This is a genomic window from Sinorhizobium sp. M4_45 (genome assembly GCF_002885915.1).
GTDB classification, from domain to species: domain Bacteria; phylum Pseudomonadota; class Alphaproteobacteria; order Rhizobiales; family Rhizobiaceae; genus Sinorhizobium; species Sinorhizobium meliloti_A.
Genome location: NZ_NWVE01000010.1, coordinates 112,284 through 166,967, shown reverse-complemented (window position 1 = coordinate 166,967; position 54,684 = coordinate 112,284). Strand labels below are relative to the sequence as shown.

General features: G+C 60.5%; 58 protein-coding genes, 5 pseudogenes and 1 riboswitch (1 of these 64 cut by a window edge). Of the genes and pseudogenes, 42 read left to right on the top strand and 21 right to left on the bottom strand.

The window, feature by feature from the left end; all coding sequences use genetic code 11:
* The 3 genes and pseudogenes from CN933_RS24895 to CN933_RS24885 all read left to right on the top strand — a co-directional run.
* A protein-coding gene (locus CN933_RS24895; RefSeq protein WP_102762740.1) for a heavy-metal-associated domain-containing protein crosses the window boundary here: on the top strand, positions 1-4 show its end. The gene continues 218 nt to the left of window position 1, outside the view; the window shows 4 of its 222 coding nt (coding positions 219-222); its start codon lies off the left edge, out of view; its stop codon occupies positions 2-4.
* Positions 5-319: 315 nt separating this feature from the next.
* A pseudogene (locus CN933_RS24890) lies at positions 320-516 on the top strand (hypothetical protein).
* Positions 517-652: 136 nt separating this feature from the next.
* Positions 653-1,042, top strand: coding sequence for a YbaN family protein (locus CN933_RS24885; protein ID WP_102762739.1), 390 nt, complete (start codon positions 653-655; stop codon positions 1,040-1,042).
* Positions 1,043-1,218: 176 nt separating this feature from the next.
* Here CN933_RS24885 and CN933_RS31715 read toward each other — a convergent pair whose 3' ends face one another.
* Positions 1,219-1,470, bottom strand: coding sequence for a hypothetical protein (locus CN933_RS31715; protein ID WP_210204021.1), 252 nt, complete (start codon positions 1,468-1,470; stop codon positions 1,219-1,221).
* Between the two features lie 508 nt (positions 1,471-1,978).
* Between CN933_RS31715 and CN933_RS24875 the strand changes: the two genes are divergently transcribed.
* Together CN933_RS24875 and CN933_RS32045 are read left to right on the top strand one after the other, a co-directional pair.
* Positions 1,979-2,218, top strand: a complete 240-nt coding sequence (locus tag CN933_RS24875; RefSeq protein WP_102762738.1) for a hypothetical protein — start codon at positions 1,979-1,981, stop codon at positions 2,216-2,218.
* 353 nt (positions 2,219-2,571) lie between these two features.
* Entirely contained in the window at positions 2,572-2,757 is a 186-nt protein-coding gene (locus tag CN933_RS32045) for an EsV-1-7 cysteine-rich motif-containing protein (protein WP_102762801.1), read from the top strand.
* A 1,048-nt stretch (positions 2,758-3,805) separates the two neighbouring features.
* Here the strand turns inward: CN933_RS32045 and CN933_RS24850 are convergent.
* A complete protein-coding gene (locus CN933_RS24850; protein WP_102762736.1) occupies positions 3,806-4,486 on the bottom strand; it encodes an energy-coupling factor ABC transporter permease in 681 nt (226 codons plus the stop codon).
* A gap of 48 nt (positions 4,487-4,534) precedes the next feature.
* A riboswitch (cobalamin riboswitch) is annotated at positions 4,535-4,751 on the bottom strand.
* Positions 4,752-5,269: 518 nt separating this feature from the next.
* Between CN933_RS24850 and CN933_RS24845 the strand changes: the two genes are divergently transcribed.
* Both CN933_RS24845 and CN933_RS24840 read left to right on the top strand, forming a co-directional pair.
* The gene (locus CN933_RS24845) at positions 5,270-5,491 is read left to right on the top strand and encodes a hypothetical protein (RefSeq protein ID WP_102762735.1); all 222 of its coding nucleotides are present in this window, start codon (positions 5,270-5,272) and stop codon (positions 5,489-5,491) included.
* Between the two features lie 505 nt (positions 5,492-5,996).
* Positions 5,997-6,188, top strand: coding sequence for a hypothetical protein (locus CN933_RS24840; protein WP_102762734.1), 192 nt, complete (start codon positions 5,997-5,999; stop codon positions 6,186-6,188).
* A 329-nt stretch (positions 6,189-6,517) separates the two neighbouring features.
* Here the strand turns inward: CN933_RS24840 and CN933_RS24835 are convergent, their stop codons facing one another.
* Positions 6,518-8,392: an adenylate/guanylate cyclase domain-containing protein gene (locus CN933_RS24835; RefSeq protein WP_102762733.1), complete on the bottom strand. Its 1,875-nt coding sequence runs from the start codon at positions 8,390-8,392 to the stop codon at positions 6,518-6,520.
* 257 nt (positions 8,393-8,649) lie between these two features.
* Here CN933_RS24835 and CN933_RS24830 point away from each other — a divergent pair, with 257 nt between their 5' ends.
* Positions 8,650-8,895 carry a DUF982 domain-containing protein gene (locus CN933_RS24830; protein WP_102762732.1) on the top strand — a complete coding sequence of 82 codons (246 nt, stop codon included), beginning with the start codon at positions 8,650-8,652 and terminating at the stop codon, positions 8,893-8,895.
* A gap of 444 nt (positions 8,896-9,339) precedes the next feature.
* Here CN933_RS24830 and CN933_RS24825 read toward each other — a convergent pair whose 3' ends face one another.
* Entirely contained in the window at positions 9,340-10,626 is a 1,287-nt protein-coding gene (locus tag CN933_RS24825) for an ABC transporter substrate-binding protein (RefSeq protein WP_102762731.1), read from the bottom strand.
* A gap of 147 nt (positions 10,627-10,773) precedes the next feature.
* Here CN933_RS24825 and CN933_RS24820 point away from each other — a divergent pair, with 147 nt between their 5' ends.
* The 5 genes from CN933_RS24820 (at position 10,774) to CN933_RS24800 (ending at position 16,274) form a co-directional block, all read left to right on the top strand.
* A complete protein-coding gene (locus tag CN933_RS24820) occupies positions 10,774-11,802 on the top strand; it encodes a LacI family DNA-binding transcriptional regulator (protein WP_102762730.1) in 1,029 nt (342 codons plus the stop codon).
* Entirely contained in the window at positions 11,799-13,652 is a 1,854-nt protein-coding gene (locus CN933_RS24815; RefSeq protein WP_102762729.1) for a DUF2264 domain-containing protein, read from the top strand. The genes CN933_RS24820 and CN933_RS24815 overlap by 4 nt, the downstream gene beginning before the upstream one ends.
* On the top strand, positions 13,649-14,659 hold the full coding sequence (locus CN933_RS24810; protein WP_102762728.1) for a hydroxyacid dehydrogenase: 1,011 nt from the start codon (positions 13,649-13,651) through the stop codon (positions 14,657-14,659). The genes CN933_RS24815 and CN933_RS24810 overlap by 4 nt, the downstream gene beginning before the upstream one ends.
* Positions 14,656-15,465, top strand: coding sequence for a sugar phosphate isomerase/epimerase family protein (locus tag CN933_RS24805; protein WP_102762727.1), 810 nt, complete (start codon positions 14,656-14,658; stop codon positions 15,463-15,465). The genes CN933_RS24810 and CN933_RS24805 overlap by 4 nt, the downstream gene beginning before the upstream one ends.
* Before the next feature lie 413 nt (positions 15,466-15,878).
* Positions 15,879-16,274 (top strand): response regulator, encoded by a 396-nt coding sequence (locus CN933_RS24800; RefSeq protein WP_026168991.1) that lies wholly within the window; start codon positions 15,879-15,881, stop codon positions 16,272-16,274.
* Positions 16,275-16,544: 270 nt separating this feature from the next.
* Here the strand turns inward: CN933_RS24800 and CN933_RS32440 are convergent, their stop codons facing one another.
* The gene (locus tag CN933_RS32440; RefSeq protein ID WP_348627620.1) at positions 16,545-16,730 is read right to left on the bottom strand and encodes a response regulator; all 186 of its coding nucleotides are present in this window, start codon (positions 16,728-16,730) and stop codon (positions 16,545-16,547) included.
* Between the two features lie 304 nt (positions 16,731-17,034).
* Complete coding sequence (locus CN933_RS32040; RefSeq protein WP_245425163.1) at positions 17,035-17,421, bottom strand: HWE histidine kinase domain-containing protein; 387 nt, start codon at positions 17,419-17,421, stop codon at positions 17,035-17,037.
* Positions 17,422-18,398: 977 nt separating this feature from the next.
* On the opposite strand from CN933_RS32040, the gene CN933_RS24785 reads away from it, so the two are divergent.
* Positions 18,399-18,659, top strand: a complete 261-nt coding sequence (locus CN933_RS24785; protein WP_180980801.1) for a DUF2934 domain-containing protein — start codon at positions 18,399-18,401, stop codon at positions 18,657-18,659.
* Between the two features lie 214 nt (positions 18,660-18,873).
* Here the strand turns inward: CN933_RS24785 and CN933_RS24780 are convergent, their stop codons facing one another.
* Both CN933_RS24780 and CN933_RS24775 read right to left on the bottom strand, forming a co-directional pair.
* On the bottom strand, positions 18,874-19,173 hold the full coding sequence (locus CN933_RS24780; protein WP_102762799.1) for a DUF982 domain-containing protein: 300 nt from the start codon (positions 19,171-19,173) through the stop codon (positions 18,874-18,876).
* Positions 19,174-19,267: 94 nt separating this feature from the next.
* Positions 19,268-19,615 carry a nuclear transport factor 2 family protein gene (locus CN933_RS24775; RefSeq protein ID WP_146032680.1) on the bottom strand — a complete coding sequence of 116 codons (348 nt, stop codon included), beginning with the start codon at positions 19,613-19,615 and terminating at the stop codon, positions 19,268-19,270.
* A 317-nt stretch (positions 19,616-19,932) separates the two neighbouring features.
* On the opposite strand from CN933_RS24775, the gene CN933_RS24770 reads away from it, so the two are divergent.
* Positions 19,933-20,142, top strand: a complete 210-nt coding sequence (locus CN933_RS24770; RefSeq protein WP_102762725.1) for a hypothetical protein — start codon at positions 19,933-19,935, stop codon at positions 20,140-20,142.
* 44 nt (positions 20,143-20,186) lie between these two features.
* Here CN933_RS24770 and CN933_RS24765 read toward each other — a convergent pair whose 3' ends face one another.
* Positions 20,187-20,417, bottom strand: a complete 231-nt coding sequence (locus tag CN933_RS24765; RefSeq protein ID WP_102762724.1) for a hypothetical protein — start codon at positions 20,415-20,417, stop codon at positions 20,187-20,189.
* A 126-nt stretch (positions 20,418-20,543) separates the two neighbouring features.
* Here CN933_RS24765 and CN933_RS24760 point away from each other — a divergent pair, with 126 nt between their 5' ends.
* Positions 20,544-21,134 (top strand): SOS response-associated peptidase, encoded by a 591-nt coding sequence (locus tag CN933_RS24760; protein WP_102762723.1) that lies wholly within the window; start codon positions 20,544-20,546, stop codon positions 21,132-21,134.
* 63 nt (positions 21,135-21,197) lie between these two features.
* Here the strand turns inward: CN933_RS24760 and CN933_RS24755 are convergent, their stop codons facing one another.
* Together CN933_RS24755 and CN933_RS24750 are read right to left on the bottom strand one after the other, a co-directional pair.
* Complete coding sequence (locus CN933_RS24755) at positions 21,198-21,623, bottom strand: VOC family protein (protein ID WP_102762722.1); 426 nt, start codon at positions 21,621-21,623, stop codon at positions 21,198-21,200.
* A gap of 430 nt (positions 21,624-22,053) precedes the next feature.
* Entirely contained in the window at positions 22,054-22,332 is a 279-nt protein-coding gene (locus tag CN933_RS24750; RefSeq protein WP_102762721.1) for a Y4lK-related protein, read from the bottom strand.
* Positions 22,333-22,516: 184 nt separating this feature from the next.
* On the opposite strand from CN933_RS24750, the gene ligD reads away from it, so the two are divergent.
* Positions 22,517-24,346, top strand: a complete 1,830-nt coding sequence (gene ligD / locus CN933_RS24745; RefSeq protein WP_180980800.1) for a DNA ligase D — start codon at positions 22,517-22,519, stop codon at positions 24,344-24,346.
* A 23-nt stretch (positions 24,347-24,369) separates the two neighbouring features.
* Here the strand turns inward: ligD and CN933_RS32035 are convergent, their stop codons facing one another.
* On the bottom strand, positions 24,370-24,645 hold the full coding sequence (locus tag CN933_RS32035; RefSeq protein WP_245425162.1) for a hypothetical protein: 276 nt from the start codon (positions 24,643-24,645) through the stop codon (positions 24,370-24,372).
* Between the two features lie 37 nt (positions 24,646-24,682).
* Entirely contained in the window at positions 24,683-26,107 is a 1,425-nt protein-coding gene (gene pdxR, locus CN933_RS24735) for a MocR-like pyridoxine biosynthesis transcription factor PdxR (protein WP_180980799.1), read from the bottom strand.
* 120 nt (positions 26,108-26,227) lie between these two features.
* On the opposite strand from pdxR, the gene CN933_RS24730 reads away from it, so the two are divergent.
* The 6 genes from CN933_RS24730 to CN933_RS24705 all read left to right on the top strand — a co-directional run bounded on the left by CN933_RS24730 (position 26,228) and on the right by CN933_RS24705 (position 30,164).
* A complete protein-coding gene (locus tag CN933_RS24730; protein WP_102762718.1) occupies positions 26,228-26,644 on the top strand; it encodes a cupin domain-containing protein in 417 nt (138 codons plus the stop codon).
* A 40-nt stretch (positions 26,645-26,684) separates the two neighbouring features.
* On the top strand, positions 26,685-27,140 hold the full coding sequence (locus CN933_RS24725) for a carboxymuconolactone decarboxylase family protein (protein ID WP_100674899.1): 456 nt from the start codon (positions 26,685-26,687) through the stop codon (positions 27,138-27,140).
* 33 nt (positions 27,141-27,173) lie between these two features.
* The gene (locus CN933_RS24720) at positions 27,174-28,085 is read left to right on the top strand and encodes an NAD-dependent epimerase/dehydratase family protein (protein WP_102762717.1); all 912 of its coding nucleotides are present in this window, start codon (positions 27,174-27,176) and stop codon (positions 28,083-28,085) included.
* Positions 28,082-28,282 (top strand): hypothetical protein, encoded by a 201-nt coding sequence (locus CN933_RS32435; protein WP_102762716.1) that lies wholly within the window; start codon positions 28,082-28,084, stop codon positions 28,280-28,282. Before CN933_RS24720 ends, CN933_RS32435 begins: the two co-directional genes overlap by 4 nt.
* 124 nt (positions 28,283-28,406) lie before the next feature.
* Positions 28,407-29,366 (top strand): YeeE/YedE thiosulfate transporter family protein, encoded by a 960-nt coding sequence (locus CN933_RS24710; protein WP_102762715.1) that lies wholly within the window; start codon positions 28,407-28,409, stop codon positions 29,364-29,366.
* Between the two features lie 69 nt (positions 29,367-29,435).
* Positions 29,436-30,164, top strand: a complete 729-nt coding sequence (locus CN933_RS24705) for a hypothetical protein (protein ID WP_164867033.1) — start codon at positions 29,436-29,438, stop codon at positions 30,162-30,164.
* A gap of 201 nt (positions 30,165-30,365) precedes the next feature.
* On the opposite strand, the gene CN933_RS24695 is transcribed toward CN933_RS24705, so the two are convergent.
* Complete coding sequence (locus CN933_RS24695) at positions 30,366-30,980, bottom strand: TetR/AcrR family transcriptional regulator (protein ID WP_018098567.1); 615 nt, start codon at positions 30,978-30,980, stop codon at positions 30,366-30,368.
* A gap of 285 nt (positions 30,981-31,265) precedes the next feature.
* On the opposite strand from CN933_RS24695, the gene CN933_RS24690 reads away from it, so the two are divergent.
* From CN933_RS24690 to CN933_RS24660, 7 genes and pseudogenes are all read left to right on the top strand, one after another.
* A complete protein-coding gene (locus CN933_RS24690; RefSeq protein WP_102762714.1) occupies positions 31,266-31,796 on the top strand; it encodes a YkgB family protein in 531 nt (176 codons plus the stop codon).
* Between the two features lie 109 nt (positions 31,797-31,905).
* Positions 31,906-32,061 (top strand): DUF1127 domain-containing protein, encoded by a 156-nt coding sequence (locus tag CN933_RS24685; protein ID WP_018098565.1) that lies wholly within the window; start codon positions 31,906-31,908, stop codon positions 32,059-32,061.
* Between the two features lie 57 nt (positions 32,062-32,118).
* Complete coding sequence (trxB, locus tag CN933_RS24680) at positions 32,119-33,117, top strand: thioredoxin-disulfide reductase (protein ID WP_102762713.1); 999 nt, start codon at positions 32,119-32,121, stop codon at positions 33,115-33,117.
* 206 nt (positions 33,118-33,323) lie between these two features.
* A complete protein-coding gene (locus CN933_RS24675) occupies positions 33,324-34,199 on the top strand; it encodes a LysR family transcriptional regulator (RefSeq protein WP_102762712.1) in 876 nt (291 codons plus the stop codon).
* A 108-nt stretch (positions 34,200-34,307) separates the two neighbouring features.
* Positions 34,308-34,751: a peptide-methionine (R)-S-oxide reductase MsrB gene (gene msrB, locus CN933_RS24670; RefSeq protein ID WP_102762711.1), complete on the top strand. Its 444-nt coding sequence runs from the start codon at positions 34,308-34,310 to the stop codon at positions 34,749-34,751.
* Positions 34,752-35,267, top strand: a complete 516-nt coding sequence (gene msrA, locus CN933_RS24665; protein ID WP_102762710.1) for a peptide-methionine (S)-S-oxide reductase MsrA — start codon at positions 34,752-34,754, stop codon at positions 35,265-35,267.
* Positions 35,268-35,475: 208 nt separating this feature from the next.
* A pseudogene (locus CN933_RS24660) lies at positions 35,476-36,647 on the top strand (bifunctional alpha/beta hydrolase/OsmC family protein).
* Between the two features lie 387 nt (positions 36,648-37,034).
* Here the strand turns inward: CN933_RS24660 and CN933_RS24655 are convergent.
* Complete coding sequence (locus tag CN933_RS24655) at positions 37,035-38,003, bottom strand: DMT family transporter (protein ID WP_102762709.1); 969 nt, start codon at positions 38,001-38,003, stop codon at positions 37,035-37,037.
* A 265-nt stretch (positions 38,004-38,268) separates the two neighbouring features.
* Between CN933_RS24655 and CN933_RS24650 the strand changes: the two genes are divergently transcribed.
* Entirely contained in the window at positions 38,269-39,183 is a 915-nt protein-coding gene (locus CN933_RS24650; protein ID WP_018098560.1) for a LysR family transcriptional regulator, read from the top strand.
* A 190-nt stretch (positions 39,184-39,373) separates the two neighbouring features.
* On the opposite strand, the gene CN933_RS31640 is transcribed toward CN933_RS24650, so the two are convergent.
* A complete protein-coding gene (locus tag CN933_RS31640; protein WP_018098558.1) occupies positions 39,374-39,511 on the bottom strand; it encodes a hypothetical protein in 138 nt (45 codons plus the stop codon).
* Positions 39,512-39,537: 26 nt separating this feature from the next.
* Positions 39,538-39,759, bottom strand: coding sequence for a DUF2798 domain-containing protein (locus tag CN933_RS24645; protein WP_100674911.1), 222 nt, complete (start codon positions 39,757-39,759; stop codon positions 39,538-39,540).
* A gap of 543 nt (positions 39,760-40,302) precedes the next feature.
* Here CN933_RS24645 and CN933_RS24640 point away from each other — a divergent pair.
* The 7 genes and pseudogenes from CN933_RS24640 to CN933_RS32005 form a co-directional block, all read left to right on the top strand.
* Positions 40,303-41,097, top strand: coding sequence for an SDR family NAD(P)-dependent oxidoreductase (locus CN933_RS24640; protein WP_018098556.1), 795 nt, complete (start codon positions 40,303-40,305; stop codon positions 41,095-41,097).
* 21 nt (positions 41,098-41,118) lie between these two features.
* Positions 41,119-41,526 (top strand): organic hydroperoxide resistance protein, encoded by a 408-nt coding sequence (locus CN933_RS24635; RefSeq protein ID WP_018098555.1) that lies wholly within the window; start codon positions 41,119-41,121, stop codon positions 41,524-41,526.
* Between the two features lie 93 nt (positions 41,527-41,619).
* On the top strand, positions 41,620-42,072 hold the full coding sequence (locus CN933_RS24630) for a DUF6130 family protein (protein ID WP_102762708.1): 453 nt from the start codon (positions 41,620-41,622) through the stop codon (positions 42,070-42,072).
* A gap of 331 nt (positions 42,073-42,403) precedes the next feature.
* Entirely contained in the window at positions 42,404-42,778 is a 375-nt protein-coding gene (locus CN933_RS32020; protein WP_245425160.1) for a hypothetical protein, read from the top strand.
* Entirely contained in the window at positions 42,754-42,921 is a 168-nt protein-coding gene (locus CN933_RS32015) for a hypothetical protein (protein ID WP_245425158.1), read from the top strand. The genes CN933_RS32020 and CN933_RS32015 overlap by 25 nt, the downstream gene beginning before the upstream one ends.
* Before the next feature lie 27 nt (positions 42,922-42,948).
* On the top strand, positions 42,949-43,116 hold the full coding sequence (locus CN933_RS32010) for a sulfatase-like hydrolase/transferase (RefSeq protein WP_245425156.1): 168 nt from the start codon (positions 42,949-42,951) through the stop codon (positions 43,114-43,116).
* Positions 43,117-43,645: 529 nt separating this feature from the next.
* Positions 43,646-43,815: pseudogene (locus CN933_RS32005) on the top strand (transcriptional regulator); the annotation flags it as partial.
* 218 nt (positions 43,816-44,033) lie between these two features.
* Here the strand turns inward: CN933_RS32005 and CN933_RS32285 are convergent.
* The 3 genes from CN933_RS32285 to CN933_RS32000 form a co-directional block, all read right to left on the bottom strand.
* A complete protein-coding gene (locus CN933_RS32285) occupies positions 44,034-44,159 on the bottom strand; it encodes a hypothetical protein (RefSeq protein ID WP_268815841.1) in 126 nt (41 codons plus the stop codon).
* A 101-nt stretch (positions 44,160-44,260) separates the two neighbouring features.
* A complete protein-coding gene (locus tag CN933_RS24615) occupies positions 44,261-44,989 on the bottom strand; it encodes a DUF6065 family protein (RefSeq protein ID WP_102762707.1) in 729 nt (242 codons plus the stop codon).
* A 9-nt stretch (positions 44,990-44,998) separates the two neighbouring features.
* Positions 44,999-47,629, bottom strand: a complete 2,631-nt coding sequence (locus CN933_RS32000) for an autotransporter family protein (protein ID WP_245425154.1) — start codon at positions 47,627-47,629, stop codon at positions 44,999-45,001.
* Between the two features lie 602 nt (positions 47,630-48,231).
* Here CN933_RS32000 and CN933_RS24605 point away from each other — a divergent pair.
* Positions 48,232-50,214: an alkyl/aryl-sulfatase gene (locus CN933_RS24605; RefSeq protein ID WP_102762706.1), complete on the top strand. Its 1,983-nt coding sequence runs from the start codon at positions 48,232-48,234 to the stop codon at positions 50,212-50,214.
* A 92-nt stretch (positions 50,215-50,306) separates the two neighbouring features.
* Positions 50,307-50,870: a hypothetical protein gene (locus CN933_RS24600; RefSeq protein WP_102762705.1), complete on the top strand. Its 564-nt coding sequence runs from the start codon at positions 50,307-50,309 to the stop codon at positions 50,868-50,870.
* Between the two features lie 596 nt (positions 50,871-51,466).
* Here the strand turns inward: CN933_RS24600 and CN933_RS24590 are convergent.
* Positions 51,467-52,361 (bottom strand): annotated as a pseudogene (locus CN933_RS24590) (LysR substrate-binding domain-containing protein).
* A 109-nt stretch (positions 52,362-52,470) separates the two neighbouring features.
* Between CN933_RS24590 and CN933_RS31630 the strand changes: the two are divergent.
* Together CN933_RS31630 and CN933_RS24580 are read left to right on the top strand one after the other, a co-directional pair.
* A pseudogene (locus CN933_RS31630) lies at positions 52,471-53,240 on the top strand (SulP family inorganic anion transporter); the annotation flags it as partial.
* A 25-nt stretch (positions 53,241-53,265) separates the two neighbouring features.
* Positions 53,266-54,501, top strand: coding sequence for an MFS transporter (locus tag CN933_RS24580; protein ID WP_102762703.1), 1,236 nt, complete (start codon positions 53,266-53,268; stop codon positions 54,499-54,501).
* The last annotated feature ends 183 nt before the right edge of the window (positions 54,502-54,684 follow it).

Sequence of the window (54,684 nt, the reverse complement as noted above, 5' to 3'; positions counted from 1 at the left end):
TTGATATACAGGCAACCGAAACAATCGAAACGCAGCTGTGACGGAATTCAAAGCACGCCCAGTCCGCGCGGAATTTGACTCGGCTGGACGAGAGCGAGAGGGCGGCAGACCCGGAGGAGATCGCTCCGACATGCTGCAAGGTTGCCGACTTCAACGTTCGCCATCCCTCTGGTCGAGAAGAGTTCCGTCAGAGTGCCCTGAGATAATTGCATGGAATCACGGAATCACGAGCGCGTGGAAGAAAAAGGCCCACAACGGGAGCCTTGTCATGTGATTGGATTTTCGGTTTGATCGACACCGGCAACACAGGGGCAGCTCGATGACTTACCTCGAAGAAGAATCAGAACGCGGAATTCAGCTCTTCATGGCTGAATACGCGGTTAACCGGGAAGATGCCCTTCGTCTCATCGTTCGAGACTGGCTAGGCAGTCACGGTTATCTCGCCTTAACTGAAGATGAATCAGAACTCGGCAAAGAACCGCGTTCGATGACACGGAGACGCTCGGCGGCGCCTAGAGCAGCGAGGCGCTTTTCTCCGTCACTCCTGTATGTTGAGAAATGAAGCAGCTTTCTCCCTCCAATCCGGATCTTTATTTTCGTCTCGGCGGGAAAACGCACTGCCGGCATTTGGCAGCTGACCGGAAGAAGGTAGATGAATCTTTCCATGCGACTTGCACTTCTCAGCCTCGCGTGGGTAATGGTCGGGCTCGGCATCGCCGGAATTTTCCTCCCGCTGCTACCGACGACGCCTTTCCTCCTCCTGGCGGTATGGTTGTTTTCACGCTCCTCGCCGCGCCTCGCGAAATGGCTCATGGACCATCCATTGCTAGGGCCGCCGCTACGTGACTGGCGGGAAGAAGGCGCAATCTCACGTCGTGCCAAGATATCTGCAATTTTGCTGATGAGCTTGGCGCTCCTCTACTTGTGGGTTGCGCTCGAACCACCGGCAACCGTTTTGCTCGTGGTTGCGGGGATCATGCTCACATGCGGTGCCTTCATCGTGTCCCGTCCCGAACCGCCAAACAAGCCAAACAAGCGATGAGCTCAGCAGCATGCCCCCGCACTACCTTTTTCGAAACGTCGTTTTGTGGGCAATGCGCGCCGGCCGGCAGTGATGAATGTGATCGCTCCTAAGGAACAAGTGCGGCAGCGCTATTGACCCCAGGAAAGAGGCGGCCCAATTCACTGGACGCCCTAACATAAGGCGTCGCGGAAAGGTCAGTCCGGGAATTCTTTGGACTTGGTGACCCGGTGTTGCATCTGCCGCTCCCCGAAAGAGACACGGTAATGAAGCGTTTTTACTGGGTTTAAGGTTGTCTTCTTGCTTGTGTGCAATCGCACAACAGGAGACCCGAAGGCCCGAATGACAGACTCGGAAATGCGCGCCATCGTCCAAGCCAGCTTCATGGTGCTCCAGAAGTTGATCGTCGAAGTTGCCGCAACGGTTCTGCTTGGATCGACGCCTTCCATGATGACCTCACCTCAGAAATGAAGAAGGTCGAGGAACGGCAGAAACACCGTGCAGATACCGAGCGCGCCGCAACATCACGGATGCTGATCGAAGGCGTACCGTTTCTCTGGGGCCCGGCGAGGCAATTCGCAAAGCGGCACCAAGACCGGGGGAGCTCGTTAATCCAGTCTGCCTGGCTGATCGAAGAAGAACGTCGCTCATCAAGCTCGCGCTTCGCCACCAGCGCCACCGGCATGAGAGCTGCCGGCGTTCGCTGGATCCCGGCCGTTGCCCCCAGCTGTTGTTGCCCCGGAGGCTCCGGGGATGGCCTCTTTGAAGCTGCTTTAGCCATGCAGCCAATAACGGACGAGATGTTGATCGGATCACTGCTTATGTTCATCCGTGCCGTTAATTTTCGCGACTCGCGATCGCCGTTCTTCGGTTTACAATGCTCTTGCGCCGCAGGATTTACCCGGGCGCCCTGCGGAGGAGCTTCCGCTATTGCGCCCCTAGAGAGGAGATCGGTTAATGACCTCTCAGTTCCATGCAATCGATCCCAGGATTCTCACTCCGAGCGATATCGAATTGTTGCAGAGCCTGTTCGACGAGGAGATCAAAGCCAGAAGAATGACCTATGATTGTCCTGAGGCGGCCGATCTGGCAGCCAGGCTGATAGAGCTTTATCAAAGGGGCGTCAGGAACAAGGCGAGCATACGCGAAATGCTCAAACCTGCAGCCTCGGGCGAATTGGGTTTCAAGCGCAGTTAGGCCGCCCCTCGGCGCGTGTCGCCCTCCGAAGGCGGCATGAACACGACGGCCATCCTTCTCGATCCACAGCGAGGACAGCGGAGGCGACTGGCGAGCATCGCCAGCGGAAAGTCCCTGCCCCGCGTCGCGACCAGCGTCAGCATGTCGAGATCATAAGTCCAAGTGCACTGGCGAACGGATTTCATGCCTTCGCGGTTACCGAATGCACATCGCGCTTTGAGTTGCCAACCGAGGCTGAATGCATCGCCAATTGTCTCGACCATGGCGATGAGATAATGTAAGAACAAAAGAAGAACAATCAACCGATGCTCGAACTCCCCAAATTCGGGGAGGCGACCACAGGAGGTCGTCCTTTGAGTGACGAACTGGGCGCGAAGCCTCACTACGATCTCGGGCCGTACGTCCACGACTGCGAGCATCCGGGCTGCACCAGATGGGGCAGCTTTGGCTTCGCCGTCGATCGGGCGGAGCCGCACTGGTTCTGCTCTGAGCATCAGCCGGAATGGAAGTCGCGCCATGAGGCACAGCCCCGGCGTTGACTTGGAACCCAACACCCGCTGGGCCTGTTCGGACGGTATCGGGTATCTGCGGCTCGCGGAGCGAAGAACAGATCCGCGGCGCAGCGCACGCTGCGCCGCGAGTGATTTTCGCATTTGGGTGAACCGAAGGGAAACGGCGGGCGGCCAGGTTCAGCAGCCAAAGCACCCTTGAGGAATTCCGGCCGAAGCTCAGATGTTCACGCTGTGGAAACAAGAGCAACAATGGTAGGGAGCTCGGCAGGCTTGACCGGATGTATAATCGGTACCGCATAGAAATGGAATTTGATGAGCTATGGCATGCGGCGCGCTCGCAAAGCGACATGACGAAGCGCGCAAGCCCGACAATGGAGGTGTTTCCGGACAAGCCTGGGCCGGTCATCCGCAACAACGCCTATGACCAGCGCGAACTGATGAACCCGACCGGGGGCATGCCCTCGCCGCCGACGGTTACGCCTGGGACGTGTAGTGTCGTTTCCGCCGCCATCGTCGTCGCCCGGCCACTATCCTTGCCAGCCTTCGCCGAGCGCCTCTTTCGGTTGCTGGCCGTCAAGGTGCCGATTCCGATGGCTTGCGGCCAAGTCCTTGCTCGCACTCCAAGCGATATCTCAGTATCTCGCGGAGACGCCGCATCTCCAGTCTCTCCACAGGCATCCCGTTCCTTCCTCGTCACGTCGAAGGAGAAACTTCACACCAGCAGAACACCCACGCCAGATGCTTTCCGGTGGGAGCGGCATCATCTTGGAATCAGGGGGCGACTATTTCTCGGAATCGGGGGGCGAGATCATTTCGGAATCAGGGGGCGGATTGCCTCGGAATTTGCATCATATCCGACAACCTCATATCCGAGCTGGGCTTGAGTCTGAGGTCTGCAATTTCCGTGCCCATGCCTGAAAATAGATCGGGTCAAAATCGAAATGCCCAATTGAATGACCGATTTTGCGAGCCAGGCGTAGCGGTGGTTACCGGCCCAGTCCGCCGCAGTTCGTGACGTACGGCGCAAGCGGTCCAGCCCGCTTGCGCCTAAAGATGCCTATGGCGTTGATCTTGTTCAGACCGCCTGATGCAATCTAATATTGAACATAGGACCGCGACTGTAGCGGTCGAGCGCCTTTGCACCGGCGAGAACACCCAGATCGATCAGAGGCTCCAGCAGGATAACGCCCATATAGGCAACACCGAAGGAGCTGACGGCCGCGAGGTTTTCGACGCTGAAGCCGTGGCCATACAGGGCCCAGAAGGCGACCCAAGCAACAATACCACTCTGATAGGCCGTGGAAAGCGCCAAAGCTTGCCCGTACTTCAGGTCCACATACGCGGTCCGGGCCGGAATGATCCGCTCGGCGAACAGACTGACCGCCCAAAGGGGCACCAGCAATGTTGTTACGTTCATGCCATATTGCGGCAAATCAAAGGGTGCAAAGAAAAGCCCTTGAAGAAGCAGCCCGGCTGCAAGGCCGATCGCGGCGGCGCCTGCACCAAACAGTAGAAGAAGGGTTGATCCGAGGATAAGGTGGACTTCCGAGACGCCTACAGGATGGTGCGGCAGAACTTCGAAAAAGCAGAAGACCAAAGCCGTTGTGACGATACTGCGTAACGCGAGCGCGCCCGCACCACCGTCGTTGCGAATACTGTCAGTCGCCAACTTGGCGGTGAGCCCGAAAGCCCCTGCGGCAGTGGCATAACTCAACATAATTTTGGCGCCGTCCACGACGCCTGGTTCGATATGCATGTGCTCTCCTTTCCGCACCCACCGTGCGGCATGGCAGTTGTTGAGGCGTATCGCCCGAATCTGATGGCAGGTCTCCTGGCTTGCGGGTCGTAGCTTGGTCCGCCTTATCAGCCGATCCACGGGCCAATGGCATCTCTGGACTTTGCTCGCCGCTCACAGTTGCGGGGGCAGCCACGGTTTTGGCCCCCTAGGGGTCGTCCTCACCGTATTCCCTTTTCATCCGCCTTCCCTCCAGTCGGGCGGAACCATCATCTGAACTGTTATGCTCGCGCCGGCCAAAACACAATGAAGAATGTTCGAAAGCCAGTGCTGTCAAAGGTCCCGCATTTGTCCGCTGGGCCATCCGTTCTCCACCTTGCGCCGAAAGATGATCACGCTCTGCTCAAGTCCGAAAAGAAGTGCAAGAGCCTAGAAGCGGCTGCAAAAGCCTAAGTGCGCGAGCATCAGAAATTCTCCGCCATCGTCTGAACATTTCAAATCACCGCGACTCGATTGCCGGCAGCTCTTCGACGCTCGGCTGCGGTCTCTCGCCGGCTACCACCTTCACCAGTTCGGCCTTGGAATAGGTCCACACGACCGAGCGCCAGGCGAAGAGCGCGTCTGGCGAGATCCGTGCAGATGCAAGCGGGCTAAGCCACACTGGTTAATGGCGGCCGGCGCTCGTCCAGCCTAAACTGACATCGGTCGCTCTAGCCCCTCGCAGGCGGCCGGGAGGCTCGTCACCGGCCGCAGCCCTTGACGAGCCTCGCCATCGATCCACATTGATGGAAATGGGACTGAGACATGGACGATAGCGAACCGAAATGCGCCGGCCGAAACGAGCCGGCTTCTGGCCTCTCAGATATCGCGGCGCACTGCGCGGCTTCAAATTTGATGGACTTTGCAGCGCAGCTCGCAGGCCTGGCCGAGGACCTCAAAGCCCTAGCAGCAAGGCCTATTAAGCCCATACCGGCATTTGCCGAGCCCGACGATCAGCATGAAGGCGAATTCCCCGGCATTATCTAAAAATCGAGCCCCAAGACAGTAACGCGGCAACAAGCACGTACATGGTAGCTCATCCCCTAACATGAGCTCAGCGGTTTCTATAGGCAACCTGTCATAGGGGTGCTGGGCTGGGGCCTGAAGTGACGAAGTAAGATTGGCGGGTACATCCAGTGTCACGCCATCGACGGCAAGACGCGGGTGGTGACGCCGAATTATCTTGTGTCCGATCATACTCGACCGAGGGCGAACGTATGTCGGCCGCGGTAACCACAAGCCGCCTGCACAACGGCATCACGTCGGTTTCGGAGTTGATAAGTTCACCATAAATCTCGATGGCAGCGTTTTCGGAGACAGCATCTTGGCCAAGAGACGTCGCCGCAACCACCTGGCCTCAACTTCACTGCAGATCTTCCGCGCCGGCCACTCATCAGCCATCACGATCAGGCAATAAGTATTACTTAGTTATTTCTTGCTTAATTAGACTTAAGTAGCATAGTCTGACCTCCTTCGCTTTGGGAGGAGCAAGATGGTAGAACGCGTTGAAGCCGAAAAGATTTCCAAGCAAACTTCTACTAAGGTATGGAACATTCACGTTTTTTGCCGGCGGGAACGCTTGCCTCAGGAGGAGGAAAAGCGCCTGACCAGCCTTTTTGGCGATTTCGCTGAGGCTTCGGAGTTGCTTCACAATGCCAAGCGCGCGCCGAGGTGGCGGTACTGAGATGTTGGTGACCACCCGGGGTGCACATCGTACACAGGAGTAGGTGGTAAGATAGGCGGGAATGGCCGACCGCTGCAGACAGTACGCTGTCAGCGTATTTGTGCCGGCAGGCGGCAAATCTCGACTGAGATGCCCACGACGAACCCCAAACAACTCGCAGATAAGCGCAGCACCAGATTAGTCGTCGGCGGGCTCGTTGCCCGTTGCGCGGCTAACCTTGTCCGTAGCGTTTGGATGTCTCAAGCCATCGCCCTAAATTAGTCTAAGTCTAGATCTCATTCGACCTGCCCTTCGCCTAAGGTGCCGAAAATCATTGCCGGGAGTTTCTCTCACCCGAGGAGCTCAAGTACCTCAGGGAAACGCGGGTGACTACGGATCGGGTCGAGATCCGAGTCGTATTTCACCCACCTCTTTGTTTCATGGGTGGCCCCCGGGAGAAGCTCGACTAGCAAGTCGATCGCCCGATCAGGTTCGCCCTGAAGCGCGTAAAAGCAAGCCACATTATATTTGGCCAAACGATCGTCGGGATCGATCGCCAAAGCTCGTCCCGCCCATTCCTTAGCGCGATCAATCTCGCCAAGTGCCGCAAGCCCCACAGCCCCCAAATAGGCGGGTCTTGGATTTTCCGGACGCATCATGAGCTCACGTTCGGCGCGTGCGACGCCTTCCCGCGCCGCGGTATTCATTTCCTGCTCGCGCCCGAGCGTACGGAGAACGTTAATGAGCACAAGTAAGGCCTGGTAATCGTCAGGTTTGATGTCTGCGGCGCGCTGGAAAAGCCTGGCCGCTTCGTCCAGTTTACCCTGGGTGAAGCAAGCGCGGGCATAGAAATAATGGGCCTCAAACAGATCGGGATCGAGGGCGATGGCCTGATCGAACTCCGCCATCGCTTCCGAATCTCGCTCGCGAAGCGACAGGGCGAGGCCAAGTGAAGCGTGCGCTTCTGCGAGACCGCTCTCAAGATCCAGCGCCTTTGCGCTAGTGGCCAAAATTCCGTCGATCGACACGTCAGCGTTGTAGTGAAGGAAGAGGAAAGAGTCGCAATCGGCAATTCCGGCGTAGGCCCGCGCATAAAGCGGGTCGAGTGCGACCGCCATGGCGAACATACGTTTCGCCAGAACGTAATGCGACTTTGAGTGCCAGTGCAGGAATTGCCGTCCTCTAAGGTAATACGCATAGGCCTCGAAGTTCGCGGTAGGCACTCGACCGATGTCCTTTTTCTCCTCCGGAAGCAGTTTGACCTTCAAGTGGTCCACGATGGTATGGGTGATCTCGTCTTGAAGGGCGAAGATTTCGGTGAGGTCCCAATCATAGCGATCGGCCCAGAGATGACCACCGGCCTTGCCCTCGACGAGTTGCGCAGTGACGCGCACACGCGAGCCGACCCTACGCACGCTTCCTTCTAGGATATAGCCAACCCTGAGATCTTGGCTCACCTGCTGCACCTTCACCGGCTTATTCTTGTAGGTATATACCGTATTGCGGGCGACAACGAACAGGCCGGAGATTTTCGAGAGGTCGGTGATGATGTCCTCCGTGATCCCATCGCTGAAATATTCTTGCTCAGGGTCACCGCTTATATTGTTGAAGGGCAGCACCGCGATGGACGGCTTCTCGATCTCCCAAGGGTCTTGGCTGCCTGTATCGGAGCCGACCGTTTTTTGAGCCGCCGGAAAATCCAGAGAAATGCTGTAGGCGCGCACTGGCCGGTCGATGTTCTTGAGCGCCTGCTCGCCCATGTCCTCAAATCGAAGATCCAGCCTGTTGCCAACGTTATCTCGCACGGCCGCAGATACGGCGATACCGCCCGGCGCCGCAATTTTTTCGAGGCGCACAGCCACGTTGACGCCGTCCCCGAAAATGTCGTCGCTTTCGACGATTACGTCGCCAAGATTGATGCCCATGCGAAGCTCGATGCGGCTTGGCCGCGGCACATCCGCATTGCGCTCTAGCATACACCGCTGGACCGTGGCAGCACAGGTGACTGCATTCACGACGCTTGGAAACTCCGCCAGGAATCCATCGCCGGTGAGCTTGACGATACGCCCCTCATACTCGGCGATCTTGGGGTCGATTAGGTCCTTTCGGTGCGATTTCCATGCCGCATGAGTACCTGCCTCATCCCGGGCCATGAGGCGGCTATAGGTCACTACGTCTGCGGCAAGGATGGCCGTCAGACGTCTGTGCACGGTCGGATCGTCCATGTGACCACCCAGTTTTCGTGTACTGCCACGCTCGGGGTGCCATGTCCCAGGCCAAAGGCGATTATACTCCAGCGGCTAGTGAATGTCTCTGTCGGGCGAGCCGAAAACGGTCGAACTTGCGCTTCAATTTAGCCAAGCCGCGCAACAGAAATGTCGTGCGCCTCTTATAGCTCTTCGCACCTCGTACGCATCGATAACGCGCTGGAACGATTGAGAGTGAACTCGGTTAGGGCCCCAAAAAGAACAGGAATATCAACATGGACGAGACATGGGATGAATGCGTGATCGTCGCGGTTCCCAATCTGGATGGTGTCCAGATCGTGTGGTCGCCCACGTTTGCAGCTCGCCTACTTAGCGAAAACTGGCCGAAGATGGACGGACGCACATACGCTGCTGCTTTGAACGCATGCACAGATGCGATGCTCGGCGCCGCCCCTGCCGCGCCGGCACGAGACGCTTTCCTAGCAGCGATTGAAGAGGCGAAGCTCAAGACCTTCAGCTGAGGTAACGCCGGTTCCAACCCTTTTGCAGAGAGCTGCGGCAGCACGACGCAGGCGAGAAAGCTTGTCTTTGGCCCTCGACCACGGCTCGAGCGCTCGATCTCGGATCGGTGGCTCGACCTTCACGCGCTCTCGGCTCCAGCCCCTCGATGATGGTGACGTCGCTTTATGCTGCCTCCTGCGCATCATGAGAGGGTCGCACTCTACGTCGCAATCACCCGTCTTCGCGGCTGCTGTGAACTCTCGAGCGAATGATCGATGTGCGCAGGCGCACCAATCGATCGGCACTGCCAGAACAGGCAAAGCCGAGCGGCCATAAGCCGCGCGGCTGCATCGGCAGCTTCCGAGGTCTCAATCACACGTCTGCCGATCGGATCGCTGACCCTGCCACGTGCACATCACATGCAAATGGCACGGCTTCTGCAGACTGGAATCTCGCTGACTGGATCAGTCGGCTCGGACCGTGGCCTTGCCTTCCTCTACCAGCCGTTTCGCCGCATCTTCAATCGTTATTCGTTCGAAGGCGAGTTCGTCGGCGATGGGGCGCAGCACGCGCTGGTCGAACTCGGTCGATCCGAGCGGCGCCGGCGACGGATAGCTGCCCACCTGATCCTTGAGGGCATTGATGTATTTCACCGTTTCCGTCTCCGTCGGGTTGAGCGAAGGCAGGATGGCTTCGCGAACCGTCGGCGACATGGGTACGCCGCGCTCGACGCCGAGGATCTTGCCGGCCTCGACATCATTGACGAAGAAGTTGATGAATTTGGCGGCCGCTTCCCCGTTTTCCGTCGACGCGCCGATGCTCCAGATCAGCGCCGGGCGATAGTAATGGCCGGAGGGGCCGCCCTTCTCGGCACGTGGCAGCATGCCGATACCGAGCTTGCTTTTCATGATGAGCTGATAGCCGACCATCTGGTTGGAATAGGCCATGCCCATGGCCGAGTAGCCGAGCGCCAGGCAATTGGTGTCGATCGTGTTCTGGTCGAGCGTCTGGATATCGGCGCCGACGGTGCCGCCGCGCTTGCGCAGTTCCTCCCAATAGGCATACCACTCCTTCGCCTCCTCGGCGCCGAATCCAAGGCCGGTATCGGTGTAGAGGCTGCTGCCACGCTGGCGGAGCCAGGCGTCGAAAACATAGGCATAGCGGGCTCCATAGGGTCCGCCCCGGACATTCTTCTTGCCGGCCGCCTTGGTCATCTCGACGGCGATGTCGGCATATTCCGCCCAGGTGGTGTCGATCCCGGGCGGCGTGATGCCGGCTTTGGCGAAGGCATCGGCGTCGTAGAACAGCGCGAAGGAATTGAGGCCGAGGCCGATACCCCAGAGCTTTCCGTCCACCGTGGTCAGCTTCAGCACGTCCTTGCCAAAGGCGTCGACTTCGAGCGCCGAAGGGATGAAGGGGTCGAGCGCCATGCAGGCGCCGCGCTTTGAATAATCGGAAATCGTGCTGGGCTCGAGCTGGAAGATATCGGCAATGGCGCGGCCGGCCATCTGGGTGGCGAGCTTCGTCCAATACCCGTCTCCGCTCAAGCTCTCGCCGATGATCCGGATATCCGGGTTCTTCTCCTCGAAAAGCTTGGCGACCGCCAATGTCCGTTTCGAGCGGTCGTTCGATCCCCACCACATCGCGCGCAACTGCACGCTTTCGGCGGCAAAGCCGGAGCGGGAACCGAGGGCGATACCCGTCGCCGCGCCAGCCGCGCCGACCATGAAACCGCGTCTGTTGAGTAGCATGCCAGTTCTCCCCTGTGCTGCCCTGCCCGGCGCTCTCCTCCGGCGCCTGCAGGTTTCAATCAGCGCAAGAGATTATGCAAAAATCGTCTATGCGCAATATTTCTTTTCGATCTTGCAAATTTGCGTTGATTGCGCAATGTTTGCACCATGATCGAAAGACCCTCCAGAAGACTCCGTCAAGCCGACATTGCCGCACAAGCAGGCGTTTCCGTCTCCACCGTCTCACGCGTCCTCGCGAATGAGCCCGGCATCAGCGAGGATGTCCGAGTACAGATCCTCAAAGTCGCCAACGACCTCGGCTACCCTCTCAAAGTCAGTGCGGCGGCAGGCCCTCGCACCCTGGCGCTGATCGCAAGCAACGGCGTCACGGGTAATCTGAGCGCATTTTACCAGGGCGTTGTCGATGGCCTGCGCTCCGAGGCTGCCGAGCAGGGCATGTCATTCGACATCCGCCTCGTGAACGAGGCGAAGGCGACGCCGCAAGCCGTTGGTGGACATATGCAATCGGTCGGTGCGCAAGGGCTTTTCCTGGTCGGCATAGATCCCTGCGAGGCTCTTGCGGAATGGCTCGTGGAAAGCCATACCCCCATCGTCCTCGTCAACGGCGTCGATCCGGAATTCCGATTCGACGGTGTCTCGCCGCCGAACTTCTTCGGCGCCTTCGCGGCGACGCGGATGCTCCTGGACGCCGGCCACCGGCGTATCCTCCATCTGACCGGATCGCATCGGCATACGATCCGCGAGCGCGTGCGCGGCTTCGAAGCGGCCGTCGCCTCCGTGGATGGCGGCGATGTCCGTGTCGTCCGCCTGCCGTTCGCGAACAACTCCAGCGCCGAAGCCCATGCGGCAACGCTCGCCACTCTTGCCGAGGACGAGGGTTTCACCGCGGCTTTCTGCATGAACGACTTCATCGCCGTCGGCGTTCTCGAAGCGGTGACCGAACTCGGCCGGCGCGTACCGGACGATTTCGCGATCATTGGTTTCGACGACCTGCCCTGCGCCGACATGGCCAATCCGCGCCTTTCGACTATGCGTGTCGATCGCGCAGCACTCGGCCGCGAAGCGGTCGCCATGATGCAGTTTCGCTTCCGCCATCCGGACGTGCCCGCCCGGCATGTCACTCACGCCGTCGTCCCGGTGCCCGGCGGCACAATTGCCACGAAAGACAATCCATGACCTATGATCCCGCCAGCGCCAACCCGCTTGCCGGAAATCCGCTCGAGACACGCGGCGAAATGCAGCGCGCGCTGCTTGATCTCTTCGATCCGCTGGTCCCCTTTTTCTCCAGAGGAAATGCGCGGGTCCGTCTCGACGCCGCCGCGGCTCATTTCGACCGGGCCGCTGCCGATCTGGAAGGCTTTGCGCGGCCTCTCTGGGGTCTTGCTCCCTTTGCCGCAGGCGGCGGAAGTTTCGCGCATTGGGACCGTTATGCGGACGGGATCGCCAACGGCACCGACCCTGAACATCCGGAATATTGGGGACAAGTGAACGGCCGGGACCAGCGCATGGTGGAACTTGCCGCCCTCGGCTTCGCCCTGGCGCTGGCGCCGGAGAAACTGTGGGATCCCTTGAGCGGGCGTGCAAGAGACAATCTCGTCTCTTATCTCCTCCATGCCCGCAAGTTCGACTACGCCGACAATAACTGGAAGTTCTTTCGCGTTTTCGTCGACATCGCTCTCGATCGCCTTGGCATCGAGCACGATCGCAGCCTGACAAAGGCCTATATCGCGGAACTGGACGGCTTTTATATCGGGGACGGCTGGTATCGCGACGGCAATGTGCGGCGCGTCGACCACTACATCGCCTTTGCCATGCACTTCTACGGGCTGATCTATGCGCGCCTCGTCGAAGACGACCATGCGAAACGGTATCGCGAGCGGGCGGTCGCCTTCGCCCAGGATTTCCGCCACTGGTTCGCCGAAGACGGAGCGACCCTCCCCTTCGGCCGTAGTCTCACCTATCGCTTTGCCTGCGCCGGCTTCTGGGCAGCACTGGCCTTTGCCGACCTCGAGGCGCTGCCCTGGGGCGAGATCAAGGGGCTCTGCCTCCGCCACCTCAGATGGTGGGCAGACAAGCCGATAGCGGATCGGGACGGCGTTCTCTCCATCGGCTACGGCTATCCGAACCTCCTGATGTCGGAAAACTACAATTCGGCCGGTTCGCCCTATTGGGCCTTCAAGGCTTTCCTGCCGCTTGGCGTCGGCGAAGAACATCCCTTCTGGACGAGCGCGGAAGAAGCGCTGCGGCCGCTGACCGAACCGGTTGCCCTTCGCCATCCGGGCATGGTCATGATGCAGGTCGGAGGGGACGTGGTGGCGCTTTCCTCCGGCCAAGAAAACCGCCAGATGCGTTTCGGCTCGGAGAAATATGCGAAATTCGCCTATTCGACGCGCTACGCCTTCAGCGTCGAGAGCGACGAACGGGCATTTGCCGGCGGCGCCTTCGATTCGATGCTGGCATTCAGCGACGACGGCGTTCATTACCGGGTGCGCGAGGCCAATGAGGTGGTACGGCTTGCGGATGATGTGCTGTTTTCCAAATGGTCACCGTGGCCGGACGTCGTTGTCGAGACGTGGCTTGTTCCCGCTTCGCCCTGGCACGTGCGCGTGCACCGGATCACGACGCCCCGGCCTTTTCAGACCGCTGAAGGTGGCTTCGCCATTCCCCGACGGGATTTCGAGGCCGACACGTTGGTCGCCGCGGAAGGGACGGCCCACGCAATCGGCGCGGAAGATTTCAGCGGGATCCGCGATCTCGGCTCGACCGTCCGGCGCGAAGGCCTCGTCCAGAAGGCGTCGCCTAACACCAATCTGATTGCCGCAAAGACACTGGTGCCGCAGTTGCGGGCCAAAATCCCCACGGGGGAAACAATACTCGCCTGCGCCGTGCTCGCCGGCCGCAACACTTCTGCCGCTGCCGAAGACTGGTCCAACCCGCCGTCGATGCCCGATATGGAGGCGCTCGACGCGCTCAGGGCGGAAGGCTTGACCGTCAGCGCCATGCAAGCGCCCGGATCAATGCCATGACCCTCCCGACCGTCGTCTTTGCAATGCAGCCGGAAAGGACCCGTTATGTTCTGACGCCGGAACTTTTCGCGCGGCTCGGCGCCTTTGCCCGAATACCGGATCAGCGCCCGGTGACGGAGTTCGCCGATGAGCGGTCGCAGCAATTGCTGGCGGAGGCAGAGGTCCTGGTGACCGGCTGGGGCGCGCCGTTCATCGATGCAGCCGTCCTCGCCCGGGCGCGGCGCCTACGCCTCATCGTTCATGCCGCCGGCACGATCAAGGGACTCGTCGGCGAGAGCGTGTTCGATGCGGGGGTCAAGGTCAGCCACGCGGCGGAGGCTAATGCCGTGCCAGTCGCCGAGTTTACCCTCGCAGCGATTATTTTCGCGGGCAAGCAGGTGTTCCGCTTCCGCGATGTCTATGCGGCCGACCACGGGCGCGAGCGCACCCAGATTCTTCAGGGCGAAGCGATCGGAAATCATCGCCGTACCGTGGGGATCGTCGGGGCATCGCGGATCGGGCGCCGCGTGATCGAGCTGCTGCGTCTACTCGACTATCGATTGCTGCTCTATGATCCGCTGGTCAGCGACGGCGAAGCCATGGCTCTCAAGGCAGAGAAGGTCGATCTCGATACGTTGATGGCCCGGTCCGATATCGTGTCGCTGCACGCGCCGCTGCTGCCCGAAACCCGGCACATGATCGACAACCGCCAACTCGCCCTCATGAAGGACGGCGCGACGCTGATCAACACGGCGCGCGGCGCGTTGGTGGATGAGGCGGCACTCATCGAAAAACTGCAGTCGGGCGCGATCAATGCCGTGATCGACGTTACCGACCCCGAAATCCCCGACGAAAGCTCACCGCTTTACGCCCTGCCGAACGTATTTCTGACGCCGCATATTGCGGGCGCCATCGGTTTGGAACGCACGCGCCTCGGGGAAATGGCGGTCGATGAAGTGGCGCGGTTCCTCGAAGGCAGGCCGCTCCTGTTCGAGGTTCACAAGCGGGATCTGGGGCGCATGGCATGAACGCTTTCGAACCGGCCCTCTGCACGGTCACCTTCCGCAAGCTGCCCGCCGACGAAATCGTCGCGCTGGCAGCGAAGGCGAGGCTCGCCGCTATCGAATGGGCGGGAGACGCCCATGTTCCTCCGGGCGACGCGTCCACCGCCCGCACTGTCGGGTACCTGTGCGAACGCGCGGGTCTGAAGACCTCCTATGGCTCCTATATCGCTCCGCCGACCGACGATCTTTCCGCCCTCGCGCCCGCCCTGGCAACGGCGGTCGCACTTGGTGCCTCCAACCTCCGCATCTGGCCCGGCACGCGGCAGCGCGATTCCAGAGTATACAGCCCCGAAGAACGGCGGACCGTGGCGAATGTGATCCGCGACATGGCCGCGGAAGCCGCCCGGCACGGCGTCACGGTCTCGCTGGAATATCACCCACAGACCCTGACGGACGAGACCGGGTCGGCGCTCAGCCTGATCGAGGCGGTCGCGCACCCGAATGTCTATCTCTACTGGCAGCCGCGGCCTGGGCTCCCGCTCGATGAGGCCCTCGTGGAGATCGCTCGCATCGGCGAGCACATTTCGCATCTCCATGTCTTCGCCTGGGATGGCGACCGCAACCGCTTACCCCTGGCATCCGCCGCCGACTACTGGCGAGCCGTGCTGGCCGCCATCCCGTCGTCGCGCTGGACCGGCCGGCGTTTTGCCATGCTTGAATTCGTGGCTGGAGACGATCCGGGGGCCTTTCTGGCTGATGCGGCGACGCTGAGAAAAATCCTAGAGGCGGAGTTTCCGCCAGGCGCCTCTGCCATTGCAGGCGGAGATTGACTGCTTTTTGCTCTTTGGGATCAGCGCCGCCACCACTGCCTTTTTCTATATGGTTGTCCTACTTGCGCCACGTGCTTAGTGAATTGCCACAGCGCGCAACAGATACTGACATCACCGATCTCTTGCCCTTCAACTTCACCAAAGCAGCCGCTGCCTGATCCAATGCAGCCGTCGCACAGCGACCCGGTCAAACGGGCCGCGTCAACGCGCATGGAAATGAGCGCTTACAAACAAAGTGCGGCACCTATGGACGCAAGTCGGTAAGTCACGAACGTGATTGGTCGCAGGCTGCTGCGCGAACACCGGTCTCGCCTGACCAGGAAACCTGAGCAAGGCGCCGAATCCAGTCACATTTGAGGGAACAGTTTGCCAAACTGCGCGTTCACGGGAACCATATTTCCGGGGGACATGCGTTGGAGTCGGTTACCATATTGCTCGCAGAAGATGAAACTCTCCTGCTATTGGACTTCGAAGACGCTCTTAAAGAGGCCGGGTTCATGGTCTTGACGGTGACGAGCGGCAAGAAGGCAATCGAGCACTTGAAAGCCGCAGAGTCTTCCATCGCCGGAATAGTCACGGACATCCGCTTCGCTGAATCCCCTAGCGGTTGGGATGTCGCCCGCATTGCAAGGGAGATCGACCCGGAGATGCCGGTAGTCTACATCAGCGGGGACAGTGCTCCCGATTGGGCTTCTCAAGGCGTTCCCAAGAGTATCATGATCGAAAAGCCTTTCGTCATGACACAATTGATCGTTGCAATTTCGCAGTTGCTAAACGACAGGACTGCAGGAGCTGCAACTTTGGAATGACCTGGAGGTAACCCCCTCGCGCCGGGGCTGAGTGCTTTCGTTGGGTGGTCTTGACGCATGCAAAGAAACCGCTTCGTGGTGACGACTTCCTCAGTGGACCTGTAACTCAGGAGCGGACCAGTTCATCCAATCCGCCAGTAGGCGACGCTCTTCGGTCGGCTTACCGAGGTGCTCCGGCCAGGATTTCTCCGCCGATAGGCTCCGGGCTACTATAGGCGCTTGCCAGTACGAACGGTATGTTCCGCTCGCGCAGAGCCTCGGCCAGCCGTGTTACGGAACCGTCCCAGAGGTGATGTCAAGAATTGCCACAGCCGGCAATTCGCGAGCCAAAAATTCAAACGCCTCCTTCACGGTTGCGGCAGTTCCGAGCACGCACCAGCCGTGTCGCTCGAGCAGCAGCTGTAAATCCATCGCGATGAGGAACTCTTCGTTCACGACAAGCACGGTCTTATGCATGTGACCAGCCTCGATTTATGAGACCGATCCTAACGGTGAGAGGATCTCGACGATCAAACCGTAAGGTGCACAGTCAGTTCCACCCGTCCTGCCAATTCGCGGCTGACAGCGAACTCGATAAGCTGCGTGCCGAAACCGGAGGAGGACGGCGGAGTTACCGAAGGGCCGCCGCTCTCTTGCTACACCAGCCGGACACTTGGAGCACTCGCTTCTTCAACCTCCCAGCGGACGCGAACCTGTCCGGAGGGTGTTGAAAGCGCGCCATATTTGATCGCATTGGTCGCGAGCTCGTGAACAATCAGGCTTAGCGGCATGATTTGCTTCGACGCAAGCGATACGCTCTGCCCCGGCTCGACGAGAACTCCGAGCGGTCCTTCTGAATAGGGCTCGAGCGTTCGCTGAAGCACCTTTTGGTGGTCGGCCTCCCTTCTTGCGAGTATGCGGCATCATGGGCCTGCACGAGCGCATTGAACCGCGTCGCGGTATCCTCGCCCGTTCGATCCGAGGCCTTGGTCTGGCGTGCAATGGCCCGCACCAAGCCGAGCAGGTTCTTCATGCGATGCCGGAGCTCACCCAAGAGCACATTCTTCTCGGCCTCAAGCTGGCGTCGCTCCGTGGCGTCCACGATCGAGAGTAGCAAGGTGCGGCTGTTGTTGTCGGGATGGAACAACCGGTGCGCACTGACGAGCATCGTTCTCCGGCCAGCTCGGAAAGTCATGCTCGACCTCATAGTCTACGACCGCCGTGCTTTTCGGGATCACCTCTTCGAGCAGACGGCGCAGCTCAGGAATGTCCCACCCGTCGCCCAGTTAGAGGTGCTGCCCGATTGTCTTGTCACGGTCGACGTTGAAAGTCGCAAAAATGCCCGGCTGGCGGATCCGACGCACATGTTCCGGTCAGCACAAGTAGAGGATCAGGGACCGTGTCGATAATTCCTTGCGCTTTGATATGATCGTTTCGCAAAGCCGGTAAAGGTCTTCAAGGTTCAAGCTTCTGCCCCTCGCGCTGCGCCGTCTCGGAAAGATACTATGGCTCGTAATGCGCGCGCAAAGGGGCCTTGTTCCTGAGGGAGAGTCGATGGGATTGGCGACTTGTCCCCGACCGACACAGTTCGCCTCCGTTCAAGGGAATGGACGCAGACCGCCGGCAATGAACTACAAAGCGAAACGAGAATGCCTGTCTTCTCGACAGCGGCCGCCAGCCGAGTGTTCCTGCAAATCGTTCCGGCCCCCGCTCGCGCTGGAAACCTCAGGAAGGCAACTGCGTCGTTTCCGACCTGGGGTGAGGTCGGGCGGCCGCTGCGGCACATCAGTGGCTGGGAGCCGGCGACGATGTGATCGACCTCGCCGCCCACCGCCTGATTGAAGACCCGCGCCCTCGGAAAGTGCATGCGTCAGCACGCCGCGGATGCCCTAGATTTCTGCGGCATTGAGCAGGCGCAAACCTGCGTCGCGAAATGGCGCTCTGCCGAACCGCGTTGCTGAAGGGCCCATCGCTGGCTGGGCAGCCAAGCACCGCAACCACAATTGAATCGGGCATGTTGCGCCGAAAGAGACCAGGTGCTTCCGGCTGCTTCACCGCGCCGGAAACGAGTGCACAATAAGCGATGAGGCAGTTCCCTTCTCTAGCCAATGCCCTACATCCACTCGTCGTACAAGGGAGGAAATGATGGCTAACAGAAAGAAGCAGAACGAAGATCCGGTCGAAGGGTCGAGGGAAACGATCGAACGAGAACTGGAGAGAGAAGACCAGAACCGCACGGAACCACCGGATCGGATCACAGAAGACGATGAAGATCGGATTCGGGCACGCGCTTATGAGATCGGGGAACGCGAGGGGCGGCCTGACGGCGGCCATGAGCGGCATTGGCACCAGGCTCAAAAAGAGCTTGAAGAGGAAGGACGGATCTCGCCGCATACGGGAGAGTAGCACAGCTGATTGAGACGGACTGCTGATCTCACCAACGAGACTTGAGTCCACCCAAATCCTTCGGAGACCCGTCGACGTTGATGTGTGACGGGCCCGATTTTGATCACAAGGCGCTGATCATCTGTATGAGATTGCTGTACCAATGATTTCAGTTAGCACTCGTGGAAAGTTTTGCGCCCGCCGCTCACGGGAGTGTAGCCGTACCTGGCAGCGATCAGTGTTGCGGTGCCGCGGCGGAATTCCCCGACAACTCGGTCGCACAACCGGTGTGCCCGTCGCTGCACGCCAAGGATGCCTCGGCGCAGGCGGTGGTGAATGAGGCTCTTGCGACCTCGGTACTTAAGATCCCGGACAGTGCGGCACGACAGTCGCGTACCGCGCGGTGGTACCGCTTCCCGTGACATGGCCACTCGTATTCCAGGAAATCAAGAGCCTCATAGGGGCCGGTGAACCGGCGAGACATGCCGTTTTGCAGGGTGACCGACAGAGGTACGCGCCAAAGAATTTCCTTCATCTGGGACCTCCTGACGTATTTCCTTTGCGATAACCGGCAAAAGCTCATCCGGGTTCCAAATTCCAGCCCTTTCCTTCGCCTACATCGGCCGCCGCTAACCCGCCACCAGCCTGTAGTGAATCGATTGGGAAACGATCTTTCCAGCTTTGATGACGAAACTGTCCGCACCCTTGACGGCATCGAAGCGCTGACTTGTCGCCCTCCAGATCATTAATGCGTGCGGCCCGTTCACCTGCTTAGCGACGAACTCAAACTTCGCCCCTGGGGGCTGCTCTCGCAGCCGAGCGGCCGATGCACGGATTGCGTCATGCCCGCTCATGTTCGAGTTTACCGTCAATAGCACCACTTTCTCCGAGTAGTTCCCAACGAGATCCCGTCCCAGATCGCCGTCAATTCGCAGGTTCAGGTGGCTGTCGAAAACCTCACTGGTGGATCGGGGCACGGAGCTCTCTGTCTTGGTGGCGGAAATAGCGTGAACAACCCCGACGAGAAACTTTGCTTGCGGTATTCCGCGTCCAACGCGTGAAGTGGAACCGCCCATCCCAACCGGGAGTACCAAGAAGGGCGGCTATCATGCCGGGTGCGAGACATCGAGAGCGGACGTAGGAAGCGCCCCTCGGCGGTCGTTGAGTCAGGCTGCGGTTCGCCAAGAAGGATGCAAATCTGCCCGGAAAGCGTATACGTGCCCTTCATCGACTTTGATGTGAGCCGGTTGCGACCGGAGTCGAAATTCTCCGACGCCACGTCTGGAGTTGCGCCATGGAACGCCGCAGCTACGAATCTGGAGCGATCAGTCCTGACGACGTCGAGATGCTGGGTAGTTTCTTCGACCAGATCTTGGATGAATATCAGATCCCAAGAGAGGGAGAAGAAGCTGAGGAGCTCGCCGCCAGGCTGATCTCAATTTATCAAACGGGTGTGCGCGACGTGGCGATGCTGAAACACCTCGCTATACGTCCGCAAGGCTGACTCGTTAAGTCGCCCGAGGGACCTAAGCATCTGGCGAGTTCGTCCTAGAACTCTCGGCGCCAACCTGGCGCAAGCATCAGAGCATAGGCCACTGTTCCGACCAAAGCCTCCGCCCTCGGCCGTTCGACAAGTCGAACAACGATCCTGGCGGCAGACTCGGGCGAATAGACCGGGATAATCGCGCGGGCGGTTCTGCCGAAATAATTGCCGGCAGACCGATAGATCGGCGTGCCGAGCGCCGCTGGCAATACGGTGCAGACGTGAATTTCCGGCATATCGGCGCACTCCTGCGCAAGCGGGTGCTCAGGCCCCTGATGGCATTGGAAAACGGTCGGACTCGTCATTGATAGAACATATCAGGAACAGACTTGAGAGGCAACCAGACCTGAGACGGAGGAAGCATGTGCAATGATTATCGGCTGATGGTGGATGTCGCCTCGATCGTCGAGGACTTCGCCGACCTCAAGATCGAGATCCGTTTCGGCGAAGGCGCGCCGAATCTTGAACCGCGCGAAGACATCAAGATCACCGATGTCGGCCCCATCGTCCGGACAGTCGGCGGGACCCGGAACGAGGCCGAGCTCGTGCAGCGGCGCTGGAGCTGGCCCGGGCCGAACAAGCGGCCGGTCTATAATTTCCGATCGGAGGGTCGCGAGTTCACTTCCAATCGCTGCCTGATCGTCGCCGACGGCTTTTACGAGTTCACAGAACCCACAGATCCGAAGAAGAAGCGCAAAGACAAATGGCTGTTCACCAAGAAGGGCGAGCCGATCTTCTGCATTGCCGGGATCTGGCGCGAAACGCCGGAGGTAGGCCAAGCCTTCACCATGCTAACAATGGAGCCGGGGCCGGACATCGCTCCATACCACGACCGACAGATCGTCATCCTGGAGCGGAACGCCTGGGCTGATTGGCTGGATCCGACCGTTTCTGCCAAATCGCTGATCAAACCGCTACCGGCAGGCACTTTAGCCGTCGATCAAGTGGGTTAACGGCAAACAATCGGCAGCGTCGCTCTTTGCGGAACCCTCAGCTTCACGGAAGCTCGGCTCAAGTCAGTCGCCCTCCGGCAAATTGGCCGGATTCCACACGACCTCCCACAGGTGACCATCGGGATCGGTGAAGTAGCCCGCATATCCCCCATAAAATGTCTCTTGGGCGGGCTTCACGATGGCCGCGCCCGCTTCGCGTGCCTGTTCCATGACGTCATCCACCTCGCTTCGTTGCGAGACGTTGTGGCCGATCGAGAACGATGTGCTGCTGGCGGGCGCTTTCGTCAGGCCGCTATCGTGAGCCAGATCGTCCTGGTTCCAGATCGCAAGTTTGACCCCGTTCGAAAGATCAAAGAACGCGACGGCGCCATGCTCGAATTCGCGACCCACGATCCCTGGGGTCTGCAGTCCGAGTCCATCACGATAAAACGCGAGAGACCGTTCCAGATCTGCGACACCAAGCGTTAGTACAGAAATCCGGGGCTTCATGAGCAATCCTCCCGTTAAATTGTGCCCTGGCCCACCCAGTTTCGCGCTGTCTTTGCGTCCACCAGCATTGTCGCAGAAGCGCAGACCGTGAGCAGACCGACTATCACCAAGAGTTGTTTTTTGTAGGGCCTTGGAGCCGCCAAAGACGTGCGCACTCTCGAGCGAAGGTGGCGAGTACCGCACTTTCGAAATGGAAGCCGAGTGAGGCGCCCGACATCGCCCGAAGGAATCCGATGCCGATGATGTGATCCGGATGTCGAAGGGTGCTTGACCGGAGAAAGCAAGAAGCGTTTAGAAGGCGCGCACCTGATCAAACGGCAGAATAGAGTCTCTGGGTAGCTGCATCTCTTGGCTACGTCCCCGTTTCCAACGAAGGCAACAGGATGCGGGATTTGCCCCGCCATAGTGGCGGGGCTTTTTGCTGGCCTTCCTACTCAGCCCCATCCTCGCCGAGGTCGACATGCCGACCAATCGAGCGAAGGTAAGCAACGATTTCCAACTTGAGGAAATCACGATCGCCGTAAGTATCCTCGATTTTCTTCAGCCTGCGCTTTGTTTTCTCATAATCACCCGGCGACAGGTCTGCGTCTCCAACCACGTATTTGTCGTAACCGACGGCGCAGATGTTACAGCCGATTTTGATCACCTCCTCGACGAAGGCAGGGATATCGCTCGCCTTCATCAGCTTTTGCTTGGTACTCTGCGCCATGTAGACTAGTCCGTTGGGGTCGACCGGGCCGCAGCCAGCGCTGTCGTTTCGTCGACAACTACGCAAGGCCCACCCACTAAACTCGCTCAAGTGCGAAACCGTTGCATCCGTCGGAACGAAGCAGTCTCGGGAACGTTCTCGGGTGTAAGGATTGAACGCTCGGTTCAGAACATGGAGGCATGTCTTGGATCGGCGTGCCAAGAAACCGCGGCCACAAGCCGCCAAACAAGCGGCCTCTCAGCGTCGTCTGGCCAATATGGGCGCGAAGAAGGCCACCCGCCCCGCCTTCATTGAGCCTTGTCATCCAACGCTGAAGAAACGACCGCCCGACGGTCCAGAATGGTTGCATGAAATCAAGTTTGATGGGTATCGGGCGCAGCTACACATCCACAAGAGCGAGATCACCGTCTACTCGCGAACCGGGCTTGACTGGACGAAGGAGTTCAAACCGATCGCAACAGCTGCGGAGGCACTCGCGGGTCACGACGTGATCATGGATGGCGAGGCCACCGTCTTCGGCAAGACCGGCCTTCCCGACTTTCAAGCACTTCGGCGCGAGCTCGCGAAACCCGCATCGCCTCACCTGACGTTTCAGGCGTTCGACCTGCTCTATTTGGACGGATACGACCTCAGACGCATGCCCCTGGTCGAGCGCAAGCGCGTGCTGCACGAGCTCATAGGCGACCGCGGCGGCGCCATCGCCTATGTCGACCATCTCGACATCCATGAAGGAGCGGAGGTCTATGAGCACGCCTGCATAATGGGTCTGGAAGGAATCGTGTCCAAGCGCAAGGACGCGCCATACCGATCGGGACGGCAGGAACTTTGGACAAAGACGAAGTGCACGAAGCGCGCGGCGTTTCCCATCATCGCCTTCGTCGAAAAGCTTGGTGCGCATCCTCGCCGGATCGCTTCGCTCTATCTCGGGCGTTCGGAGGGCGCCCGCCTTGTCTATGCCGGCAAGGCTCAAACAGGCTACACGCTTGCGGCCGCGCGCGAGGTGCGGGAGCGGCTCGATCCGCTGATCATCGGCAAGAGCCCCCTCTCCCATCCGATCAACAAGCCAAAGGCGACGTGGGTCGAGCCACGGGTCTACGCTGAGGTCGACTACAGCGGCGTGACCGACGACGGCCTGTTGCGCGAGCCGGTCTTCAAGGGCCTGCAGAAAACCTCCAGGGATGCGCCGAAAAAGTTAGCGAGCGTCACCCCGACCTCCGGCCCGGTTCCCCGCGAAAACATTTTGCAGTTACTGCCGGACGCGGTTGTGCCCTCGAAAGAGGAGCTTGCGGCCTATTGGACGCGCGTGGCCGATCGCGCCCTTCATTTCCTCGGCGGCCGTCCGCTGAAGCTCGTGCGGCACCTCCATGGCACCACCTTCTACCACAAGGGACCCTTGCCGCCGATCCCGCCAGAGGTCCATCAGCTCCGCATTGAGAAACGCGAGGGCGGCGAAGGTGTGCGGCTCTGGGTCGATGATCTCGCCGGTTTGCTGGGCCTTGTCGAAATCGGCGCGGTCGAACTGCATCCCTGGGCGGCGACGGTCGACGATATCGAGCACGCCGACACGCTGATATTCGACCTGGATCCCGGCGAAGGCGTGGCGTGGGAGTTCGTCGTCGAGACCGCGTTGCGGCTACGAGAGCTTCTTCAGGCGGAGGGCCTTCAGAACTGGCCGAAGCTCACCGGCGGCAAAGGCGTTCATCTGATGGCCCCTCTTCCGGAAAAGATGGCCCACAATGCTGTGCACGCATATGCCAAACGCCTGGCGCAACAGTTCGCCAGCAGCGATCCCGACCGCTACCTCACGTCGGCACAGCTTTCGCACCGGCCGGGCAAACTTTTCCTCGATTACCTGAGGAATGGCCGCGGCACCACCGCCGTCGGCACCTATTCGCCCAGAGCTCGTCCGGGCTTTCCCGTCGCGGCACCTGCGACCTGGGAAGAAATCGAGCGCAGGATAAAGCCGGACGCATTCACAATGACCCGTCCGCCTAAACGACGTCGCGGCATGTGAACTTTAACCCGAAAATTCCTGGATTAGAGCATCGGTCCGTAGACGTCGTCCTCGATGATGACGAGGTCGTAGCGCTCCACGACCTCGACGAGCGCTCGCCGGCGCTTTGCGCTCATCGTCGTCACCGTAGAATTGTGCATAGAGGGCGTGGTGAAGACCGCCTCCACCTGCTCGCGCCCGCAAGCTCGCTGACGTCGAGACCTTCCTCGCGAACGTGCCACCACGAAAGCACTCCAGCGCGAATCGTCGAGAATTCGCCTGCGCGATCTGAAGAAGGCGCGCGATGCAATCTGTCCCATCGCCGGGGATCTCGCCCTTGACTCAGCGTCGGCCCTTTCACGCTACTCCCCAGCCCTCACGTGAGGCGCCTATGAGTCCAAGCAAGCGGTCGCAGGATCTCTCGAGTTGCCTTTGTGGCGCTGTTGCGAGCCCCAAGAGCAAGCCGGACTTTGCGGAATTCGGCGACGCATACCAGACGGAGAGCGGTGCCGGGGCCATCCCGAATGCGAGCGTCTCCCGTGCGATGGCAACGTCCGGCGCGCCGTCTGGCAGGCGCAGCAGCACGGCCAAACCGGCGACAGCCGCCTCCCCGGCATTCGGCGGAAGACATTTCAGCAAGGCGTCCCGTTGGGCTGAGTAGACGCGCTTCGTGCGCCTCAAATGCCGCATGTAGTGGCCCTCGCGCATGAATTCGGCGGTTGCGAGCTGCACCGCCGGCCCCGGAGGCGGCGCAAGACAGGCCGCGACCTCCGCAAAACGCGATGCCAGCGCAGGCGGCGCGACGAGAAAGCCGAGCCGCAACGCCGGGCTGATGGTCTTGCTGAAGGAGCCGATGTGGACAACGCGCCCGGCGCGATCAAGCGAGGCAAGCGCCGGTGCCGCCCGGCCATTGAGCTGCAATTCACTGAGATAGTCGTCCTCTATGACCCAGGCTTGGGTCTGGGCTGCCCAGTCGAGCAGGCGCAGTCTGCGTGCCAACGACAGGGTACGCCCCAGCGGCGCCTGCTGCCCCGCTGTCACGACGACCAGCGCTGCATCCGGGGCATGGTGGAAGCCATGGCCGACATCGATTCCATCGGCGTCTACGGGAATCGGCGTGAGCGACAATCGCGCGAGCTCCAGGCCGCGCCGGGTGAACGGGAACCCGGGATCCTCCATCCAGGCTTTCCGCCCCTCAAGCCCGAGTACGCGCAGTGCCAGTCCGAGCCCGCTGGCGAATCCGGCGGTGATCATAACCTCGGATGGGGAACACTCGATGCCCCGCGCGACGGCAAGATAGCTGGCGATCTCCCACCGCAGGTCCAATTCGCCGCGCGGGTCGGGATAGATCGCCGGGGCGTTCGATTCCGCGCGGACGGCCTGTGAGCGGATCCTGGCAAAGAGTGTCGCGGGAAAGGTTTCGAGCGCAGGCACGCCCATCTGGAAGATCGCCGGCCCCGCCGTCATCTCCAGATACCGCTCCAGGAACGAGCCGGGATCGGGTGGCTGCTCGACGCGGGCGATGGCGGCAGGTCGATCCGCAACGCGGGTTCCGCCCGCGCGCGATGCGACGATGAGCTGGGCGGCGGAGAGCTTCTCGTAGGCCGTGCGCACGGTGCCGCGGGCAACGCCGAGCTGGGCCGCGAGATCCAGCCAGGAGGGTAGCCGCGCGCCCGGCGCGAGCACCCCGCTTTCGATCGCGGTGCTGATGCCCCTGCGGATCTGCTCGGTCAGCGGCGTCTTCGCGGACCGGTCGAGCTCCAACTGTAGCGGCTTGTCCATGCTCTCCTGGTACACGATTTTTGCGGGTTCTTGGTGCTTTTTTTAGAACCAGAAGCACGTCATTTCTAGGGGGCAAGGAAGAAATGTCATTGTGATCAAACCCAAAGGAGAGCCGCTATTATGACCATACTATCATTCATTGGCGCCGCCGGCGCTGCCCTCGCAATCGCCACCGCGATGCCTGCCGCGGCGCATGACCCCGGCGACGTTGTCACGCCCCATTTCGAAAAGGCGATACCCAACATTCCGGGCAAAACGCTGACCGCGCTCATCGTCGACTATCCGCCGGGTGGAACTTCGGCCCCGCACAGGCATGCGGACTCGTCGTTCATCTTCGCCTACGTCCTGTCCGGAGAGATCGAGTCGAAGGTGAATGATGGCCCGACGCAGACCTATCGCGCCGGCGAGAGCTGGTACGAGCCGCCGGCGGCCAACCACCTCATCAGCCGCAATGCGAGCAAGACCAAGTCCGCAAAGCTGCTCGCCGTCTTCGTCGCCGATACCGACGAAAAGGAACTGACCACCAACATCGAGTGAACCGACGTTCACCGACAGAACACTTCCAAGGAACAGAACAGTGAGCAAGCGTCTCGACTACAACCAGATCGCACCGGCCGGAGTCAAAGCGCTTGGCGGAGTCTACGGCTACATCATGCAGAGCAGTCTCCCCTCGGAGCTGGTCGATCTGGTCTATCTTCGGATCTCGCAGATCAACAACTGCGCCTACTGCCTCGACATGCACACCCGCGACCTTTTGAAAAAAGGGCAGAAGATCGAGAAGATCGCGCTGGTGCAGGCCTGGGCGGAAGCCGGAAATCTCTTCGACGCGCGTGAGCGGGCGGCCCTCGCCTGGGCCGAAACGGTGACACGCGTGGCCGAGACCAACGTCCCGGACGAAGCTTATGAAGCGGCGCATGCCGTGTTCGAGGAGCGGGAACTCGTCGATCTGACGATCGCGATCGGCCTGATGAACACTTACAATCGCCTGGCGATCAGTTTCCGCAAGACGCCACAGGCTGCCCTGGAAAATTAAGACGGGCAAAGCGCCCCAACCAAGGAATTGGCTATGAAGATCTTTGTCGCAGGGTCCACTGGCGCCGTCGGCCTGCCGCTCGTACGGTCGCTCGCGACGCTTGGCCATCAGGTGACTGGCATGACGCGTCCCGGCCAGGGTCCGGATCGTCTGCGCGAGCTCGGGGCCGAGGTGTCTTTCGCCGATGCCTTCGACCGTGAGGCGGTCTATCGCGCGATCGAGGCGGCAGCGCCGGACGTGGTGATCGATCAGCTCACCTGGCTTCCGGCCAACCCTGCCGATATAATCAAGGCGATGCCCAACGATACGCGCCTTCACCGCGAGGGCGGCACCAATCTCATCGCCGCGGCAGAGAAGCTGGGAGTCCGCCGCTACATCATGCAGTCTCGTGGATTCTACGTGGAGGCGCCGGCAGGAGGGCTTGCGGACGAGACCGCCAAGCTGAGACACGACGCTCCCGGCGAGATCGGCGAGAGCACGCGCACCATCGCCGCCTATGAGGACCGGGTGCTCGCCTCGCCATCGCTCGACGGCGTCGTACTGCGCTACGGCTTCTTCTACGGTCCCAACACCTGGTATCGACCGGAGGGAGCCATCGCGGATCAAGCGCGCAAGGGCCAGTCGGCGATCATCGGCGAAGGCAATGCCGTCTGGTCCTTCGTCCACATCGACGACGCCATCGCCGCGACGGTCGCATCGCTCAACGCCGAGCCTGGGATTTACAATGTCGTCGACGACGATCCGCTGCCCGTCGCCGAATGGCTGCCGGCCTTCGCCCGGTGGGTCGATGCGCCGGAGCCCAAGCGCGTGAGCGTGGAGGATGCGCTGAAGACGGCCGGCGAGGAAGCGGTCTACTACCACACCCGCCTGACCGGAGCCTCCAACGGCCGGGCGAAGGCTGAACTCGGGTTCGCACCGCGGCCGCTTCTGTGGAAGAGTGCTTGATCGCTGACAGGGGCAACCGGATGAAGTCGGCCCGCGCTTTTCGGCTCTTTCGTCGAAAGCGCGGGCTGCTGCCGCTTCCAAAAAAATGCACTATCATCGAAGGCAAGGCGCGCGAGACAGCCAACAAGGCGTCGAATTTCGCCACGAATGATCCCGAGCCGGGCGCGTCGGAACTCTATACGGAAATTCTGCTCTAAGTTCTTCCGAAAGTAATACAGACCAGGACAAGACCTACCAAGCCGGCGACGTTGGCCCTCAAGCATTCCGGGGGCCACAGGAAACTCTGAATACGCTGGAGCAGTACGCGAGGCCGTTTGCTGAATGAGCGAGTTTCTCACGAGCATACCAGGCATTGTCCCCGTCGCCGCCGGCTTGGAGATCTGGGCGAGTATGGCTTTGATGGCGGTGCTAGGATTTGTGCTCGGTTTCGCTATGAACCGCGGCTCGATCTGCACCGTCATCGCCACGAGGGAGTTGGTATTGGAGAGGAGGCCAGCGCGTTTCATCGCTCTGGTCGAATGTGCCGCCTGGGCGGCCCTCGTCTACGCAATCCTCGAAACGGCACCGATGATGCCAGAGGGCTGGTCGTCACTCGGCTACTTGGTTCCCGCAGCCATTCTGCTTGGAATCGGTTCCTATTTGAACGGCGCCTGCGTGTTCGGGTCTGTTGGGCATCTCGGCAATGGCGAAATCGAATTCGCGTTCACGTTTCTCGGCATCTATGCGGTCGTCCACATTGAATCCCTGCTCGATCTGCTTACGGATCGGCCGGCGATAGATGCTGCCCCATCGCTTGGGGCGGCGCTTCCCTCGCTTCTACTGCTGACCTTCGTGATTGTCAGGCTTGGCGTGTCACACAGATCCAAGTCTGGTTTCCGACGACTGTCGCTGTCGATGGGTGCGGTCGGCATCACTTCTTCGATCCTGGCGGTTCTTGCGCCCGGGTTCTCGCTCACCGCATCGTTTGGGCCGATCGCTTCGATACCCGTCGCGGGCGCGTTGGTTTCGTTCAGCATGTTCGGCGGCAGCCTCGTCTCCGCGAGACTTAGAAGGCATGGATTCATGCTGAAATGGCCGTCAGTGAAGACCATGCTCAAGAGATCGCTCGCAGGCATGCTGATGGGATTGGGTGCGCTGCTTATTCCCGGTGGGAACGACACGCTGCTGCTGATTGGTCTTCCCGCGGGAGCCTGGCAGGCAGCGCTCGCCTACGGGCTGTTCGTTGCGACGCTCGCCGCACTTATAGTCAAACTCGGTTCGATCGCAAAAGCTTGGACATGACGCTCGACAGAAGACCGCCCCACCGTCGGATGGTATTATGACGTAGGGCTAAAGTTAGGGAGAGGATCGATGAGTGGCACGCTGCACCCGCTTCTGCAAGAAGCTCTGGAGGCGCACGGCGGGCACAACCGCTGGCGCACGTTCAGGGGTATTGCCTCGACCATACGGACTGGTGGAAAGCTATGGGAGCTGAAAGGCGCTCCTTTGATTCCTGTTCCGCGGCGCGCAACAAGCGAGTTTCTCCGCCAGTGGACCCGAGTCACTCCGTTTGGAGAACCCGACTGGGCCATGACCTGGACTCCCGAGCATGTGGAGATCACTGCTGGAGATGGCTCGATTGTCGCCGAGCGAAACAACGGGCGTGAAGCGTTCGACCGCAGCTTCAATGGACAGTGGGACCCGCTGAACCTCGCCTACTTCAACGGCTATGCCATGTGGACATACCATGCGGCGCCTTTTGTTTTCGGCGAGCACGGCTATGAAGCTCGCGACGTTGTCCCGATCGAGACCGAAGGTGAGAGGCTTCGTGGCATAGCCGTACGTTTCCCCGACTCCGTGCATAGCCATACGCGGGAGCAGCGCTTCTACTTCGGCCTGGATGGATTGCTGCGCCGTCACGACTATACGGTTGATGTGTGGGCGGACACGCCGGCCGCGCACTTTATTTCTGATTACGTCGACGTAGACGGACTGAAATACCCGACTCGCCGTAGCGTGTACGCACTCAAGCCGGATGGCACTCTCGACCGCAATTTCAACGCCGTCACAATCGAGCTGTCGGATTATGCGCTGTTCTGAGTCGAGGCTGCCGCGATAACTGTGTTGTTCCCCACGGCTATACTCGAGATCAGTAGCAGCCAATCGTCGAAGTCGCACTCAGGGGCCGCGAGGCCGGTGAACCTTCGCGGAAGACCTTAAATATGATGCGGGTCACCCAGGAAGAGATCCGCCTGAGCCGTGCACCATGCCGCGCCGCGGCGGGCGTTCGGGGATCAAGTTTCACCCGTGCATTCGATTACCGCCATCCCCTCCCCGGGTCGGCGGCGTCAACCGTTCTGCCGCCACGAGCAATTGGTGCGCCATACGTTTGGCCTGCCGGACGGGCTCGGCGACGCGGGTGATTTGCGCAACGGCGACCGCCCCCTCGTGCAGGAGGTTGATCTCGGCCGCGATCCGCTTCGGCTCGGCAAACCGCGCCGCATGGGCGAGTTCCTCCAAATAGGCGAGCGCCAAGCGCTTGTGCATCAAGGAAGCGCGAAACACGGGATCGACCGTGTCCTTGTGTTCTCCCGCCGCGCTCATGAACATGCAGCCGCGGAACTGCTTGTCGCGGACCGTGGTTTCGAGGAAATCGAACGTCGTCAGAAGGCGTTCGACCGGATCGCTCGCATGCTGCTCGACAAAGGCACGCATGGCATTGCGGTCCTCCTCGTCGCGCCTCTCGAGCGCGGCCAGGATCAAGTCTTCCTTGTTTTCGAAGTGCCGGTAAAGCGTCGTCTTGGCCACCCCCGCATCGGCGATGATCAGGTCGACGCCCGTCGCGTGATAGCCGTGCTGGTTGAACAGCCGCAGTGCGGTTTCGAGCAGGTGTTCCCGAATTTCCGAACGGCGCATTATCGTCCTCGCAATGCGTAACAGGTCTGTATCTTTTCATACCGGTCACGGAAAACAAATACAAGGGGCTTTCTGAGGCATTCCTTGCAACGGGCAGCCTTTCGGCCCACGGCAGCCCCCGGGAAAAGAAGTTCCCTAGGGAACAAGGCCAGGATCCTTTCAGAAGCTCGCTCTTGCGAAACGATACAGATCGGTATACCTCTTCTCTCGTTCGATACAGATCGGTATCGTTACTCCGCGTCAGTCGGGCGGATCGCCCACCGCGGACAACCCAAGGAGAAGACAATGCCTCATGTTCCCATCGCCAGCGCCGCGGCCCATCGGCGCGCGCAGACTCGCGCCGCTTTCCTCGATGCGGCCGAGCACCACGGTCGGGCCGTCAGCGCGGCTGGCCTCTATATTTCGCTGGTCGTGATCTATGGCTGGTTCGGCGGTATGAAGTTCACCGCTTATGAAGCGGAAGGGCTGACCGGCCTAGTCGGCAACAGTCCGCTGTTGAGCTGGACCTACTCCCTCTTCAGCGCAAGGGACTTCTCAAGCCTTCTCGGCCTCCTCGAACTCAGCATCGGCGCCCTGATAGCGGCACGGCTCGTCAATCCGGTTTACTCGCTCGTCGGCGGCTTGCTCTCCGCCGGGCTGTTCGCAACCACGCTCAGCTTCATGGTGACGACCCCGGGAGTGTCCGTGCCGGAGCTCGGTTTTCCAGCGATTTCGGTCGCTCCCGGCCAGTTTCTGCTCAAGGATATCGGCCTGCTCGCCCTTTCCCTCTGGATTGCCGTCGACTCGCTCGCGGCGCTCCGCTCAACCAGGGCATGACCGAAAACGACGGCGGAGCCCCGCCTCCGCCCGCATTCCTAAATTGCATTGAACGAAACCGCCATCCCCAGATCGGCCGTGCCGGTCGGTTCAACGAAAGGAACGTCCCATGTATTTGACCTTTGTTCTGTCCAAGATCCGCGCCCACCAGCGCTATCGCCAGACCCTTCGCGCGTTCACGCAATTGAACGACCACTTGCTCGATGATGTCGGCATTGCCCGCAACGAAATCGACGTCGTCGCGCGCCGGCAATACGACCAATGAACCCCCGAGACTGCGTCACGGCTGATCCCAGACTGGGACGCAGAAGGAGATCACCTCATGAACACGCATCGTGCCAGGGTCCTGATCATCGGGGCCGGACCGGCTGGCTATACCGCCGCCATCTACGCTGCCCGCGCCAACCTGAAACCGCTCCTTGTGACGGGGCTGCAGGCGGGCGGTCAGCTCACAATCACGACGGATGTCGAGAACTACCCCGGCTTTGCCGAACCCGTTCAAGGCCCGTGGCTCATGGAGCAGATGCGGCAGCAGGCGGAGAATGTCGGCACCGAGGTGGTGTACGATATCATCACCTCTGTAGATCTCTCAAAGCGCCCGTTCCATCTCAAAGGTGACTCCGGCGACACGTACATCGCTGACGCGATCATCATCGCGACGGGAGCCCAGGCCCGCTGGCTTGGCCTTCCCTCGGAGAAGACATTCAGTGGATTCGGCGTCTCCGCTTGCGCAACCTGTGATGGCTTTTTCTATCGAAACAAGGAAGTGGTCGTTGTCGGCGGCGGGAACACAGCCGTGCAGGAAGCGCTTTATCTGTCGAATCTTGCCTCCAAGGTGACGGTCGTCCACCGCCGCGATCGTTTTCGCGCCGAGTCGATCCTGCAGGACCGCCTTTTGTCCAAACCGAATATTGACGTCATTTGGAACCACGTCATCGATGAGGTTATCGGCGAACGCGAGCCGAGGAAGTCGGTAACCGGCGTCCAGATCCGCAACGTGAAGACGGGCGAGGTGAAGGAGTTATCGACGCACGGCCTTTTCGTCGCGATCGGACACGATCCGGCAACCGCGTTGTTTCGCGGCCAGCTCGACATGGATGCGGACGGCTACCTCAAGGTCGGCTCCTGGTCGACCAAAACAACCGTCCCCGGGGTGCAGGCCGCCGGCGATGTCATCGACCCGGTATTCCGCCAGGCGATCAGTGCCGCCGGCATGGGATGTATGGCGGCCCTGGAAGCCGAGAAATTCCTGACCGAGCATTCACCCCATTCGGTCGCTTGGCCGATCGAGGCGCGTGAAGCGGAGATGGCTGAAGTATAAGTGCGGGGGATCACCGACGAAACGAGGGGCCCTTGGGGAAGCGCGGACCCGCCCGCACCACTGCGGAGGTCCGTGCTTTCCCTACGCCTTCCGGCTGCCCTTGCATTCGAACGGCGCCGGAGTGACAACCGGTATCCGGCAGCCGCCGATGTCTTTCCTTGCCGAGATGATGGCCCGTTCAATCCAAGCCCAAGCGAGACCGATCCATGGACATCAATCAGGTCAGATACTTTCTCAATCTCGCTGAAACACTGAACTTTACCGAAGCCGCGCGTCGAAGCGGTGTCTCGCAGCCCAGTCTCACGCGGGCAATTCAGCGCCTCGAGGAAGACTTGGGCAGTCCGCTGATCTATCGCGACGGCAAGGACAGCCGCCTGACGGCGCTCGGCCGCGACGTCCAGGCTGAGTTCATGCGGATTGAGCTCGCGCTTAGAAACGTGCGCGAGCATTCCGAAAACACGGTGCTCGGCCGGCGCCGGATCCTCGATATCGCTGTCGCCCCGACCATCGGCCCTGCCGCATTTGTCGCGTTCTTTGAGGACGCGCTTGGCGAGCTTCCTTCGGTGAAGATCAACATGCATCAGTTATTGGCTGGCGAAGGCGCTAACGAAGTGCTTTCGGGCAAGTATCACGCCTGTGTCCTGCCGCGGGCTCCCCGCTCCAACCCCAAGCTCAACGTCGTGCCGCTCTTTCGCGAGCCGTTCCTCCTCGCCTGCGCTCAGAGCCATCCCCTGGCAGGCAAGGATGTCGTCAGCACCGAGGCGATCGCCGCCTACCCCTATGTCGACCGGCTGGCCTGCGAGTTTCACACCGAGATCACCGAGCACCTGATGGACCATGACGCGGTCATGCAGCCGCGCTTCAGTGCCGACCGCGAGGACTGGGTCCAGCAGGTCGTCGCCGAGGGCCGTGCGATCTGCATCATGCCCGAGCGGTCCATCGTCGTGCAGGGCATAGTTACCCGTCCGGTGGAAGGGATTTCCCTGGCGCGCGAACTGGTACTTGTGACGGTTTCCGGTTCCGGCACACCGCTCGAGATCCGCAAAATCGCGCAGCTGGCGGCCCGGCACGACTGGTCGTGAGCGGGTGCGCCTATCGCTCGGCTATGGAATCTATGCACATCCGATATTGGGAAAACTCATCGCCGCTCGCCATATTCAGGCAACAGTGCAGGAACGGAGATACGGGCAATGACCTACAGAAAGACCGACGATGCGGTCCGGAAGCTGACGCCTGAGCAGTATCGGGTGACCCAGCAGAACGGCACCGAACGCCCCTTCACCGGGGAGTATAATGACAACAAGGAGCCGGGTGTCTATGTCGACATCGTATCCGGCGAACCACTGTTCGCCTCGGCCGACAAATTCGATTCCGGCCGCGGCTGGCCGAGTTTCACCAAGCCGATCGTACCGGCAAACGTCAACGAACTCAGGGATAACTCGCATGGCATGATCCGCACCGAGGTCCGCTCGGTGCATGGCGATAGCCATCTCGGCCATGTGTTTCCCGACGGTCCAGAAGACCAGGGTGGGTTGCGATACTGCATCAATTCCGCCGCACTCCGGTTCATTCCCCGCGAGGAAATGGAGGCCGAGGGCTACGGCGCCTATATCAACCAGGTAGAGGATATCTAGATGAGTGAAAGACCTGACAGAGCTGTTTTGGCTGGTGGCTGCTTCTGGGGGATGCAGGATTTGATCCGCAAACTCCCGGGCATCATAGCGACCCGCGTAGGCTACACCGGCGGCGACGTGCCGAACGCGACATACCGCAATCACGGCACTCACGCCGAGGGCATCGAGATCATCTTCGATCCCGGGACGATCAGCTACCGGCGAATTCTGGAGCTTTTTTTCCAGATCCACGATCCGACCACGAGAAATCGGCAGGGCAACGACATCGGCGCTTCCTACCGCTCGGCTATCTACTACGTCGACGAAGAGCAGAAGCGGATAGCCGAGGAGACGATCGCGGACGTTGACGCGTCAGGCCTCTGGCCGGGAAAGGTTGTGACCGAAGTCGAGCCCGTTGGAGACTTCTGGCAGGCAGAGCCCGAGCACCAGGACTACCTGGAGCGCTACCCCAACGGCTACACCTGCCACTTCCCGCGCCCTAACTGGGTGCTGCCCCGGCGGTCGGCGGCCGAGTAAACGGCCGGAGATTTCCGCGACCTAAAGCAACTCCGAGGGGTCTTGCGGATACTCTGGGCTCCTCGGAAAAGCAGGTCGAGCAGTCGACACCCCTGCCAGGCTGCGCTGCGCGAGCTACGCTGACCAGCAACTCGAGCGTTGACGACTTCCGCCTAGGCAGCAGCCGTTGCAGATGTAGAATAATCATCTGCAGCGGAGGGTCGTAACCATGGCATTCAATACGCAACGGCTCCAATTTTCCGTCATTCCGGCGCGGCACTTAGCGCCCGCCTTGATCTGCCAAATGGGCCATTGCGCGCCTACGCGCTTTTTGCCCATTGCTTCACGTGTTCCAAGGATCTGGCGGCAGCGCAACGGATTGCAGCGGAGCTTGCGCGTGAAGGCATCGCTGTCCTGCGTCTCGATTTCACGGGTTTGGGATCGAGCGAAGGCGAATTTGCCTCGACGAACTTCTCCTCCAACGTTGCGGACCTTCTTTCCGCCGCGGACTATCTACGCCACCATTATCAGGCACCCGCGGTGCTGATCGGCCACTCGCTCGGCGGCGCAGCGGTCCTGGCCGTCGCCGGGACATTCCGGAAGTGCGCGCCGTAGCCATCATCGGCGCGCCGGCCGATGTCGGCCACGTATTGAAGAATTTCGGAGCGAGCCTCGACGAGATCGAGAAGAACCGTGAGGCCGACGTCGATCTCGCCGGGCGCACGTTCCTTATCAGAAGGCAATTTGTCGAGGATACGCGTGCGCACCGCATTAAGGATGCGGTTGGGAGGCTGAAAATGCCGCTCCTCGTCCTTCACGCGCCGCTGGCCATACGGTCGGGATCGAGAACGCCACCGAGATCTTCGTCGCGGCCAGGCATCCGAAAAGCTTCATCTCGCCGGGACAAGGCCGACTACCTGTTCACCGACCCTGAGGACGCGGCCTTTGCCGGACGGATGATTTCGGAATGGCTGACACGCTATCTTGCCGCCGACACGCCGCAAGGCGCGGGCCCGATCGAACATGTGCGCGTGAGGGAAACGGGCGAAGGCAAGGTTCAAAATGCGGTCTCGATTTCGGACCATTGCTCTACGACTTCCTTGCTATTGCGCTTGGCGCCTGCACCGCTATGACGCTGCGCCTCTATGCCTGTCACAAGCAGCTGGCCCTCGGGCGCATCGGCGTTGACGTCTCGCACACCAAAATCCATGCGAAGGATTGCGAGGAGTGCACCGAACTGGAACGTGGCCGCAGCGGCAGGATCGATCGTTTCGAACGCGTCATTTCTATTGATAGCGATGTCTCGGAGGAGCTTCGCGGGAAGATCGCCGAAATCGCCGGCAAGTGTCCGGTCATCGAACGCTCGAGCCAGTGGCGAAGATAAGAACGGTTGTGAAGTAAGGTGCCCAGTGACAGGACGATAGCACCAACTTCGATGATCTCTTGGGCCGAGCATGTCTCGGCGCGTCTCGACGACGATGAACGCACAAAAGCGGCTCCTGTTTGGAATTTCTTGCGTTCCGCTCTTTGGAAGAATCGGCTTCTGGCGCGCATTGCTGTCACTCAGCAAGTTGCCCACCGCTTCCGCTCATGAGCTGACTGAGATGATCGGAAGCCGGCAAGATGCGCCCTGTCCGGGTTGTCGACTCCTACCCCTCGCCTGAATGGATCGAACTGTCGACCTTGCATTTGTCGCTCTTGGTGGCAGCTTCGGGGCGATTTGGGCGCTGCGTTGGTTGTGTTTTCACCTCCGATCCAGTGCCTGTCATTGATCCTGCGCGTAGCAGGTCACTCGTGCGCAAGCGATATCTTTCCCGATGCGAATTGGCGATCGTGGAAAATCCGCACTGACAGAACGACGCCGGCGATCAGCACAACCACCCCTGCCATTTCGATCGGGGTTGGCCAGCGGGCATGGACGACAAGTCCTCCGATGACACCAAAGGCAGTTTCCGAGACGATCAATTGCGCGGCCAAGGCAACTGGCAGGCTCCGGGCGGCAATGTTCCACGCCCAGACCCCGCCTACGGTTGCCAGCAGCGCGAGGGACACACCCCAAACATATAGGCTGCCGGCGGCACTCCAGCCGAACCCCAACGTTGGAAGCCGGAAGAGGTCCATCGCGGCACCGACGGGATAAAACGCCAGCATCAAGACGCCGCCTCCGACCAGTATCAGCGCTGACCACACACCGGAGGGCATTTCTGGTCGGGCGGCGAGTGCAGCCTGATTGACAAGGGCGAAACAGACCCAAAGGCCCACGGCAGCGAGCGATAGCGGCACGCCAATCCACACTAATTGGACAGAGTTCAATCCTTCGGCCGTGAATGCCGTGCCATTGACAAGAACGAGGCCAACCAGCACCAGCGCCAAAGGCATCATAAGGAATCGCCATGGCATTGATCCCTGGCGTTGATTACCGATGACCATCAATACAATCGGGACGAGACCCAGAAATGCGGGAGCGATGACTGGGCCGGCAAAGATGGCCGCTCCTGTCACTGTCAGGAAGTAGCCGACATATCCGACGAAAGCGAGCCAGACGGCTTGCAGGCAGTTTCCAAGCGTGAGGTGGCGCATGACGCCCTTTTCGGAAGCCAGGATGTAAAGCCCGACGAGCGAAGAAACGACGTGCCGGACCAGCGCAAAATCAAAGGTGGAATAGTCACCGATGATAAAGGGCACAACGAAGTTGAGCGAAAAGGCAAAGGCCGCAAAGAGAGCGGCTGACACGCCAACATAAAAGACCCTGTTCATAGGAGCATCCCTTTGAGTTTGCGTCACTGGAATTTGATTGCGGTGACGCTGACTGCTTTCGTTAGCAATCAAGCGAGATCCTTGAGCGAATGAGGAAAATTACCGACCGCGAGCCTGTGGCGGTACTCAGCGAAAATGAGAACCACCCTCTCGATACGCACTCATCGGACCATGACCCAGATACGATTCACCAGACGGCTGCTCCTATTCAGCAGAACTGATTTCTCATATCCTCAACATCGAGGCTTCCACTCGTAGGGACGTTATGGATCGGCTTGATGCAATGCGGGTTCTGCTTGCGGTGGTTGACGCCGGGAGCTTGTCGGCGGGCAGTCGGAAGCTGAATGCGCCGTTGCCGAGCGTCAGCCGCAAGGTCGCCGATCTGGAGCGATATCTCGGCGCAAACCTCATCATCCGAACAAGCCGCAACCTGCAGCTTACCGACGCCGGTCGCGACTATGTCGATGCGGCACGCAAGATCATCGCCGATCTGGAGGAAGTCGAACGCCGGGCCTCCGGCGAATATCAAACGCCACGGGGACTGCTCACCATCACGATGCCGATCGAATTTGGCCACCGGTACGTTCTGCCGATCGCACTCGACTTCATGAACGAGCATCCGGAGGTGACTTTGAACCTCCTGTCCCTCGACCGTTCTGTTCATCTCGCCAACGAGAAGGTCGACGTCGCCATCCGACTTGGCGAATTGGCCGACAGTTCCCTCTACGCCGTCAAGGCCGGCGAGTTCCGCCTGTTGACCTGCGCAAGCCCGGCCTATCTGGAACGGCATGGCGTTCCCCAACATCCCACCGAGCTCACCAATCATGACGGAATCATGTTTCATAACCGGTCGTTCTTCTGGAGTTTCGAGGTCGACGGCAATTCTGTCGAGGCGATGCCACGCAGCCGGATCGAGGTCAACACTGCGGCCAGTTGCGTCGCAGCCGCGCGAAATGGAGCCGGGATCGCCCGCCTCTTCGACTATCAGGTTCCGGAGGAAGTGTCCTCGGGCGCGCTCGTGCAGATCTTGGGGGACTACGGCGGTAGGCCCAAGCCGATCCACATCGTCTACTCGCGTCAGGGGTTGATCGCTCTCAAAGTGCGTACCTTCATCGATTGGACGCTCCCCCGGCTTCGCGCGGCTTGCAGCAATTATTGCGATGCGCCGTCACCGGAATGAAGCGCACACCTCCTCGACCGTCCTCTCCAAATCCGGGAGATGCGGGCAATAGCCAGTGTCGGTCGTCGCCGCGACGACAAACGGAAGCCGGGCCAATCGAAAGCGTGGACCTCGTAATCGTCGGCGAGAGTGAAGCGATGCAGGAAGAGCACCCCTTCGGGTCGAAACAATGGACTACCGACCTTCTCAGTTAGATGTCGTGGTCGATCTGAATGAAGCTGATACTCGCCCTCGGTTGATGCGAGCTGATCTCGGCATGTGTCACGGTTGCGATCGAGAAAAACACCGCTGCGGCGGCAAACAGCCGTCGAAAATTGGCCATTGTCATGTCGGTAGCTCCAGCCTGGTCTCACTTCAACGGACAACCCGGTCGATCTGCACCTGGAGGCGCGGGCCGACCAGCAGGATGACGGGGATAACGATGAGATAGGCGATGCTCCACGACCGGAGCCATGTCAGGACGAACCCGCTTGAGAAGCCCAGATTGAGCGCGAGCAACGTGAAAGAGATCAATCCTGTCGTTACGATACCCATCGACAGGGCGAAGGCGATCTTGCGTTTGAAATGCGTGTCCATGTCGGTCTCCCGGTTCGAGGTGAAACAGGGATCGCCTTGGCGGTTACGATCCCGGATTGTGTCTTCGAAGGTCGCGCGACTTCGGCAGCAGCGGTAGCCGGGAAACCCGAGAGGCAGCCTCTTGAATCCCGTAAGTTCTCAAGGGGGAGGAAACCGTTGGATCCGATCGCGAAAGGACACCCGTCATGTCGTGACAGCGCCCCAACGCTCTGATCCCCGATGCGTCCTGTGCGATCGGCCTGGTCTAGGCCGACCGCCTCGTAGGCCGCGGGTACGATCTCGTGCTGCTCTCACTGCGGGCCGAACGCCCCGGCGCGCTCGCGCGCTTCCTTGGAAGCCGAAACTGCCCAACACGCACTGCTTTTCGACATCGTCACGGCGATCCCGCGACTCGCTACCTGAAGCGTCGCTGATCCAAAACGAGAGGCTCACTCTCGTTTTCGCCCGCTACCGGGCAAGTTTTCCCAAGCTCATATTTCCCGCCATCGCAGCCCACAATCGCATTGGTCGGGGCGGCGTCCACCAAACTTGAAAGGAAATGCCATGCCTGAGACATTGGGAACGGCCGTCATTACTGGGGCTTCGAGCGGCATCGGCGCTCTCTATGCCGATCGCCTTGCCCGGCAGGGCTACGACCTGGTGCTCGTCGCCCGAAGTGCCGAGCGGTTGGAGCGGATCGCGCGTTCGATCCGCGAACAGACAGGCCGCACCATCGAGACCATCACTGCCGACCTGACATTGACCGGTGACGTCAATCGCGTCGCCAGCCTGATCGCTGACAACGCCGAGATCACCGTACTGATCAACAATGCAGGCGTGGGAGCGACCGCGCCGTTGCTTCGATCCGACGCCAACGCGATGAGCGCGATGATCGCACTCAATGTCGAGGCGCTGACGCGGTTGACCCACGCCGCCGTCCCCGGCTTCGTAGCGCGCGGGCGGGGAACGATCGTCAATATCGCATCGGTCGTGGCGATCACGCCCGAAAGGCTGAACGGGGTCTATGGCGGCAGCAAGGCGTTTGTCCTCGCCTTCAGTCAGAGCCTCCGGCAGGAGCTAGAGGGTAGCAATGTCCACGTTCAGGTCGTCCTTCCCGGAGCTACCGCCACCGACTTCTGGGACGCCGCCGGTCTGCCCGTCGCCCACCTGCCCGAGGAAATTGTGATGCCGGCCGATGCCCTGGTCGATGCGGCGCTTCTGGGGCTTTCCCGGAAAGAGTTCGTCACCATACCCAGCCTGCACGATGTCACGCAGTGGGACGTCTACGAAGCCGCCCGGCAGGCCATGGCCGGAAATCTGTCTACCAACAGGCCAGCAGCCCGCTATCTCGCCGGCTGAAAATCAACAAGGTACATCTCAATGTCGAAAGTCATCTACACTGGCAACACCAACACCACGGGCGGCCGCGACGGCGCGTCTCGCAGTTCCGACGGGCGTCTCGATATCAAACTGTCGCCGCCGGGCTCTTCGGGCCTGGGCACCAATCCCGAACAGCTCTTCGCGGCGGGCTGGTCCGCCTGTTTCCTCGGCGCAATCGGAAAGGCGGCTGCCGAGCGCCAGCTCCGCGTGCCGGCCGACGCTGCGATAAATGCCGAGATCGAACTGGTCTTGAATGACGATGGCTATGTGCTGCAGGCACGGCTGAATGCGAAGCTGCCGGGCATCGAGGCAGGCCTCGCCAAGTCTTTGGTCGAGCGCGCCCACGAGCTCTGCCCCTATTCCAAGGCCACCCGCGGCAACATCGCCGTCGAGCTCAACGTCGTTTGACCGGTGTCCGATCAAGGCCCTCCAGCTTAACACCGCGCCGGCGTCCCGAGATATTTCGGTCGTGACCGGCACGACTACCACGGGTTTATTCTCATGACCAAGATTGCAACCGCCCTCGCAACGGCCGCTTTCCTGCTCGCCGCGGGCACACCCAGCCACGCGCAAACGCCGCAACATGCAGCCACACAGTTCCTGCCGATCAAGAACGAGCCCGCACCCAGACTCTTCGTGGATCAGCCCCTTGCGAGACCGCTGACTACCAGAGGCGTGGCGATCATTCCCTATCGCGCCGAGAACTTCCGCATCCTGCCCATCTTCGGCGCCGGCGCGACCGATGTCTCCCCGCGTGCTGGGCACCTCCATGTCAGCATCGATGATCTGCCATGGCGGTGGGCCGATGCAGGCGGCACCGGCGCAATCGTCCTGACAGGGCTGCCGCCAGGCGAACACAAAGTGCTCATCGAAATGGCCACGCCAGAACACGAAGTGCTCGGCGGAAAGGTTGTGAAATTCACCGTACCCGCGACCGACGGCTCACACCATTAGACGTCCAGTTGACATGGTGGCCAGTTCCACTTTGCCTAGCTTGGGCGGCGGGCTCAATTGGGAGTCTTTTATCGAAGACAGACAAGAGATCTGAACCGTCCACCTCTGCGACAATGCCGCCCATCCAGTGGATCCTTGCAAGAGTCCGGCAGAAAGACTCTGTGTTGACTGCCGTCCGTATGACCGTATGAGGGAAGTCTGCGCGCCTTCCGCGTTCAGCAAAACGCATTCCATTCGATACATTATGCGATCTCCTTAGTGGAGACGTGAACATGCTCGCAACAGGCCGTGCACAAGGCTCGTGGCGAACGGCTCCGTTCGGCGGATACTGTTGAAAAACTCGTCATTGCTGGCGCTTTGCAGCCGTGATTCAATCCTCCGAGGGGATAAAGAAGGCATGCAGCCCGAGGATCCGACGCTCGCGGAACTATCAAAACGCTTCGGCTACATGACGGGACCGTTTAGCAAGAACCATCTCGGCGATCTGGACGAGCATCTGCCGACGGCGCATGGCTTCGACGAGTCCTTCGGGTCCCTGTACCATCTCAATGCCGAGGACGAACCAGAGCACCCAGACTACCCTAAGGACGCGGAATTTCGCCAACGGTTCGGCCCGCGCGGCGTCCTGCATAGCCATGCCGAAGGCCGTATTGAAACACCGGGCCGCTCACCAAGAAACGCATGGAGACCATCGACCAGGAGGTGACAGATGCCGCGATCGATTTCCTGAAACGGGCCAAGGAGCAGGATAAGCCCTTTTTCCTGTGGTCGAACTCGACCCGCATGCATGTCTGGACTCGGCTCAAGGCGGAAAGCCAAGGCAAGACCCGGCCTCGGCAGCTATCCTGACGGCATGGTCGAGCATGCCGAGCTGCGTTGGACGATCTCGGCTTCGCGGAAAACACCATCGTCATGTACTCCACCGACAACGGCGCGGAGCAGTTCACTTGGCCGGACGGCGGCCAGTCACCGTTCCGCGGCGAGAAGAACACCAACTGGGAAGGCGGCTATCGGTACCATGCGCCGTGCCGGCAGGCACGATAAAGCCGGGCACGATCTACAACGAGATCGTCGCTCACGAGGACTGGATACCCACGCTTGTGCGGCGGCCGCTGATCCGGAAATCAAGGGGAACTGCTGGCTGGCCATACGGTCGGCGACAAGACCTTCAAGGTCCACCTCGACCGCTACAACGTCACCATCTATCTGGCCGGGGACAGGCAAGGATCCGCGCAAGGAGTTCATCTACTTCGTCGACGACGGGACGCTCGTTGCACTGCGCTTGTCTTTGCCGAGCAGCGGTCGCATGGGCTTGAGGTTTGGCAGGGCCCCTTTGTGCCACTGCGCCTTCCAAAGCTGTTCAATCTCCACTCCGATCCGTTCGAAACAGCCGACGAGGAGGGGATGTACTATGAGCGCTGGCGCGTGGAGCATCCGTTCGTGCTCGTCCCGGCGCAGGCTTACTGGCCAGGTTCCTGCAGGCGTTCAAGGAATACCCGCCGAGGCAGAAGCCCGGCAGCTTCTCGATCGATCAAGTTCTGGCGACCATGGGAGAGGCTTCAAGCGGCAGATGACAGCCCCGCACCTGTGGGGCAAGAAGCCGAAGACCGCAGGACGCTCACCAAGATCGTTGAATCTCTACCGCACGACACCATTCGTGACTTAATCCGGCTCATGAAACGCATGACGCCAGGCGAACCATCGGCCGACACTGTCGTCACTAGCAACAGCGAAAGCCGCTGAAAAGGCGCGCACCACCTTGCGGTTGGCGGGCAATTAAAAGCGGCAGCCGCCGCCCCTCTCCCGTTTACCACAGGCCTTCTCTTCGGCGCAATGAGATAGCGCGTTCAAGCCTCCGGCTGATTCGCTGCGCTAAAGATGGCGGAGTGGAGAACGGGAGTGGAGCGGCACTCTTCTGTTTGGCGTGCCTTCGCCGGCGTCTGCTGACGTTGCCGCCGCAGTCAGAGTCGGATCAGGCGATCAGCCGCCGGATTGAAGCCGCTTCCTGGTCGTCCACCAGCGCGGAATGGGCGCGCTTCCGAATAGTCGTTGATGAGGAGCGCGATCTTCTCCCGTGAATTGAACATGGCCACTCCCTCGCTCGCCTGGACTCCGTACCGGCGCAATCAGTTTGTGCGGCTGTACAGCCATAGTGACCAAGCCGCATGCGATTCCAGTAGCAGATGGCTCAGCCGAACGGCTTCAGCCTCAACCGGCTGCGATGATCCTCCGGCCCATTGCGCCCGGACGGGCACACTCCGCGAAAATACGACTTCTGCCACTTCTCCCGTACCGCATCGGAGTTCGGATCGTTCAGCCCCTCATTGAAGCTGTTCCGGCTATCCGACCACGCCTTATATTCGCCTTCGAGCTCCGGATTTTCCGACAGTTTGCGCATTTCCGGCGTGACGGCCTCGAGCCCGCCGCGCGAAACGGGAAAGATGTGACAGATCGGCTCGCCCGGTTCGAAGCGAACCCGATGCCCGGCCCGGGTGAACTGCCAGTTCATGGTGAATGTGTAGGGCGACCAATCCGTCTCGATGATACCCGTCAGCGCAGCGATGCCGTCCTTCGGCCTGTTCAACGGTCCCGTCACGAACAGGTCGGTTCCGCTGTCCGTCTTGAACAGGCACGGAATGTGAAAGGTCAGCGTACCGCTTCCGAAGTGGCTGACGGCGGGCGCATGCGTGCCCGGATCCGGTTCGATGCGAACGGCATTCTCCCGTTCGCCCCCATCCCATGCCGCGGAAAAACCGGCCGCGTTCAAAATTTCCCACCCATGCGCATTCGCGATGTTCAAGGGCAGGCAGCGATAGGCGAAGCGCTGGTTCGTCCCGTTCATCCACTCGCGCTCCAGGGGAGCGGGGCGGATGGCCATCTCATGTCCGTCGATCACATAGGCGGTCAGTCTCGTCATCCGGAATGTCTACCATTTGATGCGCAGGCCAACATTGCCCCCGTAGCTTCGGTTGTCGCCATCGTCGAGCCCGGTTGCGAACTGCAGACCGCCATAGATGCTGACCGTCTCGCTCATTTGAGCCGACATACCCACATTCAATTCGAGCGACGTCTGCTCCAGCTCGGTTACGACCGGAACCCGGTTGAATGAGACCTTATAGTCCGCATCGAAGTCATGCCACAAGTTGACGCTGGCAAAGGGCTGGACCGGAACATCATTCATCGTGGTATTCGCTTCGAGCCTCATGCCGAGGCGGCCCGTCCAGGCTCCGAAAGACTCATAATCGATGCCCGTGAAGCGGTCCCGCGCGTCATCCAGATCGACGTGCTGCCAGATGAGCTGGCCCTGCGGTTCGAGCACCCATCCATTGTCGAACCTGAACGGGTAACCCGCCTCGATGGAAAAGGCGACAGAGTTCCCGGGTGTGTCGGCCCCGATGCCCCGGTCGGAGCTCGAGCCCCCATCGAGCCATGAATACATTCCTATACTGTCCACATACCAGCCGTCCGCGCCGATATGCGTCCAATAGGCGCCGATCGAATTCGCATGGAGGTCGATCGAGCCCACCTCGAACTGCAGTCTCCCGAGCGTATTGCCTCCGTTCGAGCCCGAAGTGCCGGTATAGGCAAAGAACAGGCCGACGCGGTCCTGGCTTCCGTCGCCGTGCAGGGCTCCGATCAGATCCTGACCGGCTTGAAGTCCCCATAGCTCTCCCGAGAAGGACGGACTGACCTCGAATTCGAACCTGCTGATCTTGGACGACCAGGTTTGGTCGAAGGACTCGCCGAACAGCCGTCCCCAAGCCCCGGGGAGGTTCCCGCTACTGTTCAGCAGGAACTCGTCACCGTGCCGCGCGTGAAAGGTGCCTATGGCGGCGACGCCCATCTTCTGCGCAAGCGCCGGCGTGATGATGTAGCCGGGAATTTCCGGCCGGACCGACGGCGTAATCGGCGGCGGCCCCGGCGGTGGCGGCAACGGTGGTGGCGGCGGCGGTGGTGGCGGCGGCGGTGGCGGCGGTGGTGGCGGTGGCGGCGGCGGCGGTGGCGGCGGCGGCGGTGGTGGCGGCGGCGGTGGTGGCGGTGGTGGCGGTGGTGGCGGCGGCGGCGGCGGCGGCGGCGGTGGTGGCGGCGGCGGCGGCGGCGGCGGCGGTGGTGGCGGTGGTGGCGGCGGTGGCGGCGGCGGCGGTGGCGGCGGTGGCGGCGGTGGTGGCGGTGGTGGCGGCGGTGGTGGCGGTGGTGGCGGTGGAGAAACGCCGCCCGTGCGCAGGAACCAGTCGTCGTCGTTCTCCGGATCTCTCGTCACACCGCCGCGATAGAGCTGGTATTCGAAAATGCCGGCGGCGACGGGGGCGCCCAGCGTGAAGGCAGTGCCCTCGGTGGTGGCACCGGCAGTGGCATCCACGACCCTGATGCCGTCGGCGAGCGTCAGCGCTCCCTCTCCGCCGACATTGGTGATCAAAATAAAGGTTTCGCCCGAAGCGCTCGCGCCCGTGCCGCTGATGACCAGCTTGTCCGAGGGCGCATCGTCGGTTTCGAGCACCGTGTGCAACTGCAGCCCGCCCTGCTGGCCGACATAGTTGCCGTAGACCGTGAACGTATCGTGCAAGCTGCCACCGGCACTCACCATGTCATTCGTCATGTCGATGAGGCCGGCATTGTAGACCGTCACCAGTTGCGCCGGATCGAAGGCTTTGACGCCATAGCCGAAGGAATTGCCGGCCCGGACCGCGCTCGTCGCGTCGATCGACAGCGTCCCGGTCCCGGTCGCCGAGTCGCCCAGCGTCAGAACCGTCGTGGTGTAGATGAAAGTCATCTCCGACCCATTGGTCAGCCTGATGTCTTCCCAGTTGATGAGATCGGACGGGGCGTTTCCCGCATCGTTGCCGTGACTGTTCGAGGAATTGCTCCAGGTTAGCCTGTCGGCACCCTGGCCGCCATCAATGATCTTCCCGGCGCTGAGGTTATCTTCTGTCAGGTTGCGGAAAAGCGCGGCATCGATGCCTTGGCCCATCTGCACCGAAGGCGGAATGAACCCTCCCGACCAGTCGAAGAAATCGTCGTCGTCGCCCATGTCGACGCCGGAAGCAAGAGTTCCGGAGATCAGGTCGAGTCGGTCGTTGCCGTCGCCGAGTGAAATCAAGCCTGCAAAATAGCCGCGATTGACCACGTAATCGATCGAGTCATTGACGCTGTTGACGCCGTTCTGGACACTGCCGGTCGCCGTGTTGTTGATGAAATTGAAGCCGGAGCCCTGCAGAAAGATCGTGCCGGAGATCGAGCTCCTGTTGTTCAAGGTGAAGCGGTCATTGTGCATCGCGTGCACGTTGTTCGACACGGTACCGTCATTGTTGAATACGCTTGTGCCAGGTCCCTGGAACTCCGAATCGCTGTAAAAGCTGCCGCCGGTCAACAGGTTGACGGAAACCGATCCATTGGAGTGCCAGCCGGGATTGCTTCCCGAACAGTCGTAGACGCCCGAGCTCGTTTCCACGCAGGCCGCGCGGGCTTCGGATGCCAGACTGCAAAGCAGCGCCGCCGAGGCGACAGAGCCGAGCAGAAGCTTGTTGAGCTCCCGGTTGATGCGGAGCGGAGTATCCACCGAACGCGCTTGGCATAGGCCGCGGAAATGCAGCGGCCGCGCGGTTTTTGCTAAAATCGGCGGAGCGCCCAAATCTTCGGGACTTCCAGTAACAAGCGAAACGCCGGAGCGGGCAAAATCAAAATCCATTCCGTTTCAACCGATTGATGATTGTTGCGGCTCAATCTAGCGAAAACGCGATACTGTCGAAATTGGACCTTGGGGCATATTCCTGCTGGACGAGCATGTGCCCTTTCAACCCAGTTGGTGTTTGCCAACGAATAGCTTACGGATCAGCAACTCTTGGGTCGAGGAAGGTCGAACCTCCTTCCACGAATGATCGATCCAGTGCTTCAAACGCTGCTTCGAGCTGACTGATTCCCCACTCGGAGTCGGAGTTGGGCTACAGCACCGCGGAAACGATAATCACGGCTCACGCAACAACGTTCGGCGTTGAGCGGCAATGCACAGGGCACCTTCGACGAAAGGTGCCCCAAGGTCCAATACCCGCTGCACAGCCGCTCCGCTAAATTCAAGCCCCGAAGGTGCTCCAACGCGGAGTTGCCGAAAAAGAAATCTCAGCGGCCTTGAGCGTCACTTGAGCAGACACAGGGAGTATTGAGATGCATATCGGAAGATATTTATCCAGCCTTTCACTTATCGCTATCGTTGCCGCCGGGACAATTCCCGCCTATGCGCAGGACGCGGCGACCCAAAAGGACGCGACGGAGGCAACGCGCGCCGCAAACGACGCCCTGCGCACCCAATTGCCGTTTGACGACACATCCGACTTTGATGATGCCAAGCGAGGCCTCATTGCTCCCTTGCCGACCGAAATGATCCAAGGTCAGGGCGGCAACGCGATCTGGAACCCGCAGCAGTACAGCTTCATAACCGAGGGAGCCGAAGCTCCCGCGACCGTAAATCCCAGCCTTTGGCGGCAATCGCAACTCATCAATATCAGCGGTCTGTTCGAGGTCACGGAGGGACTTTACCAAGTTCGCAACTTCGACCTTTCAAACATGACCATCATCGAGGGCACCGAGGGGATCACCATCGTCGATCCGCTCGTCTCGTCCGAAACGGCAAAGGCCGCTCTCGACTTGTACCGGAAACATCGGGGCAACAAGCCTGTAAAGGCGGTCATCTACACGCACAGCCACGTCGATCATTATGGCGGCGTACGCGGCATCGTGGACGAGGCGGACGTCACCTCGGGCGCTGTCAAGATTTACGCTCCCGAAGGCTTCCTGGAGGCAGCCGTCGCCGAAAACGTGATGGCGGGCACGGCGATGAGCCGCCGCGCAAGCTACATGTACGGCAATTTGCTCAAGGCCGATCCGAAGGGGCAGGTCGGTGCTGGTCTCGGCACGACCACGTCCGCCGGAACCGTGACGCTGATCCCGCCAACCAACATTGTCACGGAAACGGGTCAGAAGGAGACCATCGACGGGCTGACCTATGAATTCCTGATGGCACCCGGTTCGGAAGCGCCCGCGGAGATGCTCTGGTACATCGAGGAAAAGAAGGCCATCCAGACGTCCGAGGATGCCACGCACACGCTGCACAACACCTATTCCCTGCGCGGTGCGAAGATACGCGAGCCGCTGCCGTGGTCGAAGTACCTGAACCAGGCGCTGACGATGTGGGGCGACGAAGCGGAGATCATCTTCGCGCAGCACCACTGGCCGACGTGGGGCAACGACAACGTCAAAGAACTGCTCTCCAAACAGCGTGACCTCTACCGCTACATCAACGATCAGACCCTGCATATGGTGAACCAGGGCATGACGATGCGGGAGATCGCCGAGGCATTCAAACTGCCCGACAGCCTTGCCAAGTTCTGGGCAAACCGCGGTTATTACGGCTCGGTCTATCACGACGTGGCGGCAACCTATGTGCTCTATCTCGGCTGGTTCGACGGCAATCCGTCGACATTGCACGAGTTGCCGCCGGCGGAGGCCAGCAAGAAGTATGTCGAGTTCATGGGCGGCGCGGACGCAGTGCTGGAGAAAGCGAGGAAGTCCTATGAACAGGGCGAGTATCGCTGGGTGGCACAGGTCGCGAACCATGTCGTGTTCGCCGATCCCAATAACCAGGACGCCAAAAACCTGACAGCCGACGCCTTGGAGCAGTTGGGCTACCAAGCCGAGTCTGGGCCCTGGCGCAACTTCTATCTCACGGGTGCCAAGGAACTGCGCGACGGCGTGACCGAGCTACCGACACCGAACACTGCGAGCCCGGACACCGTGCGCGCGATGTCGCTCGATCTGTTCTTCGACTACCTCGGTGTGCGGCTAAACAGTGAGAAGGCCGGCGATACCAAACTGACGCTCAATTTCGATTTCGGCGAGGAGGACGGAAAATATCTGCTCCAACTCGAGAACGGGGTGCTCAACAACACGGCGGGCCAGCAGGCCGACAATGCCGATGCCACGATCACCCTCACGCGCGACAGCTTGAACGGAATAGTCCTCGGCGAGACGACGCTGGAGAAGGCGGTCGCTGACGGCAGCATCAAGGTGACCGGGGACAACGCCAAGCTCGGGCAACTTGTATCCATGCTCGACAACTTCGAGTTCTGGTTTAATATTGTGACGCCTTGACGGAAACAAAGTTCTCCTCGTGCCGAGTACGGTACGAGGAGAACAGCGTGCACCGGGGGTATGATCTCGCCAAGATACGTGGAAACGGTCCTATGCAGCCAACCCCTGTGATCGTGAGCATCATGTTGACCGTGAACGCTCATGCGGCATTGGCCTGCGGCTATCATTCTTCCCTGGACAGTTCCACCTTTAACGTCGCTCACCCGGGATCGGTGGCCGTGGCGTCAGCCATTTATCACGCGGGAGAGCGCGGCATTCTGGATGACCGGATCACGACTGCGCGTTCCGCCACACTCTTTGGGCAGGGGTATCGAGAAGCTGTAGAACAGCTGAGACGGCTAGAGCGAGGCGTCGCAAATCGTACGGCCGATTTGGGCGACACAGGAAGCCGTCGCTTTGCAGTTTTGTTCGTACGATCACGCCTCTGGAGTGACTTCACCGCGCAACCGGGTCGGACTAAAGTAAACATTCATGTCGATGGCCCGGTTCAGGGCGAGCCCATTGTTCTTACCGACGAGAGCGTGCTGAGGGCGCTGTTTTCAGAACAATTGACTTTTGATGTTGCGGTCAATCAAGGTCTGCTTCAGATTTTGCAGGACCGCGACGGCAGAACCCATGCACTCCTTCAGGCGGCCATTGACAGCGGTTCGCTCTAATCGCATCGCTCTGTCCGGCAGCCTTGACCAAGCAAGGCGCAGCGCCTTGGAACTACCGAAGACAGACACTGTTGCTCCGCCACGCCTGCCGGGAGAAGGCTTCTGTCCCACAGCCGCTTGAGAAGTTATCCAAGCGGCATGTTTGGAGGGGAGCCCGTTCTAACCCAAATTTGTAACGCGCATCGCCTCTGCGCTGCATGCGAACTGGAAGCCACCGTCGATATCGCACGCGAGGAACACAGCCGGATCGTTCTGACCCACATCGAAGTTCCGCAGGCGCTTTCCGGCCAGGGCGTCGGCAGTCGCCTCGCCCGGGCGTGTTCGGGCTTCTGCATGCACGAGGCGTTCGTGTTATCGCAAAATGCCCGTTCGTGGCAGCCTTTGCTGCGAAACATCCGGGATATGGCGCAATGCTCGACGGCTGAGTTCTCCCTCCTGACCTGCGTTGCTCTGGCCGAGAGTTGCTGCCGGCAGATTGCGGCAGCCATCCACGGCACGGTGGGCTTTCGAAGCCCTGCCCCGCTGCCCTTGCGGTGTCCCCCAAGAATGGTCAGCCTAGCCCTGCAATGATTTTCATCCGCTGAACCTTTGAGTGGCTACAAAGCCCGCTTCCTCGCCTCGGCGCATTCCGCCGCCAGGAAATCAACCAGTGTCCGCACTGAAGGCAGCAGCCACGGCGCGAAGGGAAAACGGCATGGATGATGCCGGCGGGCGGGCGCCAGTCCGGCAGAACGTGAACGAGCTGGCCCGCTTCGACCTGCCGCCAAACCATCATCATCGGCAGCGACACTATTCCCACCCCGGCAAGCGCCGCGTCGCACAGGGCTGCCATGTCGTCACTGACCAGCCGTGGGTCATGCGGGACAGTCGCAGTCTGGTCCTCGGCATGTTCGAGCTGCCATTGATGATCCCGTCGCGGCGGCCCGCGGGTCACGCTGGGTATCGTCGTGCAGATCGGCGGGCGAAGTTATGGATCGACGGGCAACGAAGGCGGGGCTGGCGACAAGGCATTGGGTGCTGGCGTCGAGCCTGCGCATGACCAGATCGATCGGCTCGAGCGGCGGAAGCGGACGGGATGGCGATGTCGAAACCTTCGGCGATCACGTCGACGCGCCGGTTGGTGCTTTCCAGATGGATTTCCACAGCCGGATAGGCAGTAAGAAAACGTGCGAACAGCTCCCCGAACTGGAAGTTGATCAGCGCCACCGGGCAACTCACGCGGACGATGCCGCGCGGCTCGGAGCGGACTTGCGCGATCACCTGGTCGGCGGCCTCGGCCTCGATCAGCATGGCGGCACAGCGATCATAGTATTCGCGTCCGATCTCGGTCACCGGCGGGAAGACCGGTTCAACAGTCGCACACCCAGCCGTTCTTCCAATTGCTGGATGCGTCGGCTGAGCTTCGACTTCTGAATGTCGTTAGCGCGCGCGGCAGCGGCGTCCGTGGTCGGCCACCTGGACGAAGTAGTAGAGATCGTTGAGGTCTTTCATCGTTCTACTGTTAGGACGTTGCGTCAGAAATCGCAACCTTCTGAGGTCGGCATGGCAGTGATACCTTCAACGGCAACAGGCAATCCCAACGCCGACGGCATTGGAGACGCTGACGGCCCAGATCGTCGACGACATGACCGACACAACGAGGAACAAGAGCCGGGAATGCATCGGCTAGGGCGCGAGCAACATCGCGTCCGGTCACATCGGGGGCATGGGCGGCTGCGCCATGATCGGGCAGTCTGTCATCAACGTCACCTCCGGCGGCCGCGGCCGGCTATCGACTTTCGTCGCCGGCGCCTTCCTGCTCTTCCTCATCCTCGTTCTCGACGACCTTGTCCGCATCATTCCGATGGCCGCGCTCGTGGCGGTGATGATCATGGTGCCGATCGGCACCTTCTCCTGGCGCTCGATCCTCGATCTCGGGCGCAATCCCCTGCCCTCCTCCGTGGTGATGCTGGCAACGGTCGTCACCACCGTCGGAACGCACGATCTCGCGAAGGGCGTATTGGTCGGCGTCCTTCTGTCGGGCGTATTCTTCGCCGGCAAGGTCGCTCGCCTCTTCCATGTCCGCTCGAGGCTCGATCAGGGCGGCAAGCTGCGCACCTATCATGTCGACGGCCAGATCTTCTTCGCCTCGACCGAGGCCTTTGTCGCGGCCTTCGATTCTCCGAGCCGCTGGAGAAAGTGGTCACTGACGTCAGCGAGGCGCATCTCTGGGATATCACCGCCGTTGGCGCCCTCGACAAGGTCGTCCTCAAATATCGCCGCCATGGCGTGGCCGTCGAAGTCATCGGCCTCAACGAGGCAAGCGTGCATATGCTAGACCGCTTTGCCGTGGATGATAAAAGCGAGGGCGCAGCACTGACCGCCCACTGAGCAGACTTCCGCAGACAGGACCCGCATGCCATCCACGACCTTTCTGATCAGAAACAGCCGCTGGCTGGCAGGTGGGTTCCTGCTGTGCTTCTTTTCGTCCTTTGGACAGACCTTCTTCATATCGCTCTCGGCCGGAGACATCCGGCGGGAATTCGGCCTCAGCCATGGCGCCTTCGGCTCCATCTACATGGGCGCGACTCTGCTGAGTGCTCTGACGCTGCCTCAGCTTGGACGGATCGTCGACCACGCCAGCGCTCGCGTGGTTCTCCTACTCACGCTCCCGCTGCTCGCCGTCGCCGCAATGTCGATGGGGCTTGCGTCGCATTGGCTCTGGCTGTTTGCCACGATCTATCTGCTGCGGCTCTTTGGCCAAGGCATGATGACGCATAATGCGATGACCGCGATGGGGCGCTGGTTCTCGGCCCAACGAGGCAGGGCGGTGTCGTTGGCAAGCCTCGGCAATCAGGCCGGCGAGGCGTTGTTCCCGCTGGCGTTTGTGGCGCTCGCGCCCCTGGTCGGTTGGCGGTCGATGTGGTTCATCGCGTCCGCCTTCATTCTGGTCGTCGGACTGCCGGTCATCTATTTCCTTCTGAGGATCGAGCGCACACCGAGTCCGAACGATGGCCCGGAGCGGCGTTCGGCCGCAAGAGACTGGACGCGCGCGGAAGTGCTGCGCGATCCTCTGTTCTGGATGGCGCTTGCTGGTGTCCTTGCCCCGGGGTTCATCGCCACCACCATCTTTTTCCATCAGGTTTATCTGGTCGAGCTTCGCGGCTGGTCACTTGAGGTCTTCGCCAGCGCATTTATCGTGTCCTCGACGGTGACCGTGCTGTCGTCGCTGCTGTCCGGCTATCTCATCGACCGGTTCAGCGCCGTGCAGATCCTGCCTTACTACCTCCTGCCGCTGGCGGCCGCCTGCTTCATGCTCGCGTTTGTCGACGAACAGTGGAGCGCCTTCGCATTCATGACACTGCTCGGAATGTCGCTCGGCTCGTCATCGACGCTCTTCGGGGCGCTGTGGCCGGAAATGTATGGGCTGCAACATCTCGGCGGCATCCGGGCAATCATCGTGGCCCTTATCGTGTTTGCCACCGCCATGGGGCCGGGTCTCACCGGATTCCTGATTGATGTCGGCGTTCCCTACCCTTGGCAGATCGCCGGGATGGGAGCCTACTGCCTGGGAGGGATAATAGTCATGCTCCTTGTGAGGGAACGGGTCCTGATCCGCAACGCGTCCGTTTTGATCGCAGCGACGCGTTAGCAGCTATTCCACAGTCGTCATGACGTTCGCGATCGAACGCTCAGCCGAAGTCAGGCACTTTGAATTTTCGGCGCTGATCACCATTCTGGCACGGTGGTGAACGCGTAAAAACCGAGCCTTTCGCGCCGTAGCCGACGGACACTAAGGAGGGCACGATTGAGCCAAAGAAGACAACTCAGTAAG

What these genes read in the sequence shown, in the direction of transcription:
- CN933_RS24885 (WP_102762739.1), top strand. Translation starts at nt 653, where the DNA reads ATGAATCTTTCCATGCGACTTGCACTTCTCAGCCTCGCGTGGGTAATG.
- CN933_RS31715 (WP_210204021.1), bottom strand. Translation starts at nt 1,470, where the DNA reads ATGGAAGGCGTCGATCCAAGCAGAACCGTTGCGGCAACTTCGACGATC.
- CN933_RS24875 (WP_102762738.1), top strand. Translation starts at nt 1,979, where the DNA reads ATGACCTCTCAGTTCCATGCAATCGATCCCAGGATTCTCACTCCGAGC.
- CN933_RS24850 (WP_102762736.1), bottom strand. Translation starts at nt 4,486, where the DNA reads ATGCATATCGAACCAGGCGTCGTGGACGGCGCCAAAATTATGTTGAGT.
- CN933_RS24845 (WP_102762735.1), top strand. Translation starts at nt 5,270, where the DNA reads ATGGACGATAGCGAACCGAAATGCGCCGGCCGAAACGAGCCGGCTTCT.
- CN933_RS24840 (WP_102762734.1), top strand. Translation starts at nt 5,997, where the DNA reads ATGGTAGAACGCGTTGAAGCCGAAAAGATTTCCAAGCAAACTTCTACT.
- CN933_RS24835 (WP_102762733.1), bottom strand. Translation starts at nt 8,392, where the DNA reads ATGGACGATCCGACCGTGCACAGACGTCTGACGGCCATCCTTGCCGCA.
- CN933_RS24830 (WP_102762732.1), top strand. Translation starts at nt 8,650, where the DNA reads ATGGACGAGACATGGGATGAATGCGTGATCGTCGCGGTTCCCAATCTG.
- CN933_RS24825 (WP_102762731.1), bottom strand. Translation starts at nt 10,626, where the DNA reads ATGCTACTCAACAGACGCGGTTTCATGGTCGGCGCGGCTGGCGCGGCG.
- CN933_RS24820 (WP_102762730.1), top strand. Translation starts at nt 10,774, where the DNA reads ATGATCGAAAGACCCTCCAGAAGACTCCGTCAAGCCGACATTGCCGCA.
- CN933_RS24815 (WP_102762729.1), top strand. Translation starts at nt 11,799, where the DNA reads ATGACCTATGATCCCGCCAGCGCCAACCCGCTTGCCGGAAATCCGCTC.
- CN933_RS24810 (WP_102762728.1), top strand. Translation starts at nt 13,649, where the DNA reads ATGACCCTCCCGACCGTCGTCTTTGCAATGCAGCCGGAAAGGACCCGT.
- CN933_RS24805 (WP_102762727.1), top strand. Translation starts at nt 14,656, where the DNA reads ATGAACGCTTTCGAACCGGCCCTCTGCACGGTCACCTTCCGCAAGCTG.
- CN933_RS32440 (WP_348627620.1), bottom strand. Translation starts at nt 16,730, where the DNA reads ATGCATAAGACCGTGCTTGTCGTGAACGAAGAGTTCCTCATCGCGATG.
- CN933_RS32040 (WP_245425163.1), bottom strand. Translation starts at nt 17,421, where the DNA reads ATGCTCGTCAGTGCGCACCGGTTGTTCCATCCCGACAACAACAGCCGC.
- CN933_RS24785 (WP_180980801.1), top strand. Translation starts at nt 18,399, where the DNA reads ATGGCTAACAGAAAGAAGCAGAACGAAGATCCGGTCGAAGGGTCGAGG.
- CN933_RS24780 (WP_102762799.1), bottom strand. Translation starts at nt 19,173, where the DNA reads ATGAAGGAAATTCTTTGGCGCGTACCTCTGTCGGTCACCCTGCAAAAC.
- CN933_RS24770 (WP_102762725.1), top strand. Translation starts at nt 19,933, where the DNA reads ATGGAACGCCGCAGCTACGAATCTGGAGCGATCAGTCCTGACGACGTC.
- CN933_RS24765 (WP_102762724.1), bottom strand. Translation starts at nt 20,417, where the DNA reads ATGCCGGAAATTCACGTCTGCACCGTATTGCCAGCGGCGCTCGGCACG.
- CN933_RS24760 (WP_102762723.1), top strand. Translation starts at nt 20,544, where the DNA reads ATGTGCAATGATTATCGGCTGATGGTGGATGTCGCCTCGATCGTCGAG.
- CN933_RS24755 (WP_102762722.1), bottom strand. Translation starts at nt 21,623, where the DNA reads ATGAAGCCCCGGATTTCTGTACTAACGCTTGGTGTCGCAGATCTGGAA.
- CN933_RS24750 (WP_102762721.1), bottom strand. Translation starts at nt 22,332, where the DNA reads ATGGCGCAGAGTACCAAGCAAAAGCTGATGAAGGCGAGCGATATCCCT.
- CN933_RS32035 (WP_245425162.1), bottom strand. Translation starts at nt 24,645, where the DNA reads ATGGGACAGATTGCATCGCGCGCCTTCTTCAGATCGCGCAGGCGAATT.
- pdxR (WP_180980799.1), bottom strand. Translation starts at nt 26,107, where the DNA reads ATGGACAAGCCGCTACAGTTGGAGCTCGACCGGTCCGCGAAGACGCCG.
- CN933_RS24730 (WP_102762718.1), top strand. Translation starts at nt 26,228, where the DNA reads ATGACCATACTATCATTCATTGGCGCCGCCGGCGCTGCCCTCGCAATC.
- CN933_RS24720 (WP_102762717.1), top strand. Translation starts at nt 27,174, where the DNA reads ATGAAGATCTTTGTCGCAGGGTCCACTGGCGCCGTCGGCCTGCCGCTC.
- CN933_RS24710 (WP_102762715.1), top strand. Translation starts at nt 28,407, where the DNA reads ATGAGCGAGTTTCTCACGAGCATACCAGGCATTGTCCCCGTCGCCGCC.
- CN933_RS24705 (WP_164867033.1), top strand. Translation starts at nt 29,436, where the DNA reads ATGAGTGGCACGCTGCACCCGCTTCTGCAAGAAGCTCTGGAGGCGCAC.
- CN933_RS24695 (WP_018098567.1), bottom strand. Translation starts at nt 30,980, where the DNA reads ATGCGCCGTTCGGAAATTCGGGAACACCTGCTCGAAACCGCACTGCGG.
- CN933_RS24690 (WP_102762714.1), top strand. Translation starts at nt 31,266, where the DNA reads ATGCCTCATGTTCCCATCGCCAGCGCCGCGGCCCATCGGCGCGCGCAG.
- CN933_RS24685 (WP_018098565.1), top strand. Translation starts at nt 31,906, where the DNA reads ATGTATTTGACCTTTGTTCTGTCCAAGATCCGCGCCCACCAGCGCTAT.
- trxB (WP_102762713.1), top strand. Translation starts at nt 32,119, where the DNA reads ATGAACACGCATCGTGCCAGGGTCCTGATCATCGGGGCCGGACCGGCT.
- CN933_RS24675 (WP_102762712.1), top strand. Translation starts at nt 33,324, where the DNA reads ATGGACATCAATCAGGTCAGATACTTTCTCAATCTCGCTGAAACACTG.
- msrB (WP_102762711.1), top strand. Translation starts at nt 34,308, where the DNA reads ATGACCTACAGAAAGACCGACGATGCGGTCCGGAAGCTGACGCCTGAG.
- msrA (WP_102762710.1), top strand. Translation starts at nt 34,752, where the DNA reads ATGAGTGAAAGACCTGACAGAGCTGTTTTGGCTGGTGGCTGCTTCTGG.
- CN933_RS24655 (WP_102762709.1), bottom strand. Translation starts at nt 38,003, where the DNA reads ATGAACAGGGTCTTTTATGTTGGCGTGTCAGCCGCTCTCTTTGCGGCC.
- CN933_RS24650 (WP_018098560.1), top strand. Translation starts at nt 38,269, where the DNA reads ATGGATCGGCTTGATGCAATGCGGGTTCTGCTTGCGGTGGTTGACGCC.
- CN933_RS31640 (WP_018098558.1), bottom strand. Translation starts at nt 39,511, where the DNA reads ATGACAATGGCCAATTTTCGACGGCTGTTTGCCGCCGCAGCGGTGTTT.
- CN933_RS24645 (WP_100674911.1), bottom strand. Translation starts at nt 39,759, where the DNA reads ATGGACACGCATTTCAAACGCAAGATCGCCTTCGCCCTGTCGATGGGT.
- CN933_RS24640 (WP_018098556.1), top strand. Translation starts at nt 40,303, where the DNA reads ATGCCTGAGACATTGGGAACGGCCGTCATTACTGGGGCTTCGAGCGGC.
- CN933_RS24635 (WP_018098555.1), top strand. Translation starts at nt 41,119, where the DNA reads ATGTCGAAAGTCATCTACACTGGCAACACCAACACCACGGGCGGCCGC.
- CN933_RS24630 (WP_102762708.1), top strand. Translation starts at nt 41,620, where the DNA reads ATGACCAAGATTGCAACCGCCCTCGCAACGGCCGCTTTCCTGCTCGCC.
- CN933_RS32015 (WP_245425158.1), top strand. Translation starts at nt 42,754, where the DNA reads ATGGAGACCATCGACCAGGAGGTGACAGATGCCGCGATCGATTTCCTG.
- CN933_RS32285 (WP_268815841.1), bottom strand. Translation starts at nt 44,159, where the DNA reads ATGTTCAATTCACGGGAGAAGATCGCGCTCCTCATCAACGACTATTCG.
- CN933_RS24615 (WP_102762707.1), bottom strand. Translation starts at nt 44,989, where the DNA reads ATGACGAGACTGACCGCCTATGTGATCGACGGACATGAGATGGCCATC.
- CN933_RS24605 (WP_102762706.1), top strand. Translation starts at nt 48,232, where the DNA reads ATGCATATCGGAAGATATTTATCCAGCCTTTCACTTATCGCTATCGTT.
- CN933_RS24600 (WP_102762705.1), top strand. Translation starts at nt 50,307, where the DNA reads ATGCAGCCAACCCCTGTGATCGTGAGCATCATGTTGACCGTGAACGCT.
- CN933_RS24580 (WP_102762703.1), top strand. Translation starts at nt 53,266, where the DNA reads ATGCCATCCACGACCTTTCTGATCAGAAACAGCCGCTGGCTGGCAGGT.